Here is a 53898-nt window from a genome sequence, read left to right on the forward strand (position 1 = left end):
GCTCGGCGTCTTCGTCGCCTTCTCCGGCCTGGGCGGGTTCGCGACCGAAGGCTGGGTCCTCATCGTCGCCCGTTTCGTGACAGGAGTGGCCTCCGCGTTCATGGCGCCCGCCGGCCTCTCCATCATCACGACGAACTTCGCCGAGGGGCCGCAGCGCAACCGTGCCCTGCTGGTCTACGCGGGTACGGCCGCGGCCGGATTCTCCCTCGGCCTCGTCGTCGGCGGCCTGCTGGCCACGGTCAGCTGGCGATGGGTGTTCTTCGCGCCGGTGATCCTGGCCTCCGCGATCCTCCTCGCCGCCCTTGCCCTCATCCCCGGCGACAGCCGCCCGCCCCGCTCCACCGGAGGCTTCGATCTGGCCGGTGCGGTCACCGTGACCGGCGCGATGTTCGCGCTGGTGTTCGCGGTCGTCCGGCTGGAGGACCCCGGCTCGGGATGGGGCTGGACGGTCGCCGCGCTCGCCGCCGGGCTCGTGCTGCTCGCCGCCTTCACCGCGATCGAGCGGCGATCGGCCGCACCGCTGATACGCCTGGGCATCCTGCGCTCGGGTCCGCTCGTCCGCGCCAACCTCGGCGCACTGCTGTTCGGCGGCTCGTTCTTCGGATTCCAGTTCCTCGTCGTCCTCTACCTGCAGGAGCTGCGCGGCTGGTCGTCGTTGCAGGCCGCCCTGGCCTTGCTGGTCGTCGGCATCGACTCCGTACTGGCCCCCACCCTCACCCCCCGGCTGGTGAACCGCTTCGGCAACGTCCGGGTGATCCTCGGCGGGCTGTGCCTCGCCGCCGTGGCCTACGCCCTGTTCCTGCCGGTCGGTCTCGACTGGACGTACGCGGCGATGTTCCCGACCATGCTCCTGCTCGGTCTCGCCTTCGCCCTGACGTACGGGCCGCTCACCATCGCCGCGACCGACGGCGTGCCCGAGGAGGAGCAGGGGGTCGCCGGCGGCCTGCTGTACACCTCGTTCCAGTTCGGCTCGGCGCTCGGCCTGTCGGCGGCGACCGCCGTCAACGTCGCCGCCACCGGGGCCGGCGGATCGCTCCTGGCGGGGCTCGACGGCTTCCGCGCGGCCCTGTTCGTCCCGGTCGCGATGGTCGTCGCGGGAGCGGCCATCATGGTGTCCGGCCTTCGCGGGCGCACCGGGTCCGGCGGCACCCGCCACCGGACCCCGGTCGCCGCCGAGGCCGGGTAGGGCGGGCGTTCCGGGATGCCGACAGGATCGGCGACGCGCTGGGCGGGGGCCGCTTCGCGGCCGACTTCGACCACGGCGGCGGGCCGGCGCCCGATGAGGCCCGATCGATCGTCGGCCGGGCCCCCGTGTGGAGACGCCCATCAGGTCAGAAGGCGTCGCCCCAACGACCGCAGTCGTCGAACTTGTCGGTGCCCTCGCACACCCGGACCTTGAAGTCGTCGAAGCCGCTGCTCCCCTTGAACCCGCCGAACCGGTCGATGTCACCGTGACCGAGGGTCTTGAAGACCTTGGTGTGCGAACCGAACCGGTCGTGCCACTTGAACCACACGTAGCTGTAGGAGCGGTCGCGGTCACGGTCGAACAGGTCGCCGTAGAACCAGTAGCGGCCGCCCTCCTTGGTCCAGTAGCCCTTGAAGTAGGACCGGTGCCCGAAGTCCTCGCCTCGGCCGAAGCCGGAGTAGTAGGGGCCGAAGAAGTGCTTGCTGAAGGTCTGTGCCTGCTGCAGGGCGGTCGCGGTGGTCGTCGTGCCGGCGGTCGAGGCCGTCGCCGCCGGGGCCACGGCCACACCGGCCAGCAGCGAACCGGCCAGGGCCGCTCCGGCGAGAAGTGCGCGCTTCGTGCTCATGTTCATGCTCCCGTGAGTGCGGTGTGGAGACTTGTCGTTCGGACACCACAGACGTTAGAAAGCCACGAAGAACCCTTCTGCGTACGAATCCACACTCATCCCCGAGAGTGCACTATTACGCATTCCCGCCCTTCCATGACGGCCGAGGGACCCGCACCGCGGCGGTCCGGGATCGAACGGCCCTCGATGTCGGCGCCACCCGAGTCATGATCACGTCATCGCTCCGGCAGGGATCTCCATGAGGGCGCGCTGGAGCGGCCCGGCGACGGTATCGATCATTACGGTGCTGGCGCGTGAAGATCCTCATGCTGACGGGCGCCACGGCGTCCGCCCTCGTCCTGTCCCTGCCCGCCATCGCCGCGACGGCACCGGCCGCTCTTCCCGAGCCGCCGTCCGTCACCGTCGCCCGAACCGAACTCGACCAGTTGAAGACGGCGGAGCCGCGCCCGATGACCGGCTACTCCCGCGCCAAGTTCCCGCACTGGTCCGCTCAGGGCGGCGCCTGCAACACGCGCGAGAAGGTCCTCGCCAGGGAAGGCTCGCTCGTCTTCCAGGACGGCCAATGCCGGGCCATCTCCGGCACCTGGAGGTCGGCCTACGACGGGAGGATGATCGCCTCCGCGAGCCAGGTCGACATCGACCACATGGTCCCCCTGGCCAACGCGTGGCGCTCCGGCGCCGACGGCTGGACCACGCAGAAGCGGGGCGAGTTCGCGAACGACCTGAAGAACTCCCAGCTCATCGCCGTTTCCGCCGCGTCGAACAGGAGCAAGGGCGACCAGAGCCCCGACCAGTGGCGCCCGCCGCTGGTGAGTTACTGGTGCACCTACGCGCGCGCCTGGACCGACGTGAAGTTCGACTACGACCTCACCGTGACCGACGCCGAGCGGGCGGCACTGAAGAGCATGCTCGACACCTGCGACGCGGAATGAGCGAGCGGTACCGGTCCGAGGTGACCGCCGGTCCCGGTGGGGTGATGACCGACGAGGTGGGAACCGTCACCGGAGACCTCACCGTGGTCACCGAGATCGCCGACGGCCAGGCCGCCGTCCGCGTGCAGTACACCGGCGCGGAGGAATGGTACGTCGCCACGGGCAGCCCGCTCCCCGTCTCGGCGGGCAGTGGCGAGGGGATCCACGAGGCGGTGGTGGCGATGATCCGGCACGGCGCGCCCGAGGGCGTCGCCCAGGCGACCGGCTGACACCACCGTCGATGCCCCGCTCTCCGGCCGGCGGGGAGCGGGGCATTTCTCGCGCGTACGAGGCCGGCGCGGGCGGTACTCCTGGTCGTGGCCGGCCCGGGATCGTCCAGGCGCCGATGAGGGGGTACGCGGATCTGCGTACGGTGAAGCCTCGGGTGAGCGGATGTCCCGGCGCGGCCGCGCGCCCAGACTCTGCGCATGCCGACCATGCTCATTCGTGCCTTCCGCGTGCCCGACCTCCGGAAGAAGATGCTCTTCACTCTGGCGATGATCACGCTGTTCCGGTTCGGGCAGATCCTGCCCGCGCCCGGCGTGAACGTGGTCGCGGTGCGGGAGTGCCTGAACACGACCCGCGGCGGGCTCATCGACATGTTGCAGCTGTTCAGCGGCGGGGCGATGCTGAAACTGTCGGTGTTCGCCCTCGGGATCATGCCGTACATCACCGCCGGCATCGTGATCCAGTTGCTCACCGTGATGGTCCCGCGTCTGGAGGCGCTCAGGAAGGAGGGGCGTCAGGGGCAGGCGAGGATCACCCAGTACACGAGGTATCTGACGGTGGCGCTGGCCGTGCTCAACGCCACCACTGTCGTGTCGCTGGCTCGCGCGGGCCGGATCTTTCCCGGCTGTGACCGGCAGATACTGCACGACCGGAGCCCGATGACGATCGCGGTGATCGTGGTCACCCTGGTGGCCGGGACGTGCGTGATCATGTGGCTGGGCGAGCTGATCACCGACCGGGGGATCGGGAACGGCATGTCCATCCTGATCTTCACGCAGGTCATCGCCGTGTTCCCCTCCTACATGTCGAACATCTTCCTGCTCAGCCCGTTCGCCCTGGCGACGATGCTGGTCGCGGGCGTCTTCCTGGTGGCGTCGGTGGTCTTCATGGAGCAGGCGCAGCGACGGATCCCGGTGCAGTACGCCAAGCGGCTGGTCGGGCGCAGGATGTACGGCGGAACCTCGACCTACCTTCCGCTGAAGGTCAACCAGGCCGGGATCGTCCCCGTCATCTTCACCTCGTCCCTGCTCCTCCTGCCGCAGCTGGCGATGCAGCTGATGGGCGGCACGGGACCGGTCGCGGCGTGGATCGCGCGCTATCTCGTCTCGGGCGACCACCCGGTCTATGTGACGACGTACCTGGTGCTGATCGTGGCCTTCACCTACTTCTACGTGTCGATCACCTTCGATCCCGCGGAGGTGGCCGACAACATGAAGCGGTTCGGCGGGTTCGTGCCCGGCATCCGGCCCGGACGCCCCACCGCGGAGTACCTGCGGTTCGTGCTCTCGCGGCTGACGGCCCCGGGAGCGGCCTATCTCGGCACGCTGTCGCTGATCCCGATCATCGCGTTCATGCTGCTGCGCGATCCGGCGACCCAGCAGAACTTCCCGTTCGGCGGAACCACGGTCCTCATCATGGTCGGGGTGGGCCTGGACACGGTGAAGCAGATCGAGGCGCAGCTGGAGCAGCGCGACTACCGGGGCTTTCTCAGGGGATCGTCAACCCGGATCTGACCGCGAAGACGACCAGCTGGGCACGGTCGCGGGCGTGCAACTTGACCATGGCGCGGCTGACGTGGGTGCGAACCGTCTCGGGGCTGATGACCAGCTCCGCGGCGATCTCGTCGTTCGATCGGCCGGTGGCGACCCAGGCGACCATCTCCCGCTCCCGGGGAGTGAGGGTGTCGAGGCCCTCGACCGGGGTGATGTCGTGCCGGCCGAACAGCCCGATCACCTTCCTGGTGACGGACGGGGAGAGCAGGGCCTCGCCCGAGGCGACGACCCTGATCGCGTGGGTGAGCTCCTCGGGAGCGCTGTCCTTGAGAACGAATCCGCTGGCCCCGGCCTGGAGGGCGGCGAAGATGTACCGGTCGACCTCGAAGGTGGTGACGACGACCACCCGGGTGGTGTTGAGCGCGGGATCGGCGGCGATGGCACGCAGCGTGTCGATGCCGTCCATGCCGGGCATCCGGATGTCGAGGAGGAGGACGTCGGGACGGGTGTCACCGAGCAGCCGGAGAGCCGCGGCGCCGTCCGCGGCCTCACCGGCGAACTCCAGGTCGGGCTCCCTGTCGATGAGCGCCCTGAGCCCCATGCGCACGACGGCCTGATCATCGGCGAGCGCCACGCGGATCGTGCCCGCCGGAGAAGTCACGCGGTGTCCTGCGACGTCAGCCACCGCGGGGCGTCGGTCGTGGAGCTCTCCGGCTTCACGCGATGTCCGGGGAAGGCTTCACGTCGTGCCCGGGGGGAGCCTCGTGCGGTGCGCGGGGAAAGCAGGCCACGACCTGGAACCCGCCGCCCTCGCGAGGGCCCGCGCTGAAGGCGCCACCGGCCTCCGTCACCCGGACCCGCATCCCGGCCAGCCCTCGGCCCTCGTCCGTTCCGGCACGGCCGCTCCCCCTGTCCGCGACCTCCAGAACGAACCGGCCCGGGTCGCCGGAGACCCGGACCAGGGCTCTGGTCGGGCCGGCGTGGCGCAGGACGTTGGTCAACGACTCGCGCACGACGCGATAGACCGTGCCTTCGAGGTGCGAGGGAACGCTCGGCTCGGCCGGTTCGACGTCGACGGGCAGCCCCGCCGCGCGCACTCCGTCGATCAGCCGGAGCAGGTCGTGGTCGGCGGCCACCGGGTCGATGAGGTCGAGCGCGGAGCGGAGCTGGTTGAGCGCCCGCACGCTGGTCGAGCGGATCGCCTCCAGCGACTCGCGAACCTGGTCGGGCCGCTCGTCGAGCATGAGCAGGGCGACCCCGGCCTGCATGGCGATGGTCGCGAGGCCGTGCCCGGCGGCGTCGTGCACCTCGCCCGCGATGCGCGCCCGCTCCGCGGCGATCAGCTCCCGTGCGCTCGTCGACGCCCGCGCCGTCTCGCCGACCGGCTCGGTGACCGTTTTCACCAGCAGCGCCGGACGGGCCGGCGCCGCGGTCAGGCCCCAGCTCGCCGGGACATCCGTGCCCGTGATCCGGTCGCGCGAAGTCTCCGCGTCGAGGACCTGGCCCGCCGGGACACCCGCGCCGGGGGACCTGGCCGCGACACCCGCGTCCAGGGGCTGACTGGCCGCGCTGCGGGCCTGGACGAGACCGCTGGACGGCCACGGGATGGCCAGCCAGCCCACCCAGGCCAGCATGAGGATGACCGGCAGGTCACGGACCCGGCCCAGGCGGGAAAGCGCCACCGCGGCCGCCGCGAGGGAGGCGTGCGGACGGCCGTCCGGATGCGTGGGCTCGGTCACCGTCCTCCATCAGAACAGACTCGGGTGAACCGATCCTAGCCAGTGCCGGGCGGTCCCGTCCGGACCCGGGGGTGAGCGTGCCCTGACCGCCTACCGGCGGTCTCGCAGGGATTCCAGCAGGCGCGACAGCTCCTCGGTGACGGCCGGGAGGTCACCGGGATCCGTCGAGCGGGCCAGCCACAGGGCCGCCTCGTTCATCGCACCGGACAGCAGCCGGGCCAGCGGCTCCACGGGCCGGCGGGCGATGACCCCCGCCTCGATCAGCGTGACGAGCGCCTCGGTGAGGTGCCGCGCCGAGGACGCCTCGTCCATGGCCCGCCACTCGTTCCAACCGAGCACCGCGGGGCCGTCGACGAGCATGATCCGCTGTATGTCGGGGTCGCGGCTCACCGCGAGGAAGGCCCGGCATCCCGCGACCAGCTGCTCCCACGGGTCGTCGTGCGCGTCCGCCGCCGCCGAGACCCGCTCGCCCACCTCCCGCTGCACCTGCTCGACGACCGCGTGGAAGAGGGCGGCCTTGCTGTCGAAGTGGTGGTAGAGCGCGCCCTTGGTCACGGCCGCCGCCCCGACGATCTGCGCCAGGCTCACCGCGGCGTACCCGTGCCGCGCGAACAGCGTCCTGGCCTCCGTCACCAGCGTGCGCCTGGTCTCCAGTCGTTGCCGTACCCGATCCATCGCGGCCTCCATCATTGGCATACCGATGGTATGTTAACCTCACATACCGACGGTATGTGAATATGTCGAAAGGAGGGGGCCGTGTCCCTCACCAAGTCCCTCACCAGCTTCTACCCGGTCGTCTGCACCGATCGGATCACCGAGTCCCGTGACTTCTACCAGCGGTTCTTCGGCTTCGAGACGGTGTTCGAGGCGGACTGGTACGTGAGCCTGCGACGGCCGGAGCCGCCGTACTACGAGCTGGCGCTCGTCGACCACGACCATCCGACCGTGCCGGAGAAGTACCGCTCGGCGGTGCGAGGACTGATCCTCAACTTCGAGGTGGCCGACGTCGACGCCGAGCACGACAGGCTGGTACGACGGGCGGGGCTCCCGGTCGAGCTGACGCTGCGTACCGAGGAGTTCGGGCAGCGGCACTTCATCGTGGCCGCGCCCGACGGCGTGCTCATCGACGTGATCACCCCGACCGAGCCGTCCGCCGCCTACGCCGGACAGTACGCCGCTCCGTGACCCGGCGCGGCTCCGGCTGTTCCGGTCTCTCCGAGGAGCAAGCGGTTCACCCTCGGCCCAGCCGCCTGCCGAGGCGCTGGGCCGGGGCCTCGATCAGCCGGTGGGTCAGGTAGCAGAGCGGCAGCAGCGCGAGGAGGAATGGGTTCTGGGTGATCCCCCCAGGGGAGTTCCCGAGTTGTCAGCCGGTGAGGGCCTCAGCCGGCCGGGGGGCGGGGGTCCGCTTGGCGTGCTGGGAGGCGAGCTTCGTGGCGACCAGCAGCACGGCCAGTCCGGCGACGGTGAGGGCTGCGCCGGCCCAGATGGGAGCGGTGTATCCGAGGCCGGCGGTGATGGTCAGGCCACCGACCCAGGCGCCGAGGGCGTTGCCGACGTTGAAGGCGGCGATGTTGGCTCCCGAGGCCAGGGTGGGCGCCCGATCGGCGTAGTGCATGATCCGCATCTGCAGTCCTGGCACGGTGGCGAACCCGAAGGCGCCCATCATGACCAGCGAAATCGTCGTCATCACCTGGCTGTGCGCGGTGAGGGCGAACACCCCCAGGACGGCGGTGAGCCCGACAAGGACGATGATCAGCGTCTTTGGCACAGACCTGTCGGCCGCCTTTCCGCCGACGAAGTTCCCGATGAACAGCCCGGCGCCGAAGAGGACGAGCAGCCACGGCACGGACGCGGAGGCGAACCCGCTGACCTCGGTCAGGGTGTAGGCGATGTAGGTGAAGGCGCCGAACATGCCGCCGAAGCCAAGAACCGTGACGAACAGCGACAACCAGACCTGCGGGTGTGCGAAGGCGACCAGCTCGCCGCGCAGCCCGTTGTCCCGCGTCTCGGCGTCTGCCGCGCTGTGGCCGGAGACCAGGGTCGCCACACCGATCAGAGCGATGACCCCGATGACGGTGATGGCCCAGAACGTGGAGCGCCAGCCCAGCTGCTGGCCGAGCAGAGTGCCGAGCGGCACGCCGAGGACGTTCGCGCTGGTGAGGCCGGCGAACATCATGGCGATCGCGCCGGCCCGCTTGGCCGGCGCCACCATGTCTGCGGCGACCACGGCCCCGATGCCGAAGAACGCGCCATGGCACAGCGCCGCGACGACACGTCCGAGCATCATCACCGAGTAGTTGGGCGCGATCGCGGACATCAGGTTGCCGATGATGAAGAGCACCATCAGTCCGAGCAGTACGTGCTTGCGGTTGAACCTCGTCGTGGCGGCCGTGAGGCCGATGGCGCCGACCGCGACGCTGAGCGCGTAGCCGGAGATGAGCCAGCCCGCAGCAGCCTCGGTGACGCCGAAATCCTGGGCGACCTCGGGCAGCAGGCCGGCGATGACGAACTCGGTGAGTCCGATGCCGAAACCCCCGATGGCGAGGGCGAGCAAGCCGATAGGCATGCTGATTCCTTCCAGGCTTCTCCTAGATAAGCCGCGTCTGCAACTAGCGGCGTGGGAAACAATATACTTGCATACGCCTTTAATCAACACGAGCTTGGTAAGCTGCGATCAGAAGTCGAATGGCCGTCCCAGGTGGAGGGCCCTGGCCCCTCAGGAGGATCGGTCATGGGAATCAGGGACGACGCGGTCGAGATCCGCGCACAGGGCTGGCGGACGCTGGCGGCGCTCCACGGCCTCATCGAGGCCACGCTGGAGCGGGAACTTCAGGCCGACTACGACCTGTCGGTCGTCGAGTACACGGTGCTGGACGCGTTGTCGCGACAGGATGGCTGGCACATGCGCATGCAGCAGCTCGCCCGGGCGGCGGTCCTGTCCAGCAGCGCGACCACGCGGCTGGTGAACCGGCTCGAAGACCGCGGGCTGTTGACCCGAATCCTCTGCCAGGACGACCGTCGCGGCATTTACACCGAGCTCACCGGTCAGGGATGGGAACTGCTGACCAGGGCGCGACCGGCACACGACGCGGCCCTCGCCAGAGCTCTGGCCGAGGCGGAGCAGACCCCGGAGCTCGCCCCCCTGGTGGACGTGCTGCACCACCTGCCGGCCCACTCGAAGGCGGTGCTTTAACGCCAAGGAATGGGTGAGCGTCGATAGCCCTGATCACAAGCCATCAAGATTCTTATGTCGCGGAGTGGCCGCGCACGATCTGGATCTTCTCTCCACCTTCCTGGAGATCCATCTCAACGGCTCGCCGACGGCCACGGCTACCAAGCATGGCCTGTCACAACCGACCGTCACAGGCCGGCCGGCGCGGCTGGAGCAGCACGTCGGCGAACCGTTGTTCATCCGATCGAGCCGAGGCCAGAACACAAGATCTGCCGAGGCGACAGAGTAAGGGACCTTCTTCTCAGCCCCAGTTCGAACTGTGGTCCGACGAACCACCACTGCGAGCGTCCTCGTACTGGCTTCCATCGCTGCCCTCGTCCTATTACGGCACATGTACGAACTGGACCTGCGGCATGGCGAAGAAGAACTGGCTGCAGCGGTCATCCCCCTCCTGTCACTGCACCGGCTTGGCCACGCGCAGGTATGCGGCGCGCAGCCTCATGGTGCAAGACCGAGGACTGTCGTTGCCCTATTTGCTGCGTCGAGCACCGCACCGACCAGCTTGTCCTGGGCTTCGCTGAACCGCGATGTCGGTGCGACGATTCCGACGGCACCGACTATGGAACCGTCATGTTTGAAGAACGGGGAGCCGATCGCCGTGATGCCGGGGCTGGAGTCGATGTCAACAGCCCACCCCCTTTTCCGGACCTCCTCGAGTTCCTGTAGCAGAGCCGCGCGAAATCGCCGCTGGGCGGTCGGGGCCATGCCGGTCAGGTTGCGTGCGATGATCTCGTCCCGCAGCGTGGCATCGGCGTGGGCGAGTACGGCTTTGCCCGATGCACGGTGTGGCTCGTTGCCCGTGAGGCCGACATAGAGCCCGCTGACACGCAGCGGTTGCGACCCTTCGACCAGAACTTTCAAGATCAAATTCCTGTCGTCGAGAGTCGACAGGAACGAGGTTTCGGCAGTCGTGTCGGCGAGCTCGCCGACGATGCTCGCGAGCTTGTCGTTGATGTTGAAACTGAGCTGGTAGGTTCGGAACAGGGCGCCCACGCTGGCTCCGAGTCGGAGTGTGGCGTCGGCTCGGCGCTCGAGGTAGCCACGCGCGAGCAGAGTCCGCATCAGGTGGTAGCAGGTCGTGATGTTCAAGCCGAGGCCGACGGAGACCTGTTGCACCGTCGGCGCGGGCTCGGCGGCGGCCACGTACTCGAGAAAGCTCAGTGCTCGCTCGACTGTTTGCAGAGTCTGCTGGGCGGGCTTGCCCGAAGCGCTGTTCACTATCTGAAATTATCAGGTTACGAGGCGGGCGCGGCCCGATGCAGCGGAGCGTTGAGCCGGTCGGTGAACGCGTCGAACGCCCGGACGGGCGGATAGGCGTCGGGGTCAACGATCATGTCGATGACCGTGGTGTTGCTGGAGTCCAACGCTTTCCGCAATGCGGGGGCGATGGCGTCCGGATGATCCACCACGATCCCCGTGGCTCCCACGGCGGTCGCGATGGCGGCGTGGTCCACGGGATCGAACTCCACACCGGTGGTCGTTTCGCCGAACACGGCATTCTCGGCATGCCGCTGGGCTCCCAGGACCGAGTTGTTGAGCACCACGACGGTCACCGGAAGGCGCTCTCGCACGGCGGTTTCCAGCTCGGACCAGACGTGTGCGAAGCCACCATCGCCGACGACCGCGATGACACGTCGCCCAGGCGCGGCGATTTTCGCTCCCAGGGCCAGAGGCAGTCCCCAACCGAGACCGGCCAGACCTCGTGGCATGAGGAAGCGCTGGCCGGGCCGCTTCGCCAGGAGGTAGCCGGCGATCCAGAACGAGGAGTAACTGGCGTCGGCGACCACAATGTCGTCGGGGTCCAGGAGCCGGCCAAGCTCGGCGAAAAGGCGTTCCGGGGCAATGGGGGTCTCACCGGATTCCAGCAGCGGGGTGACGGCCTCGAAGTGCTGCTGACGGCCGGCGGCGATGGTGGCTCTGAGCTCTTCTGACCGAGTGACGCGGAGGGTGAGATCGGTTGCCGCCAGGGCGGCTGTGAGGTCCCCGAGCGCGGCCCGGGCATCGCCGAGCAGGCGTATGGACTCATAGTTTCGTCCCACCTCGAGCGGGTCGACATCGATGTGGATATAGGTGGCGTCGGGGGATGTCAGCGTCCAGCCCTCGGTGCCATTCTCATTCGTTCGGGTACCGACCAGCAGGACGACATCGGCTCCGCCGATCAGGGAGAGGTGAAAGTGCGCGGGTCCGCGCTCGCCGGTGACATTGGCGGCGACCCCCAGTGACAGCGGACCCGATTCGTCCACGGCGCCCTTGCCCATATTCGTCGTGACCACAGGTAGGTGGGCGATCTCCTGCAGCGCGGCCAGTTCAGCCACCGCACCCGAACCGTGCACTCCGCCGCCCGCGACGACCAGGGGTGATCGCGCCGTGGCGATGAGCTGCGCCGCCCGCGATACCGCAGCGGCGTCCGGCCGGGGACGGTCGAGCGGGAAGGCGCCAAGATCCGCAGTGCGCGCGAATCGCCCTGGCACAGCGGGCTTTCCGAGGACGTCCCGGGGGACGAGCAGGACGACCGGCCCGGGCCGTCCGCTGTTCGCCATGGTGAACGCCTGGTCGATCGCATCCTCCACACGCGTGGGATCATCGATGCGCCGCGTCCACTTCGAGACACTCGCGAACAGCGCGAAGTGGTCAAGCTCCTGGAACGCGTTGCGGTCGCGCCTGTCTGACGGCACCTCCTGCACCAGCACAAGCATCGGTATCGATGCCTTGAGGGCTTCTCCCATCGGGGCGACGAGCAGAGTTGCGGCAGGGCCGTTCTGGGCCGCCACCACCCCGATCCGGCCGGAGATCCGAGCGAACCCGTCGGCCATCGCGCCGCCCGCGTTCTCCGTCCGGTACAGGATCTGGCGGATTCCGATGCGCTCGGCGGCGAGCATCAACTCGGTCGGATTGCTTTGGCCCAGGATCGTCTCGACCCCGTGACGGGCCAGTGCACCTGCGATGACGTCGGAGACAGTGGTCATGTCCCGCACTTTTTCAAACTGTGAACTACATGTCAAATATCGAATATTTCATTATTTGAAATAGAATTCAGATATTGACATGCTGATGACGTGGCCCATACCGTCGGACGGTGAGCGTGCCTCGGCCCCTCATCACGAAAGATTTGGAGTTCCCATGACCATCGACACAGGTGAATCGCATCTGAGCCCGGTGCTCTGCCTGCACTCGCTGTTCCTCGATCCGCGCGCCTTCGACGGCCTTGTCTCCGCCGGAGCCGGGCGCTTCCGGTTCATCGCGCCGGAGTTCCCCGGGCAGGTCGGCCGCCTGGACGAAGTTGATGCGACCGTGACCATGGAACAGTGCACCGACGACGTGCTCGCCCTGGTCGACCGGCTCGGTCTCACCTCTGTGTCGATCGTCGGGCAGTCGATGGGCGGCGACGTCGCGGTCCGCATAGCGGCTCGCCGGCCCGATCTGGTCGGCAAGCTGGTGCTGATGGGCTCGTCGGCGAGAGCCGAGACCGACGAGCATCTCGACCTGTTCGGGGCGTTCGTCGACAAGTTCGAGCGGGAAGGATTCACCCCGGAGGTCGTCGACTTCGTCAAGGGCATCCTGTTCGCGGCGACCGTTCTCAACGACCCGGCTCGCTCCGACATTCACGAGACGTGGACCAAGCGTCTCGGTGAACTCTCCCCCAGGCTCGCTCATGCCGCACGTGGCGTCGTCCAGCGGGAGAGCGCGCTTGCCCTGTTGCCTCTGATCACCGCGCGGACGCTCATCATCTCCGGGGCCCAGGACCAGGCCCGCCCGTCGGCCTGGTCGGACGAGATGTTCGAGGCGATTCCGAACGCCGAACTCTGGCGCATCAAGACCGCGGGTCACAGTCCCTGCCTCGAAGCCCCGGACGCCGTCATACCGCGCGTCCTCGAGTTTCTCGCCTAGCCCCATTTCCGCCACCGCCCTGGCTTCTGCGGGTGACCGCGCCTGCACCCCGACAGCGGGTGAGGAGGACATGGTGCCGGCCGAGACCAGCGACGAAGAGCAACTCATCCCCAAGGTCGCCACGCTCGACATCGCCAAGGCAGAGTCCAGGGCCGGGCCTGGAAGGTTTGGGTGCGCCGACCGGTTGGGCGAGCGCGGGACGGAGGTTCCGACACCCTCGGCCTGCTGCTCGCCGTGCTGGTCACCGCCGCCGGCGTGTCCGACGGTGTCGCCGGCCTGCCCCTGCTGACCCAGGTTGCTGCGACTCATCCGACCATCACCAAGACCTGGGCCGACAGCGCCTACTGCACCACCGTCATCGAAAGCGACACCGCCCGATTCCAGCTGGTGCCCTCGCCGGCCAAGGTGCTGAACGTGCCCATCCCGGCCGCGCGCAAGCCGGGATCGGCCTGGGTGGAGCTGCCCCCGCCCGGCCGACACCGGAACCGGGTCGGCTGGGCATGTGCGCGTCGGGTATGCCATGCCTCCACCGTCCGCCGCCTGTCAAGGTGCGCGAGCGCGACCTGGACGGGCCGGCAGCAGACTTGTGCCGGCCCGCGTTCCGGTCAGCTGTTCTTCGTCAGACGCGGTGCCGTTTTCCACACGAGCGCAGTGACAAGCAGCATGAGGAACATCGGTAGCAGCAGTATCGGCCCGGTCGTGACCGAGAGGGCGCCGAGCCGTCCGGCGAGGATGGTCGGGATGAGCAGGAGCGTGTTGTTGACCGCGTGCACGAGGACGGCGACCTCAAGTCCTCCCGTGGCCTGGACCATCACGGCGAAACAGACCCCGGCGAGGGTGTAGTAGGCCAGTGTCCAGCCATCGGCGGAGCCGTGGATCGCGGCGAACTGCAGCCCGGTGATCGCGGTAGCCATGATCATGGCGACTGCGGGACGGCGGAAGCGGGCGCCGATGGCGCGGAAGATCAGACCGCGGAAGAGGTACTCCTCGCCGGCTGACTGCATGGGCACGATGATCAACGCGACAACCGAGAGCGAGATCGTGGTCACGGCCGGTTCGATCGCGCCGGCCGGCATGAGAAGCTGTAGCGCCACCATATAGATGACACACAGCGGGACAATGAACACCGCGGCCCGCCCGAGAACTCGCCATCGGAAGCCTCCCTCGATCGAGGAGAGACGACGCGGGCGCTGGCCATAGATCGCCCATTGCAGCATCCCCGAGACCGGGATCAGTGCGGCAAGCAGAAGGTTCCCTGCGATCCAGAAACCGATCGTGAACGAGGGATTCTCAGGGTCGAACGGTGTCACGCCAAGGAGATGATCCAGTGCGATCCCGGCCGGGGCCGCCGCGACGAACAGCATGGCGAGCATCACCCCGAGCCCGGCAAGTACGGCCGCGATCGTGCGCCAGGGCTGTGGGCGGTCACGCAGTCCATGCACGTACGACGACGGTGCGTCCGGACTCGCCCCGTGCTGCAGGGCACCGTGGTCGGCCGCTGTCGTGTTGCTCACTGTCTCCTCCAGGGTCTTCGCCCTCTTCGCATCGGTTGCGCGAGATGGCCTTGACCTCATTCGAAACTACGACGTAGCGTCGGGGTCAAGTCGACAGGCATGAGACAGGCGAGAGAGCCGATCCGCGCGCACGGTGGCGACCGTTACGCTCACCCTCCTGTCACGATCGGCACCGCCCTCGGGGTCGCTTTAGCCGACGTCGTACACGCTGTACGGCATGCGAGTGCTGTTGGTCGAGGACGAGAAGCGGCTGACCGAACTGCTGCGCAGTGGCCTGGGCGAGGAGGGCTTCGCGGTCGACGTCGCTCACAACGGGAACGAGGGCCTGTGGATGGCGACCGAGAACCGGTGCGACGCCATCGTGCTCCACGTGATGTTGCCCATGCTCAACGGGTACAACGTGGGTCGGCGCCTTCGCGAGGCCGGGAACTGGACGCCGATCCTGATGCTCACCGCGAAGGACGGAGAGTACGCCGAGGCCGGCGCCCTGGACATGGGCGCCGACGACTTCGTGTCCAAGCCGTTCTCATACAAGGAGCGTCGCCGCGCGCGGCGGAAGGTCGAAGGGCGCGTGCCTGCGCGCCGAAGTGATACCCCTTCACGGAGGGCAGCGGCAGGCGGACACGGTGTCGGCCACCGCGCCGGCCCGTCCCTGCTCAGTGCGCCAGCAGGTCGTCCAGTTCGGCCGCGAAGAAACGGGCGGGGTCGAATCCCATTCCGGTGAAGTGGCCGGCGAGTTCCAGGGACAGGACACCGTGCAGCCGGGTCCAGAAGCTCAGGGCCCGGCGCAGGACCGCGGGCGGGGCGGGATGGCCGCCCGCCCAGTCGCGGTGGTCTGCCAGGTGTGCGTCGAACGGCGTCGCGGGACTGTCCGACGGCAGCGCCGTACAGGCGTCGAGCAGGATCATCATGGTCTCGGATGAGATGAGCGTGATGTCGTCGGGCGCGTGGTAGCCGGGGACGGGGGTGCCGTAGATGAGGAGGTACCGCTGGGGGTCCTCCAGCGCCCAGGCGCGCAGGGTGTGCGCCAGCACGGCCAGGTCGGCACCTGCGGCGGAGGCCGAGCGGAGAGTGTCGGCGAGGCTTCGGTAGGCATCCCTGATGAGCTCGGTGATCAGCTCGTCGCGGCCGGCGTAGTAGCGGTAGAGCGCGGGCCCGCTCATGCCCATCTGCTTGGCGATCGCATTGAGGGAGAGCGCGGACGCTCCCGTCGTGGCGATCTGCTCCCACGCGCGTTCCTTGATCTCCGCACGCACAAGAGTCCGGTAGCGCTCGCGGGGGGTCTTCGTCTCCGCCATGACCTGCCACCTTCCCCGCCCGTGAAGCTACACCTTGAAGCTTTAGTTAGAGGGTACCACGAACCCTATTGACACTCCCTCTTAGTGTAGTTATAGCATCTAACATAAGCATTAGGGCTTAGTTAATCGTGGGTGCGCGGCGCGGGTTCGCAGCCGTGCACTCGGCAGACGAAGGGAAAACGCCATGACGACCACGTCCGTGTCACTCGCCCGCACCGGCCGGCGCACTCCGATGGCGGTGACCATCTCCTCCTGGGCGGTCCCCGTCATGGTGCTCGGCCAGTTCGCCCTGCTGGCCATCGTCCCGGTCGCGATCGCGCTGGTCGGCGCGCTCCGCCACGCCCGCGACCGGACGGTTCGCTGGGCGGCCGCGCTTCTCGCCGTCACGTACGCGATCCCGCTCGTCGTATGGCTGACCCGGCCCGACGGTGCGCCGAGCCTGTCCAAGGACATTCACCCCGCCTTCGTCGGGTTGATCGTCGCCGCGTCCGCCGCACTCATCGTGGCCATCCTTCGAGCCGGCCGACGCTGAAGGAGCGTGCCGCCATGTCCCTTGCACCGAACGTGCTCCTCCCCATGGCAATGAGTTGAAGCCTCCAATGAACACGAAGGCAAGTAACCAACGCCGGAGCGCAGCGGAGGTCGATATGAACGCCGAAGGACTCGTCGAGGTCGTCCTACCGGGCAAGGTCGAGCCGGAAGGGCTGCAGATCCGGCACGGAGACGTTCCCGCCGCAGGCCCGGGCCAGGTCGTCATCCGAATGGAGGCGACGGGCGTCTCCTTCACTCCCCCCTGGCCAGCGTGACATCTCCGAACTCCAGTTAGAAGCTCTCATGATTGCTATTGCCCCTCATTCTCGTTGCGTTATAGCCTCTAACTCCAGCGAGAGCACTAACTCGCAGTGTGCCGACCAAGGAACAAGGAGAAGAGTCGTGATCGACACCAACCCGTCCGCCTCGCCGAACCCGCGGACCCCAACCAGCACCGCACGATCCCCTCGCCGCCAGGCCCGGCTGCGCTCCGCTCTGCTCGTGATCCCGCTGGCCGCCGCCGGGCTCCTCGGCGCCGCCGCCGCACCGGCTCATGCCGCCACCGCCGGCCAGAGCGCGACCTCCGGCCACGCCACTCCTCCGGATTCGCTGACCTGCGGGGGCGAGGGCATCGATCCCACTGCCAAGCTCCACTACCGGACCGAGACCTTCATCAAGGCGCCGCTGAGCACCGTCTGGAATCTGCACACCGACGTGGAAGGGTGGCCCTCCTGGCAGGCACCCGTCACCAGCATGAAGCGGCTGGACCCGGGAGCGCTGCGAAAGGGTTCGCGGTTCCGGTGGACCACTCCGGCGCCCGCCACGCCCACGACCCCCGCCACAACCCTGGTCATCACCTCCACCGTCCAGCAGATCAAGCACAACCGGTGCATTCGTTGGACCGGGCCCGCGATCGGCAAAGGACTGCGCATCGACGAGGGCATCCACGTCTGGAACTTCATCAAGGTCAAGGGCGGTGTCCTCGTCCGCACCGAGGAGAGCTGGACCGGCGACCAGATCGAGGCCGATCCGGCCACCTCCATCAAATACCTCGCACCAGGTCTCGACGCCTGGCTGGCCGATCTCAAAGCCGCCGCCGAAGCCCGCTCCTACCACCACTGAGCCAAACGACCGACCCGGCCAGTGCCGCCGACGTCCATCGCCGGTACATCCACCCGACCGAGCAGCGAGGCAAAAGCCGCGTCCGCCGCCTTTGCCTCACCCACGACAGTCGAGTCCGCATAGCCGCCTCAGCGGATTCCCAGCTCAAGTCCTATGTGACGGGTTTTGAAGCGGTACGGTCGCCCAGGCGACCGGCTGATCCCACGTCGACGGTCCCGCTCTCCCCTCGCCAGTTCATTCGCGGCGTTGCCCACACCTGTCCGGCAGGGGAGTGAGTGAAGGCCGGCCCAGCCGCCTGCCGAGGCGCTGGGCCGGGGCCTCGATCAGCCGGTGGGTCAGGTAGCAGAGCGGCAACAGCGCGAGGAAGAAGAGCGGAAGGTTCGGGCTCACCCGCAGCAGGAGCGGGTGGAGCAGGTAGAGGGAGAAGCTGATCACCCCGAGGTGGGCGAGCCACCGGGGGAACGACCTGTGCCGCAGCGCGAACGCGCCGCCGAAGAAGGCGGCGGCCAGCAAAAGCGCGGGTGCCCAACCAGGATCGTCCTTGGCGAGGACCCCGCAGGCCAGGACCGTCAGCACGGCGGCGATGGCGGCGGGCCATCGGATCGTCCCCTGCTCGGCACGGTAGACGGCCGTACCGGCGAACATCATGGCCGGCACGATCAGGCCCTGCCAGGCACCGATCCTGCTGCCCAGGACCACCAGCGCCAGCCCGAGCAGGCCGCCCGTCACCGCGGCGGCCGTGCGCGCCCCGCCGCGCGCGGCCGCCGACACCACGATGACCACGATGACCGCGACGCCGAGGAGCGCGGCGACCAGGTCGGCGCGGCCACCGATGACCGGACGGGGCAGCAGGAGTCCGAGAGGTACCGCCGACACCGCCAGGACGATCGCGACCGCCGCCGACCGGTGCGCCTGCCGCACGGTGAACAGCCCGACCGCCATCAGGTAGAACGCCATCTCGTAGGAGAGCGTCCACATCACGTCGATGACGGCGGGCACGCCGAGCAACTCCTGCAGCATCGTCAGGTTCCCCAGGGCGACGAGCGGCGCCGGGCGGGCGCTCACGCCCGGGTGGAGGGCGAACGCACCGGCGTAGGCGAGCAGCAGCGCCAGGCCGAGCGCGGCGAGCAGCAGGGGCAGGAGGCGGAATGCCCGGCCGACCCAGAAGACCCGCGGGTCGCCGCGCCGCTCCAGGGAGGCGGGGATGATATAGCCGCTGACCAGGAAGAACACGAAGACGCCCCAGGTGCCGACGTCGATCCTGCGGTCCACCTCGGCCCAGAGGTCCGGGATGAAGGTCCACCCGGAGTGGTGCAGCGCGACGGCCAGCGCGGCGGGTCCCCGCAGGGCGTCCAGCCAGGCCAGCCGGGAGGGAGTCGGGGCCATTCGCCCGACTTTAGGCGATAGAAACTAGTTCTCGGGTGCCGCCCGGTCCGCGGTGTCAACAGCCCGGTGAACCGGCCCGCCTCCCCGTGGACGGGCGTCACTGCTTGCGGCGGTCCGGCGCGGGCACTCCCAGGAGCAGCTCGCGGACGGCGTTCCAGGTCCGGTGGAGAGCCGCCTCGACCTCGGGAGACCTGTCCCCGAGGATGCGGGCCCAGGCGCCCCGGTCCCCGGGCAGGACGCTGGCACCGGCCCGCAGCCCGGTGCCGGCGAGCACCGCGTGCATCGTGTCGGCCACGACCTGCGCGGGCTGCGCGGCGGTGACGACGTACAGGGAGGACAGCAGTCCGAATCCGGCCATCACCGCGGGTCCGGTCACCGGCCGTTCCCCCGGCACCAGGCGGAGCGGGTCGGCGAAGAGCAGCCGTGCCGAGGTGTCACGCACCTCGACGTCGCTGCAGTACGCCGTGTACGCGTGCCGCTCCCCCCGCGCCAGCCTGCCGGCCATCAGCGTCTCGCCCAGCACCACCGTCGCGTCCGCCGCGACGGTGACACGGAGCCGCTGGTAGTAGCGCGAGCCGGCGAACGGGATCGTGGTGTCCGGCAGGTACTCCAGGTAGCCGCCCGGCCCCGCGGTGAGGTTGACGAGCTGGGTGGCGTAGTCCTGTTCCATCCGGTAGATCCGGGTGGCGGCCTGGGTGGTCAGGTGGACGGACGAGCCCTCGCCGCAGGAGACGTCGACGCGGTAGCGGTCGCCCTGGAGAACGCCGCCGCCGGACGACATGAACATGAGGTAGGGCATGTCCGGGCGCTCGGGGTCGTAGTACAGCGGGCGGGCGATCTGCAGCGGCGTCTTCTGGTAGTGACCGGTCAGCTCGGTCCGCCCGCCGACCCGCTCGAACGCCAGGTGCAGGACCCCGACCTTGCCGGGACTGCCGACCGGCAGCATGTCCAGGTCGGCGGCATGGCGCGCCACCGAGCCCGGCAGCCACTCCGGCTGGTAGCGCTCCGGGACCAGATGGTCGATCACCGCCCCGGGGCGCACATCGCCTCCAGCCGCGCCTCGATGAAGTCGGCGACCTCGGTGACACCGGTGCCGGCCAGGCAGTCGGTCAGCACGACCGGCCCCGCCCCGCGCACCGTGTGCGCGTCCCGTTCCATCACCGACAGGTCGGTGCGCACGTACCGGGCGATGTCGATCTTGTTGATGACCAGCAGGTCGGAGTCCGTGGTGCCCGGGCCGCGCTTGCGCGGCATCTTGTCGCCCGCGGCGGTGTCCAGGACGAAGATGTAGACATCGGCGAGCACCGGGCTGAAGGTGAGCGTCAGGTTGTCGCCGCCGCTCTCGAACAGCAGCATGTCGATGTCGGGGAACCGGTCGAGCAGCTCGGCCGCCGCCGCCAGGTTCATGCTCGGATCGTCACGGACCGCGGTGTGCGGGCAGGACCCCGTCTCGACCCCGACGATCCGCTCGGAGTCGAGCACCCCGGCCATCGTGCGGCGGACGTGTTCGGCGTCCTCGTGTGTGTAGATGTCGTTGGTGATCACGCCGGGGCTGTGCCCCCTGGCGATCAGGATGGGGACCAGCATCTCGATCAGGGCCGTCTTGCCGGATCCGACGGGCCCCCCGATACCGACCTTGAACACCTTCCGCGGTTCCATCTCGTGCCCTTTCAGGTGATGAACAGACGGGCCGCCGCCCGCTCGTGCGCGGCCGAGACCGTGTCGGCGACGGGTACCGAGCCGTTCAGGTCCATGGGGTCCTCGGCGGCGAGCGCCGCCCGCGCGACCCGGGCGAGGTCCGGCCGGACCTCGCCCAGAATCCGCTGGGCCCGGCGGAAGTCGGTGCGGCCCAGCCGCACCGCCGCCGCCGTCCAGCCCGCGGCGAAGGCGTACAGGTCACCGGCCACCGCGTGCGCGACGGGCACGCCCATGCCCGCGTGGATCACGCCGACCACGACCGCGTGGTTGCCCGGCGCGGCCCTCTCCGCCACCAGGGCCGCCAGCCGGGCCGCCTCCGGCGAGGCGAACGCCCACACCGCCGTGTCGAGGACCTGCCGACCGGTCCTGACCGAGGCGGAGCGCTGCTCGCGGTTGAGTTTGATCGCGTGCAGCCGCTGGTCGACCTCGACCAGCCGGTCCCAGTCGCCCGCTCCGGCGGCGCGGTGCGCCAGCACCAGGGCCGTCGCGTCCCCCGGCCCCACCGAGTTGTACAGCAGGTCGATCAGCAGGCCACGCAGGTCCGCCGATCCGGTCGCCCCGAGCTGGACGTACCCCTCCAGCCCGTGCGAGAGCGTGTACAGCCCGCTCGGGAAGCCGGAGTCGGTGAGCTGCAACTGGGCGAGCAGCGGGCCCAGCTCGGTCAGGCTCATCAAATGAAGTAGAGCCGGTTCAGCGGCAGCTTGGCGGCCGGTTCGATGCTGACCGGCTTGCCGTTCACCGAGACCTTGTAGGTCTCCGGATCGACCATGATGTCGGCCAGCGTCGAGTTGCGCAGCATGTGGCGCTTGTCGACGGTCCGGCACTGGCGTACGCCCCGGATGGTCCGGCCCAGGCCGAGCCGCTCGGGCACGCCCGCGTCGATCCCGGCCTGCGACATGAAGGTGACGCAGGTCTCCTTCAGCGCGGCGCCGAAGGCTCCGAACGTCGGCCGGTAGTAGACCGGCTGCGGCGTCGGCAGGGACGCGTTCGGGTCGCCCATCTGGGCCCAGCTGATCATGCCGCCCTTGACGATCAGGTAGGGCTTGGCCGCGAAGGAGTGCACCTGCCAGAGCACGATGTCGGCCAGCTTCCCGTCCTCCAGCGAGCCGATCGTGTCGGCCATCCCGCAGGTGCGGGCCGGGTTGATGGTCAGCTTTGCCAGGTAGCGCAGCACCCGGAAGTTGTCGTTGCGCGCGGAGTCCTCCGGCAGCGCCCCCCGCTTGTCCTTGCAGTGGTGGGCGATCTGGAAGGTGCGGGTGAAGGACTCGCCCACCCGGCCCATCGCCTGCGAGTCCGACCCGATCATGCTGATGATGCCCAGGTCGTGCAGGACGGTCTCGGCGGAGATGGTCTCGGCGCGCACCCGGCTCTCCGCGAACGCCACGTCCTCGGGGACGTCGTAGCTGAGGTGGTGGCAGACCATCGTCATGTCCAGCAACTCGTCCACCGAGTTGGCGGTGTAGGGCAGCGTCGGGTTCGTGGAGGCCGGCAGCACGTTGGGCTCCCCGGTCACCCGCAGGATGTCGGGGGCGTGCCCGCCGCCCGCGCCCTCGGAGTGGTACGTGTGGATCGCGCGGCCGTTGATCGCGCTGATGGTGTCCTCGACGAACCCGGCCTCGTTCAGCGTGTCGGTGTGGATGGTTATCTGGATGTCGTACTCGTCGGCGACGGACAGCGAGCAGTCGATGACGGCGGGCGTGGTTCCCCAGTCCTCGTGCACCTTCAGCCCGCAGGCACCCGCCCTGATCTGCTCCTCCAGAGAGGCCGGCAGGCTGCTGTTCCCCTTTCCGTACACCCCGATGTTGATCGGAATGGCCTCGTACGCCTGCAGGATGCGGGCGATGTTCCACGGTCCCGGGGTGCAGGTGGTGCCACGGGTTCCGTCGGCGGGACCGGTTCCCCCGCCGACCAGGGTGGTGATCCCGTTGCTCAGCGCGTTCTGCGCCTGCTGCGGGGAGATGAAGTGGACGTGGGTGTCGATCGCGCCGGCGGTGGCGATGAGGTTCTCGCCGGAGATCACCTCGGTGCCCACCCCCAGGATGAGCCTCCGGTCGACCCCGTTCTGGGTGTGCGGGTTGCCCGCCTTGCCGATCCCGACGATCTTGCCGTTCTTGATACCGATGTCGCCCTTGACGATGCCCAGGACCGGGTCGATGATCACCGCGTTGGTGATCACCACGTCCAGGGCGACCGTGGCGTTCCGCGAGGCGGGATCGGCCGACATCCCGTCGCGGGCCGTCTTGCCGCCCCCGTACTGCACCTCGTCCCCGTAGTGCCCCTCGGTGTGGTCCTTCTCCACCTCGACGACGAGGTTGGTGTCCCCGAGGCGGATCCGGTCCCCCACCGTGGGGCCGTACATGGTCGCGTACTGCTTACGACTGATCGTGGTCATCGGGATTCAGCCCTTCTTCGCGGAGCCTGAGGAGCCGTTCTTCTTTGACGAAGCCGCCGCGGACCCACCCGGCTCGTCGAGATAACCGCGTTCGCGCATTCTTTTCAGCGCCTTGCGATGCGCCTCGTGCGAGCGAACGCTTCCGTTGAGCAGTCCACCGAAGCCGACGATCCGCAGGCCCCCGCCGTACTCGACCAGCTTTACTTCCTTGGTGTCTCCGGGTTCGAACCGGACGGCGGTGCCGGCCGGAATGTCAAGGCGCTTGCCGAACGCCTTGTCGCGGTCGAACCTCAGCGCGCGGTTGGCCTCGAAGAAATGGAAGTGCGAGCCCACCTGAACGGCCCGGTCACCGGTGTTGTGCACGGTCAGCTTCACCCTGGGCTGACCGGCGTTCAGCTCGATCTGTCCCTCGCCGTAGATGTAGACGTCGTCATCCGACATGGGATGTCGCCCCCCTCAGGTTCGCCACCGCCCGGAAGCCGTGGTGATGGTCGTCGTGGTCATCGTCGTGGTCGTGGCGATGTCCGGCCGCCGCGGACGACGGTCCGCCGAGCCGCAGGAGCGCGCGTTCCCCGGGCATCACTTCCCGCCGACGGGATCGTGACAGGAGACCAGCTTGGTGCCGTCGTCGAAGACGGCCTCGACCTGTATCAGCTTCAGCATCCCGCGTACGCCCGGCAGCACGTCGTTGGGCCCGACCACCTGCTTGCCCAGTTCCATGCACTCGGCGACCGTCTTGCCGTCCCGCGCCGCCTCCACGATCGCCGAGCTGATCAGCGCCACCGTCTCGCCGTAGTTCAGCTTCAGCCCGCGCCTGCGGCGCTGCTCGGCCATCTGGGCGACGAGGAAAATGAGCAGCTTGTCCATCTCGCGTGGTGTGAGATTCATCGGGGTCCTTTCTCCGCACGGCTATCCGGCGCGCTGGATTTTCGTGAACATCGGGATGGCCGCCAGGAACACCCAGGTCACCAGGACGAACGGCCAGGTGAGGGTGTGGCCGCCGGTAACGGCGAACAGGTTGCCGATACCGGCGGTCAGCGCCGCCGCGGACACCACGCCGATCACCGCGTAGACCGCGCTCACCCGGTTCACCAGCATGAACGTGCCCCACAGCGCGAGCCCGGCCAGCACGGCGTTGTAGCCGTACAGGCCGGCCCCGAGATCGGCGGCCTGCGCGCCCAGCGCCCAGCCGGTGAGCAGGCCGACCAGGCTGGACAGGAGCGCCACCAGCCCGGTCACCCAGCCGGCCACGAACAGCCCGATCAGGAAGATCAGGCCGACGTACCACTGGTTCTGGAAGAACACCTGGCCGATGCCGCTGAGCGTGCCCCGCCAGAAGTCTTGCCAGCTCATCGCGGTGCCCGGAGCGGTGGCCGACGGCGGGGCCGAGCGCGCGTGCTCCGCCCAGATCCGGCTGAAGGACGGCCCGCCGATCACCATCACGCTGGTGACCACGCAGAAGGGCGCGGTGAAGGTCGGCAGATTGTACGGGGTGAGCAGCACGTTCAGCGCCGAGGTGAGCACGCTCCCGGCGATCGCCCCGGCGACGACCAGGAGCACGGTCATCCACCGGGCTTCCAGGTAGAGCACCAGGCTGACACCGATCAGCGTGCCGCAGAACCCCTCCAGCCCCACCGAGACCCGGTCCCAGGTGACGCCGAACAGGTACGCGGTGGCCGTGGCGACGAGCGTGCCCAGCAGGCCGAAGACGCCGAACCGCCAGCCGCCGACGAACAACGCGACGATGAAGATCAGGCCCGTCCACTGGTTGGGCTGGAGATCGACCTGCGCGACCCCCCGGGGGATCGTCAACAGGTACTCCAGCGCGCGGCGCCCCCCGGCAGGATGCTCACCTCCGGGTGAGCCCGACGGCGGAAACGCCGATGTCATAAACGTCGCCCTTCCCGCCACTGACGCGCATCCTGCCCATGAACGGCCATCAAAGGTGAATCCACAATGTGGGCACACAGCACTACTTTCCATGTGCCGAACCGGCAAAAATCAACCAAGGCCAGCATTCGGTCAAATATCAAAGGTGCTGAGGTTAACTCCCGACTTAGACGCCAACCATGTGAGCTAGGGCATCTCTGTCGGCAGGCGCGAAAAGAGCCGAAGGAGCAAAACAAGACGAAGGGGCCCATAATGTCAGTCGGAATGAGCAGCTGGATATCAAGCGGGCTGAACACCGGTGATTCGGCCTGGATGCTGACCAGCACCGCGATGGTGCTGCTGATGACTCCGGGGCTGGCCTTCTTTTATGGCGGCATGGTCCGTTCCAAGAATCTGCTGACAACGCTTTACATGAGTTTCATCTCGATCAGCCTGGTGACCATCATCTGGTTCGCCTACGGATACGGGCTGGCCTTCGGGAGGGACCTCGGTGGCGCCGGGCTCATCGGCTGGAGCGATTTCCGGTTCGCGAACATCACCCCCGAGACGCTGTACCAGCAGATCCCCACGTACGTCTTCGCACTGTTCCAGCTGACCTTCGCCATCATCACGGTCGCGCTGATCAGCGGCTCGATCGCGGGACGGGCCCGGTTCGGCCCATGGATGCTCTTCGGCGTCCTGTGGATGACCCTGGTCTACGCGCCGGTCGCCCACTGGGTGTTCTCCAACACCGGCTGGCTCAAGCAATGGGGCGTGCTGGACTTCGCCGGCGGGCTGGTCGTCGAGCTGAACTCGGGCATCTCCGGGCTGGCACTCGCGCTGGTGCTCGGGCCGGGTGTCGCCTTCCGGCGCAAGGACGCCCCGCAGCCCGCCAACATCCCTCTGGTCCTGCTCGGCCTGGCCCTGCTCTGGTTCGGCTGGTTCGGTTTCAACGCGGGCTCCGCGCTGACCGACGGCCCGCTGGCCGCCAGGGCGTTTCTCAGCACGATGATCGCGGGCTGCGCGGGGATGCTGACCTGGCGGCTGGTGGAGTGGATCCGCTTCCGGCACCTGACCAGGATGGGCTCGGCCAACGGCGTCCTGGCCGGACTGGTGGCCATCACCCCGTCCTGCGCGTTCGTCAACATCGAGGGCGCGCTCGTCGTCGGCATCGTCGCCGCCATCGTGTGTACGTACGCGGTCGAGATGAAGCTGGTCCTCGGCTACGACGACACGCTGGACGTGACCGGCTTCCACGGGGCCGGCGGCATCACCGGCATCCTGCTGCTCGGGTTCTTCGCCACCGGCGAGCTCGTCGGAACCCCCGGCCTCTTCTACGGCGGTTCGATCGCGCTGCTGGGCAAGCAGGTGGTCGGTGTCCTGGCCGTCGGTCTGTACAGCTTCATCGTCACGTTCATCATCGGAAAAGTGGTCGACAGGCTGTTCCGGATGCGAGCGACCGAGGAGGAGCAGCGCGCCGGCTCGGATGTGGGCTTTGCCGAGGGGTGAGCCCGGCGGTCACCATGACGAGTCGCCGCCATGACCCCTCACCGCCGATCGGACCGCCCTGTTCACGTCAGCTGGCGCGTCAGGCCCCAGCTGCGCCACGGTGAGGGCGAAAGACATCATCTGACCAGCCTGCAGGGGCTGGCCGCGTTGTCGCTCGACGCTCTCAGCTCGGTCGCCTACGGACCGGAGGCGATCGCGCTCATCCTGGTCGCCGCCGGTGGCGCCGCGATCGGTTACACGCTGCCGATCACCCTGGCCATCGTCGGGCTGCTCACCGTGCTGGTGATCTCCTACTGCCAGGTGATCGCCGCGTATCCGAACGGCGGCGGCTCCTACGCGGTGGCCAAGAACGATCTCGGCGAACGGGTGAGCCTGCTGGCCGCCGCGGCGCTCATCGTCGACTACGTGCTCACCGTGGCGGTCAGCCTCGCGGCCGGTGCCGCCAGCCTCGCCTCGGCCTTCCCCGCCCTGGCCCCGCATCTCCTGGCGATCTGCCTGCTGGGACTGGCCCTGCTGACCGTGGTGAACCTGTACGGCATCGCCGACAGCGCGCGGGTGCTGATGCTGCCCACCGCGCTGTTCGTGGTGAGCATCCTCGGCGTCGTGGTGCTGGGGCTGGCCCGCTCCCATCCGGCGGCCGTGGTGGGGACGCCCGTGCACGTCCCGGTGACCGACGCGCTGGGAGTGCTGCTGATCCTCAAGGCGTTCTCCTCCGGGTGCTCCGCGCTGACCGGCGTCGAGGCCATCGCCAACGGCGTGCCCATGTTCCGCGAGCCGCGGGTCGCGCGGGCACAACGGACCGAACTGCTGCTCGGCGCGCTGCTCGGGGTGATGCTGATCGGACTGGCGCTGCTCATCCACCGCGACCGGGTACAGCCCCGGCAGGACGTCACCGTCCTCGCCCAGCTGACCGCCGGCGCCTACGGCACGAGCTGGGCGTACTACGCGACCAACCTCGTGGTCATGCTCGCCCTGGCACTGGCCGCCAACACCAGCTTCGGCGGCCTGCCGGTCCTGCTGAGCCTGCTGGCCCGCGACAACCGCCTGCCCCACCTGTTCGCGCTGCGCACCGAGCGTCCCGTCCACAGGTACGGCGTCGTGGCCGTGGCAGTGGCGGCCGCCGTGATACTGATCGCGGTGGACGCGCGGACCCACAGGCTGATCCCGATGTTCGCCATCGGGGTGTTCATCGGCTTCACGATCAGCCAGATCGGCCTGGTCAGGCACTGGACGACCCTGCGCCCGCCCCGCCGGCTCGGCAGGACGCTGCTCAACGGCACCGGTGCCCTGCTGACCGCCGTCGCCACCCTGGTGCTGCTCACCACCAAGTTCCTGGAGGGCGCCTGGGTGGTCGTCATCGCCATCCCGCTGCTCATGCTGCTGTTCGCCCGCGTCGAGCGCTACTACACCGCGGTCGAAAAGCAGCTCGGGCTCGGGCGGACACCTGCCAAACCCACCCGGCCCGCGGCGGTCGCCGAGACCGGGAAAGTGATCATCATTCCGGTCTCGGACATCACCACCAAGACGGAACGGGCCGTCAGCGCGGGCCTGGCCCTCGGTGGCGAGGTGGTGGTCGTCGCGGTGCGTTTCACCGAGGAGGGGGTGGACGACCTGCGGACGCGGTGGAACCTGTGGGACCCGGGGGTCCGTCTTGAGATCCTCGGCAGCCCGCAGCACACCGTGGTCCGTCCCGTTCTCGACTACATCCGGCAGGTCGCCGACGACGGAAAATGGGTCGCCGTGCTCATTCCCACCGTCGAACCGCGGCACTTCCGCCACCGGGCCCTGCACAACCAGCGTGACCTTTTCCTGATGGTCAGGCTACGGGAGCACACGGATGTGCTCGTCTGCCTACTGCCCTTCCGAATCGGCATATAGACGACACCAGTGATTGAAGTGGCCTTTTATGCTATGCGTTACCTATGGACTGATTTGACTATCACGCCATAAGCTGATTTAAGTGTCACACTCGGCAGTTGGGTCGCCCGAATTGACATGATATTTCCGGCGAAAATGCCGGTCCTCCAGAAGCAATACCTAATCCTCCGCAAGCCAGCCGACTTTCTGATGGTCGCTTTGCCCTAAGCAGGAATGGCCGGTGCGAGCATCGCCAGAGAGGCAGAACCGATCATGACATCTGGGGGAAAAATGCTTCGAAAACTAATCCTGGCGCTGGCCCTGGTCACGGCGACCGGATCACCAGCCGCCACGACCACGGCCTGGGCGGACGAGGCGTCCGCCGCTCCGGCCGCACAGGCGGCCATCGCCGCCGCGCCGGCCGCGCAGAAGGCGGGGAAGTGCGACCCGGGATCGCCGTGCGCGGCGGTCAACTGCGGCCCCGGTCGCGTCTGCGTGCCCTCTCCCAAGCAGTGCTTCACCACGCCGTGCCCGCAGTACGACTGCGTGCCCATCTCCGGCACCGTCGGCCAGCCGTACTACCCGGGCTGGCACCCGCCGTACCCGGGCTGGCGGCCCCCATACCCAGGCTGGCGGCCTCCGTACCCGAACTCATACCCGGTCCCGCCGTACCCGGGCTGGCACCCGCCGTATCCGGGCTGGCGGCCCCCGTACCCGGGCTGGCGGCCTCCGTACCCGAACTCGTACCCGGTCCCGTGGCGGCCTCCGTACCCACAGCCACGACCTCCGTACCCGCAGCCATGGCCTCCCCGACCCCTCTAACGGACGACGGGCCGCTTCCTAGAGAAGCGGCCCGGCCGGAAACCTCTCGTCATTGACGGTGGCGGGTGCCATGCGGACCATGGCCGCATGGCGCCCGCCACCTCCGGCGGGAGCGCACCCACACTGTGCGAGGTAGAGCCGAGCAGGTCGAACCCGTGGCACAGGGGAAGGACGGGGACCGGCAATTGCCTTCTCTCGCGGTCGACGACGCCGGCAACGAGCTGACCGCCTTTCACCGCGGCGCCGAGGCCGTGCCTCCCGGCGACGCCCCGCTCCCTCTCGCCCTGGTCGCCCTGTGGTCTCGCGGCCGGTTGCTTCTGGTGTTCAACCGCTACCGCCAGAAGTGGGAACTACCGGGTGGAATGATCGATGCGGGAGAGACGCCACGCCAGGCCGCCGTGCGTGAACTCCACGAGGAGACCGGCTTCCACATCACCCGGCTGATCTTCTCCGGGTACGCCGAGTACGTCCTCGGACCCGAACGACGCACCGAGTACGCGGCCCTCTACCAGGCCGACGAAGCCGCGCCACACGGCGCGTTCACCCCCGACGACGAGATCGAGGACATCGTCTGGTGGCACGGGCAGGAACTCCCCGGCCGCGTGCAGAACCTCGACACCACGCTGGCAGCACTTTCCCGGCTGTGAGCTTTCCGCAGGAGCGTCAGTGATGAGCCAGGCGGTCGAAAAGGGTCTCAGCCGACCCTGGCACTCTGGCCTCCGTCGACCGGGAGCAGGACGCCGGTGATGAAGCGGGCCTCCTCCGAAGCGAGGAAGAGGGCCGCGTTGGCGATGTCCCATGCCGTACCCATGCCGCCCTTGAGCGGGACCCGCTGGTGGCGACGGGCCTCGTACTCCTCCCTCTCCTCCTTGTCCATGCCGTACTCCGTCGCGCCCAGGTCGACGCCGATCGGGGTGTCGATGAGGCCCGGCATGATGGCGTTGACCCGGATTCCGTAGCGGGCGTTCTCCAGGGCCATCTGCTGGGTCGCGGCGTTCATGGCCGCCTTGGACATCTTGTAGGTGATGGGCGGATTGCCGGGAGAGGGGTTTCCGGCGATGGCCGCGATGGAGGAGATGTTGGTGATCACACCACGCTCGGCGGCCCGCATCACGGGGAGCACCGCCCGGGCCATCAGCAGGATGCTGCCAGCGTTGATCATCATGTTCCGTGCCCAGTCGTCGGGCTCGACGGAGGTGGGAGAGCCGTCGCCGATGGCCACGCCCACGTTGTGGTGCACCACGTCGAGGCGGCCGAAGCTCTCGACGCAGGTGGCGACCGCGGTCGACCAGTCGTCGGCCACCGACACGTCCCCCTGGACGGTGACCGCGGTTCCGCCCTGCTCCTCGACCAATCCCGCCGTGACCAGCATCGAGTCCAGGTCACGGTCGATGAGGACGAGTCTGGCGCCCTCTCGGGCGAAGATCAGTGCCGTCGCCCTGCCGTTCCCGATCATCTGGCCGGGAATCTGTCCGGCCCCGGTGATGATCGCGGCGTACCCCTCCAGCCGGCCGGTCACGAGGCACCCGCCAGGCCGGGGTCGATCTCGACGCCGAAGATGTTCGGCGCCATCGCCGTCATCGTGTAGAAGCCGACGGTCATCGGCACCCGGTCACCTCCCACGGCCAGCCCGTCGAGCAGGCGTCGTGCCTGCTCGCCCCTTTCGCCCTCGGGCAACGGCGGAATACGTGTCGTCATGCCGTTACTCGTGAGTGTGTTCTGGTGAGCGCGCCCCCAAACAGCCCACGCCTTACGACATGAGCGTTCTCCCTTTCGGGAGTTCCCGCTTCACCGCCAACCGCCCGGCCTTACGGCCTGGTCTCACATCGGCTCCACGAGCGTTCAACGTCTCCCGCAACTCTGGGCGACATGACCGCGAGCACGATCAACACCCCAGGAAAGCGAAACCCTTGCCGGCTACGACAAGACCACGACCAACCGACCGCACCACTACCCTGAGTACGCAGAGCATAACAGAACGTACTCACGACCGAGCGGTTATCAGCCCTTCGATTGATCGTGGCGCTGATTCCCCCGAGCGTGTGCGGAGAACGATGAAGAGCATCCCCAGACACTGGAATCCAATTCGGAGATCCCGTGATCACGTCGAGCACCGGTCGGCGATGACAGCCCTCGCGGCAGGGGCAACGGCGCGTTGAAAGGCGCGCCCCCGCCGGTCACATCTCACACGGTGATGACGACCTTGCCGCGCGCGTGCCCCTTCTCCAGATACCGGATGGCCTCGGGAACCTCGCCCAGCGGGTACGTCCTGTCGATGACCGGCGTGATCTTGCCCGCCTCGATCAGCTCCCTCAGCAGCCGAAGGTCCTCCGCATGCGGCATCGAGAAGAGCCCGCGCAGCCGCTGCCCCACGAACGGTGCGAGCATGAGCGCCCGGAGCTGGCGATCGTTACCTCCGATCCACCGCCCTCCCCGCTCGCCTCCGACGATGACGAGGGTTCCCCGGGGAGTGAGGGCACGCCGGAGGTGTGACAGCGGGCGGTTCCCGGCGGTGTCGAGAATGAGGTCGTAGTGGCGCGCCCGGTCCGCGAAGTCCTCGCGGGTGTAGTCGATGACGTCGTCGGCGCCGATCGATCGGACCAGGTCCGCCTTGGTCGTGCCGCACACGCCGGTGACCTCCGCGCCGAACGCCTTGGCCAGCTGCACCGCGAACGTCCCCACGCCTCCCCCCGCACCGATGATCAGGACCTTCTGTCCCGGCTGCACCCTCCCCGCCTCGCGAAGACCCTTCAGGGCGGTGCAGGCCGAGACCGGAACGGCCGCCGCCTGCTCGAAGGTGAGGTTCGCCGGCTTCGGCGCGAAGCTGTCCTGCCGGGCGGAGGCGTACTCGGCGAAGGCTCCGTCGCAGGTGCCGAACACCTCGTCACCCGGTTTGAACCGGGTCACGTTCCCGCCGACCGCCTCGACGCGCCCCGCGACGTCCATCCCCCGGACCCGGACCTTGGGCCTGCGGAACCCGAAGCCCATGACGCGCGCCAGATACGGCAGACCTGTCATGAGATGCCAGACGCCCGGATCGACGGCGGCCGCGTGCACCCGTACGAGCAGGTCGTCGTCCCCCATCACCGGCCTGTCGATCTCCCTGAGTTCCAGGACGTCGGGGGAGCCGTACCTGTCCTGGACGATTGCCTTCACCGTGTCCCTCCTTCACTGTCCGCGTACTGGAAGACATCGTCGAGCGAGACGTCGAACACCCGGGCGATCTGAAAGGCCATCTCCAGCGAGGGCGAGTAGCGGGCCTGCTCGATGGCGATGACGGTCTGGCGGGTCACGCCGATGCGGTCCGCCAGCTCCGCCTGCGTCATCTCTCCGTGCGCGAACCGGAGGGCGCGGATCGTGTTGGTGACCCTGGTCGGCTTCACCACGGCCAGAAGCCCCGGCGGTAGGCGAAGATCTTCGCGATGGATCCGACGACCGCGGACAGGACGAACATCAGATAGACGACGTTGGCGATCCAGAAGTGGTCCAGCTCGGCCAGCGACATGCCGAGCGCCGCCACCCCGCCGATGACGACGAACGACTGGCCGGTGTACTCGCCGAATCTGTAGATCTCCCGGTCACGCTGGTCCTTCTTGCCGGCGTCCTTGGGTGAGGCGATCGCGACCGCGATGCGCAGCACGATCGACACCACGATCGCGGCACCGATGCTCCACAGCATCGTCGACACGTACGGGACCTCGGTGAGCGGGACACCGTCCGCTCGCCCCAGAACGAGGACGAGGTAGGCCGCGTACCCGCACACCGCGACCACGCCCATGATCCAGGCGCTCTTCTCTTCGGATGACATGCCTCAAATGTAAGGCAAAGCCAACATCGTGTCTAGTTTTCTTAACATCGCTCCGCGGCGGCCACCCCGAGGACACGAACGCCGTGCCCTCGTCCGGGCGCAGCAGCCCGACGGCCATGGCCGGCGCGGTCGTCTTCCCCGCTCCGTTCGGGCCGACGCTCGACCGGAGGCGGCGGGAGATCAGCGGTTGCGGCTCGCCAGGAAGCGGTGCCACTGCGGCGAGGTCCGGGCGAGCAGGCGCAGGGAGGCCGGGACCGTGGGCCGCGGGTCGTTGTCGCCGAGACGGAGGGTGGTCAGCGCGGTGAGGTCCGGGAACCATTCGGGGACCTCCGCCAGCCGGTTGCCGCGCAGATCGAGCTCGGTCAGCGCGGTGAGGTTCCGCAGCGGCTCGGGAAGCTCGGTCAGCCGGTTGTCGTGCAGGTCGAGCTTGGTCAGGCCGGTGAGGTCGCCCAGCGACCCGGGGAGCTCGGCCAGTTCGTTGCCCCACAGGTAGAGCCAGGGGATACCAGTGAGGTTACCGATCGACTTCGGCAGGCTCGTCAGCCGGTTGTCCCACAGGCCGATCCTGGTGAGCGCGGTGAGGTCGCCCAGCCACTCGGGAAGCTCGGTCAGCCGGTTGTCCTGCAGTTCGAGCCTGGTAAGCGCGGTGAGGGCGCGCATCGACTCCGGCAGGCTGGTCAGCCGGTTGGTTTGCAGCTCCAGCTCGGTGAGCGCGGTGAGGTTGCCGAGCCAGTCGGGAACCTCCTCCATGTGGTTGTAACCGAGGCGGAGCTCGGTGAGCGCGGTGAGATTGCCCAGTGACTCGGGAAGGCCGACGGGCGGCCGGCAGTGCGTCACGCCGAACGAGGTGAGCGCGGTGAGGTCGCCCACCCAGTCGGGAATGTCGAACGGCTCCCAGCCGCCGCTCAGGGAGAGCCTGGTGAGAGCGGTGAGCTTTCGCAAGGAGTCGGGAAGCCCGGTCAGCCGGAGGCCGAACAGGGAGAGGCCGGTGAGAGAGGTCAACTCGCCGAGCCACTCGGGAATCCGAGCCAGCTTGTTGTGGCCGAGGTCGAGTTCGGTGAGGGCGGTCAGGTTCACCAGCCGTTCGGGGAGCCCGGCGAGGTTGTTGTAGGACAGGCGGAGCCGGGTGAGACCGGTGAGGTCGCTCAGCCATTCGGGAAGCTCGGTCAGCTCGTTGAAGGTCAGGTCGAGCTCGCGCAGCTGCGTCAGATCCCTCATCCGCTCGGGCAGCTCCGTCAGCTTCAGCCCGCTCAGGCTGAGCGTGGGCGCCCCTTCCCGCCCGCACCTGTTGATCCGGGTCAGGGCGGCCTTCGAACCGTTCTTGACCGCCATTGAGAGATCCCCTTTCCGAGGCGAACGAAATGATCGGGGTGACCTGGGCGGCTCACCGGCGAGAAGCCTAGGGACGGGCACTTGCGGATGGCTTGTGTCCATCTCTCCGAGCCGCACCGAACCCTTCGTGCTCCGCGCGGACCAGGCTCGGGTCGCGTCCGACCGGCACGTGCTTGAGGTCCCAGCACTGCGAAGCCCGCAAAAGCCACAGTTCGGCGCGGTGTTGGGGCGCGGGAAGAAAGGCATCCCGGCGTTACTCATTCCGGAGGAGCAATCACATCACCGGCGGTCCACCCCGACCCGGTCATCCGCCGGGATGAGCCGTGCCGTACGGTCCTGGGCTGACCCGGTGTCAACATCCGCGCTTCCTGCTCCAGGTTCTTACAACCGCCGGCTCCGGGTACGCCGGGCCGGTCACACCGCCGCCGTCGAGTGGGCAAGCGCGCCGCCGACCCATCGGGGTGCGCCGGGCCGGGACCATGCCCGTTGGATGGTCCGGTGGTCGATCACGGCGATGCCCTCTCGCTGAAGGAGTTCGCGGGCCTTTGGCGACGTGTCGCAGTTGACGATGAGCATCCGGGCATCGGGCGGGAAACCCGGCAGCTCACTCGACTGAACCGAGAACATGGCGGGCTCGAAGGCAGGTCTGTCCATTGACGACCCCGGGGCCCAGGATCGGTCTCACCGTTAATGGCTGTACCGCCGCTACCTGACCTCGGTAGCATCCCGACCGGCGCTGCCCCGGCGCTTCGCAACATGAGGGAGCGAGAACGGTCATGGGCTTCGGTGAAATCCGCGAAGCGAGCTTCCAGTCGACGTCGACAGGCACCCGCGTCGACTACCGCGTTCTCACGCCGCCGTCCTGGCGAGACGGCGAGCGGCTGCCACTGATTCTGCACCTGCACGGCGCGATGTCATCCTCCGCGTCGCTCGATATGGCCAAGCCGCTCTACGACGACGGCTGGACACGCGACGAGCTGCCTCGGGCCGTCGTCGCCTGCCCGAGCACGCCGACCCACGGCGGCTTCTACATCGACCATCCCGACGGCCCGTCCTGGGAAACACTCGTCGCCGACGAGTTCCCGCAGCACCTCGCGAAGGAGCACGGGCCTCTCGCCCCGGAGACGGCGGTCATCGGCGCCTCGATGGGCGGATACGGCGCCCTCAAACTGGGCTTCCGGCACCCTGAACGCTACCGGGCCGTCGCCGCGCTCTCACCGGCGATCTTCCCTGGCGAACGGATGGACGAGGTGCCCGACGAGAACCTTCCCGGCGTGTTGCGCGACCTGCACCTGACCATGGGCGCGGGAGCGAACGACCCGGCCGCCTACGCGCACAACAGTGTCTACGGCCGGCTCCGTGCCAATGTCGACGATCTGCGTCGCCACCGGCCTGCCATCCTGGTCGACTGCGGCGGCGCCGACGAGTTCCGGCTGCAGGACGGATCCGAATACCTGCACCGGTTGCTGTGGGACCTCGATGTGGCCCACGACTATCGGGTGATGGCGAACGCGGGCCATGTCGGACCGGCCGCGGTCCTCAGGCAGGCGGACGCGCTGCGCTTCATCGGCCGCGCGCTGAGCAGTCCGCCGACGCACTGACCGAATGCCTTCACCGTCTACACCTATGGCCGTCGCGGCCGGGGCGAGAGCTCCGACACCATGCCGTACGCGGTCGCCCGCGAGGTCGAGGACCTCCAAGCCCTCATCACGCGGGCCGGTGGCGAGGCATACGTCCACGCTGTCTGCTCCGGTGCGGCTCTCACCCTGGCGACCGCGGCGGCCGGCCCCGGCATCACCAGGCCGGCGTTCTACGAACCGCCGTTCATGGCCGAGGTCGGAGACGACACTCGGACCAGAACCACGACGTGGCCCCGGACGCGATCGTCCCCGTACTCGTCGAGTGCTTCGGCGCCTGACCGTGCGGTCCCCGGCCCAGGGCTCCCCGGCGGCGATCGGGAATCCGCGCTACAGCGGCACCGTCGCCCCGGCCTACCCCTCGGCGACCGGCCGGTAGGTGCACACGTGCACGCCCTTGTCGCTGATGACCGTGGAGGCCAGTTCGAACGTGCGCGACACGCCGTCGTCGGGGAAGATCGTCTTTCCGCCACCGAGAAGCACCGGCGTGATCATGAGTCGGAGCTCGTCGACCAGGCCCTCGCTCAGCAGGGTGCGCGCGAGCGTGGGGCTCCCCATCACCACCAGATCGCCGCCGTCGCTCTCGTGCAGCTTCCTGATGTCGGCGACGGCCTCGTCGCCGGGGATGCGGGTGGTGTTGTTCCAGGTCAGCTCGTCGTCGCCCAGCGTCTTGGACACGACGTACTTCGGAATGGAGTTCATCCGGTCGGCGAACGGGTCGCCGGCCCGCTCGGGCCACGCCGCGGCCATCGTCTGCCAGGTGCGGCGCCCGAACAGCAGTGCCCCGGCCTTGGCCACCGCGTCGTCGAAGGCGCCGCCCATCACTTCAGCATCGAAGAACGGGTGCGACCAGCCGCCGTGGGCGAAGCCACCGTCGGTGTCCTCGTCGGGTCCGCCCGGCGCCTGCACGACGCCGTCCAAGCTCATGAACTCAATGATCACGATGCGCATGGGACTGGCTCCTCCGGGGTTGCGTTGCCGGCTTCCGGCGCCGCTGATCTGGTCGCGGCGCGAGGGATGAAGGTGTTACCTGACGGGCTGACCGGGACCGGCCGGTCAGCCGAAGTGCTCGGCCATCCAGGTGTCCCACGCGGACTGCTCGTCACGGCCCGCGAAGTTCTGGTGACCGAGCACGAGGGCGTCGCCGCGGTCGGTACCGGAGTGGATGAACCGGTACAGGCCCTCGTCCGTCCGAACGCCCAGGTTGACGGGCAGGTTCGCGTAGTAGACGACCCCGGCGGAGCCGTCCGGGAGACGGACGTCGTCGCCCTCGGCGACGTCCTGCGTGACGCCCAGTTCCTGGGTGACGGTCTTCCAGACGGCGTCCGGGCCGCCCACTCCGGGCCGGAAGGCCGTGGTGACCGATGGGGTGCGGCCGATGAAGTGCGCGAGGTACTGCTTGAGGGTCTCCTGGTAGATGGGCCAGCCGGCCTGCATCGCCTCGAACTCGGTCTCCCAGTCGTCGCCGAGCATGCCACTCTGCACGATCCGCAGCACGGTCGTGCCGCCGCCACGCCCCTCGATGAGGTATTCGAGCGCCATGAACCGGCCGTCGGGGGCCGGCGCGCCGCGGGTCGCCAGGCGGGCGCCCGGCTCGTAGGCGGTGATCGTGGCCTGCTCGGTGTGGCCCAGCATGGTCAGGTTCGCCGGGCCGCCCTCGGCGGTGCCTATCTCGGTGCGTCCCATGAACCAGGAGTCGACGCCCGGCCCGGTCGCGATCGCGTCCCAGACCTGCTCGGGCGTGGCGCTGAGCTCGATCTCCTGGCTCAGCTCGAACGGGTGCGTCATCGGGTTTCCTTCATGCTCGGGTGGACGGCGACGACGATCCGGTGGTCGCGGCCGTGCTCGGCGGACTGGTCGTGGTACTTGGACACCAGGGTCGTGACGGCCCCGGCAAGCTCCTGGGCGAACGCGGCCCGGTCGGCGGCCGAGGCGAAGCGCACCTCGGTGTCGATCGCGAAGGTCGCGACGCGTTTGCGCGCCTTGGCGGCGCCGGCGATGAGCGCCCCGACGTCGCGGACCAGCCGGGCCGCGACGGCCAGCAGCCAGCCGGCCGACAACTGGTCGGGAGAGCGGGCCGGGTCGGGCTCGACGGACGCCAGCGCGGCCGGGGAGATCACGTAGGAGGCCGCGGTCGCGCGCATGATGCGCTCGTTGACGTTGCCCTTGCGTCGCTCCTCGATCATCTCGACGAGCCCGTGCGCCTCAAGCGTCTTGAGGTGGTAGTTGACCTTCTGCCGAGGCAGGCCGACCTTGGTGGCCAGCATGGTCGCGGAGGCGGGCTCGCTCAGCTCGGCCAGCAGCCGGGCCCGGATGGGGTCCAGCGAGACCTCGGCGGCGGCCGGATCCTCGATCACGGCGATGTCCTGCATGACCACAGGCTATGACCGACAAATTAACTTGTCAAGGAAGTCTTATTTATCGGCACACCGGTCTTGCCGGGCTCGGGTCCCGGCGAGCCCCCTACCGAGGTCAGGGCAGGACCGCGCCGGGCCCTCTCCCGGAACCCGCCGGCTCCGTACGCGCCGAAGGTTGGATCGCACCTACCCGACCCCCGCCCGCGAGAGGCGACAGGCGGCCAAAAGTGCGCCGGTTCCGGTCCTGGTATTCGCCATGCCGGTGTACGTGCCACGGTGAGCCTTCGGGTGCGAGATAGCCTGACGTGGTGGGCGTCACCTCTGGTAGCTACACGTTGGGACCCGAGTCCGGCCGGCTCATCGTCAATACGACCCGTACCGGGCTGGGCGCGAAGGCCGGCCATGACCTCACCATCGAGGTCACCCGTTGGCACGGCGATGCCACGATCGACGTCGCCGATCCGGCCGGCTCCTCGGTGACCGTCGAAGTCGACGCAGGGTCGTTCGAGGTCCGGGAGGGAACCGGTGGCATCAAGCCGCTCACGGACTCCGATCGTCGGGAGATCAAGAAGAACCTTCAGGAGAAGGTCCTGCACGTTGAGCGTCACCCGGCGATCACGTTCCGATCGACACGGATCAGCGGAACAGCGGAGTCGTTTCGCGTCGAGGGCGATCTCACCATCGTCGGCGTCACCCGGCCCGTCACGCTCCAGGGCCTGCTGACCGAGGACCGCGTACGCGGCTCGGCGACCATCGTGCAGACCCGGTGGGGCATCCGGCCCTACTCAGCGTTCTTCGGCACACTCAAACTCAGCGACGACGTCGAGGTACGGTTCGACGCCGGTCTCTCCCCGGGGCGATGACTCCGAGCACGCGAGCCCGATGGCCCGGTCTTCAGCCCTTGATCGAGATCGTCCACGGGTGCCGGTGAGGCCTCACCCCGACGCCGACTTCCCGGGTTCGGGTCTGGGCGAGCCGGTGGGAATCGCTGCCGCCCTCGATACCGGGCCGGACGGTCAGGACGCGGCGCTCAAGGTGTGCGGAACCAGGAGACAGTGACAGCCGGGGTCAAGATGCAGCGATAGGTGACGGCACACCTGTCTTGCTTTATGGCGAGAAGATGAATGAAAGCTGAATTGTCAGCGCATCATGGATGCCTCACTTCGCCCTGTCGTCATATCTCACATAATTCAATATAGAACGCTGTTTTATCGCTATATGGGGCAAGCTTTCGAGGGATCACATGAAGCGTTGGATCGGCGTCGGGCTGGCACTGCTCCTCGGCGCCGCCATAGTGGCGGCGATCGTGGTGGGCAACCGTGGCGGCGGCGCGGAGACGCGGGAGCTCACCCTGGTCCGCGGGGTGATCGGATCGGAGAAGAAACCGTTCTTCGACGATCGGCGGGTGCGGGCGGTCTTCGCCGGACACGGCCTCCGGGTGGAGGTCGACACCGCCGGATCACGCCAGATCGCCGCCTCGGTGGATCTCAAGAAGTACGATTTCGCGTTCCCGTCCAGCGCTCCGGCGGCCGAGAAGATCAAACGTGACCAGGGCGCCACCCGCACGTTCGCGCCGTTCTCCTCCCCCATGGCGATCGCCACCTTCAAGCCGATCGAGGACGTGCTCGCCAAGGCGGGCGTCGTGCGGAACTCCGGCCTGGGCTACCCGGTGTTCGATATCAAGAAATATCTGGATCTGGTGGCCAAGGGCACCCGGTGGGACCGGCTGCCGGGCAACACCGCCTACCCGGCGCGTAAGCGCGTCCTGCTCACCACCACCGACATCCGCACCTCCAACTCCGCGGCGATGTACCTCTCGATCGCCGGCTACGTGGCCAACGGCGACGACGTGATCACCTCGAACGCGCAGGGCTCCAAGGTCGCCGGAGCCGTCGCCCCCCTCTTCCTCGACCAGGGATACTCCGAGACCTCCACCGAGTCCCCGTTCGAGGACTACCTGGCTCTGGGGATGGGGAAGACACCCATGGTCATGATCTACGAGGCGCAGTACGCCTCGCGCCTCTTCGCGGGGGACGGCTTGATCCGCCCCGACATGCGGCTGCTCTACCCCTCGCCCACGGTCCTCAGCAAGCACACGCTCGTACCGTTCGGCGCGCAGGGCACCGAGGTCGGCCGGCTCCTGCAGGAGGACCCGGAACTCGGGCGCCTCGCGGCCCTGTACGGCTTCCGCACCGCCGGCGCCAAGGCGTTCGACGACCTGGTGGCGAAGGCAGGGGCTCCGCTGCCGGCCGACCTGATCGACGTGGTGGAGCCGCCCGACTACGAACGGCTGGAGGGCATGATCACCGCGATCGACAGGCTCTACCGATCCGGCGTGGTTCCCTCCCCCACCCCCTGACCTCGCCTTCCCACCGCTTCGAGGAGAGACCACCGTGAGCGATCTCGTGCTCAGTCCGCCGGAACCCGTGGCCAAGGTGCCCGTGGAGAAGGCGGCCACCATGCTGCCGGTACCGGAGGAGCGCGGCGCCGAACTGGCGGAGAAGGCAGGTGGCTTCGCCGAGGAGCTGAGCGGCCTGGACCCGCGGTCGCCGGAGTTCACCCGCAAGGTGCACGACATCACCTCCATGGGTGACTCGGAGATCCGGGCCTCCTCCCAGGTGGCGAACCGCATGCTGAAGCGTCCGGTGGCCGCACTGGCGTCCGCCAGGGGCGAGGGCAGGGACGCGCAGGCGGCGGTGGCCGGGCAGCTGACCGCGCTGCGCCGGACGATCGTCGACCTCGACCCCAAGCAGGCGTCCACCCCGGCCAAGAAGCTGCTGGGACTGATCCCGTTCGGCGATAAACTGCGCGACTATTTCGCGAAGTACCAGTCGGCGCAACGGCACATCGACGACATCATCCGCGCCCTCAAATCTGGGCAGGACGAGCTGCGCAAGGACAACGCGGCCATCGAGGGCGAGAAGACCAACCTGTGGGAGTCGATGAAGCGCCTGCAGGAGTACGCCCTGCTCGCCGCCGCCCTCGACTCCGCGGTGGAAGACAAGATCATGCATGTCGAGGCGGCCGACCCGGAGAAGGCCACCGCCCTCCGCTCGGACGCGTTGTTCGGCATCCGGCAGAAGCACCAGGACCTGCTGACCCAGCTCGCGGTGTCCGCCCAGGGTTACCTCGCGCTGGATCTGATCCGCAAGAACAACCTTGAACTGATCAAGGGCGTGGACCGGGCGACCACGACGACGATCGCCGCGCTGCGCACGGCCGTGACCGTGGCGCAGGCCCTCGCCAACCAGAAGCTCGTGCTCGACCAGATCACGGCGCTGAACACCACCACCTCCGACCTGATCGTGGCGACCAGCGAGATGCTGCGTACCCAGGCGGCCGACATCCAGACCCAGGCGGCGTCCACCACGGTCGACATGGACGCGCTACGCAAGGCGTTCGACAACATCTACACCACCATGGACATGATCGACACGTTCAAGGCCAAGGCCGTGGAGAACATGGCGATCACCGTGGACAGCCTGACCGTCGAACTCGACCATGCGCGCACCTACCTGGAACGCTCTCGGCACGGCGACGAACAGGCGCTCCCGCGATGAGAGCACGAACGGGTTCTCGCCCGATCAGGCGGGCGCTCGCCGCGCTGACCCTGCTGGTGGCCTCGGCCGCGTGCGGCGGGACCGACACGCCGGCCACCCCCGTGGACGGTCCCGACGTGCTCCGCGTCCTCGCGGGAAGCGAGATCGGCGACCTGGAACCGCTGCTCAAGCGGGCCCGGGACGCGATCGGCGTGCGGGTCGCGCTGTCGTACGCCGGAACGCTCGACGGAGCCGACCAGGTGGCGAGCGGCGGCGCGGACGGGCAGTACGACGCGACGTGGTTCTCCTCCAACCGCTACCTGTCACTGATCGACGGGGCGACCGCGCGGCTCTCGACCCAGACCAAGGTCATGGTCTCGCCCGTACTGCTCGGGCTGAAGGCATCCAAGGCCCGCGAGCTCGGCTGGGACCGCAAACCCGTCACCTGGAACGACATCGCCTCAGCCGCGCGCGCCCGCGAGTTCACCTTCGGCATGACCAGCCCCGCGGCGTCCAACTCCGGGTTCTCCGCGCTGGTCGGTGTGACGGCGGCGCTCTCCGACGCCGGGGAGGCGCTGGACAAGGCCCAGATCGACGCGGCGACGCCCAGGCTGAAGGAGTTCTTCTCGGCGCAGACGCTCACCTCCGGCTCCTCCGGCTGGCTCGCGGACGCGTACGCCAGGCAGGGCGAGGTGGACGGGCTCGTCAACTACGAGTCCGTGCTGCTGGGCCTCAACGCCTCCGGCAGGCTCTCCGAGCCGCTCACGCTGATCTACCCGAGCGACGGGGTGGTGACGGCCGACTACCCGCTCACGCTGCTGAGCTCCGCGACACCGGACAAGAAGGAGCTGTACGGGAAGCTCGCCGCCTGGCTGCGCACCCCGGAGATCCAGCGGGAGGTCATGACCACGACCCACCGCCGGCCGATCGTCCCCGAGGTCGGGCCGGACCGGCGTTTCGGGTCCGCGTCACTGGTGGAGCTGCCCTTCCCCAACCGGCGCGACGCGGCCGACGAGCTGATCGGCGTCTACCTCAACCAGGTGCGCAGGCCGTCGCGGACGCTGTTCGTGCTGGACACCTCCGGTTCGATGGAGGGCGAACGGATCGACGCGCTCAAGCAGGCGCTGACCGCCCTGTCCGGCGCCGACACCTCCGTCAGCGGATCGTTCTCGCGCTTCCGCGACCGCGAGACGGTCACGATGATCCCGTTCAACACGACCCCCGGCACCCCGCAGACCTTCACGCTGCCCGACCGGAACCCCGAACCGGTGCTCCAGCGGATCCGCTCGTACAGCGAGGCGCTGCGGGCGCACGACGGCACGGCGATCTTCGACAGTCTGCGGGCCGCCTACGAGGAGGCCGGGTCGTCGGCATCGGAGGACTTCACCTCGATCGTGCTGATGACGGACGGCGACAACACCGACGGCAGCTCATACCACGACTTCGCCGGCTACTACGCGTCACTGCCCGTGAAGTTCCCGACCTTCGTCGTGCTCTTCGGCGACAGCGACGTCAACGAGATGAGGCAGATCGCCCAGCTCACCGGTGGGGCGACCTTCGACGCCCGGAAGGGGTCGCTGGCCGCGGCTTTCAAGGAGATCCGTGGCTACCAGTAGTCCTGGCGGCCGTATCCTCGCCTACGCCGGGTCGACCAGGAACATCGCCGGATGCGCCCTGGCACTCGTCGGGGTGGCCCTGGTCTTCCTCGACCTCGCCGGGACGTTCTGGCCCGTCGTGGTCGCCGGGTTGTACGGCGTCGGGGCGCTGCTGGCCCCGGCGGACCGGGTACGTCTCACGATCTCGCACGCGGAGGTGGAGTCCCGGCGGCTCCACGCCGACCTGGACACCCTGCTGGCCAAGATCGGCGGGAACCGGTTCCCCGACGACGTGGTGACGAGAGTCGGCGTGCTCGCCGAGGTGGTGCGCGACATCCTCCGGCGGGCGGACGCGCTCACCTTCGCACCCGACCACCTGCACATCGTGTCGCAGACGATCAGGGACTACCTGCCGTCCAGCCTGGAGACGTACGCGAACCTGCCCCGCTCGTACGCGCTCACCCGGCGCGGCGAGCGGGAGCGCAGCGCCCACGAGGAGCTGCTCGCCCAGCTCGACCTGCTGGACACCCAGCTGCGCAAGGTGGCCGAGTCGGTCTACCGAGGCGACGAGCAGGCCCTGCGCGACCAGGGCAGGTTCCTCCAGGACCGGTTCGGCGGCTCCGGCCTGGACCTCTGACCGCCTGACGTCTCCGGCGACAGCCGCGGATCCGGCAGGTGCGGGCGTCGTACGAGGTCCGGTCAGGCCGGGCGCGGATATGTCGTGTCGATGAGGTCGCGCAGGAAGGCGTCGAGGTCGTCAAGCCCGTAGGCCTTGAGCACCTGCGGCGGTTGGGTGAGCAGGTAGGTCAGCGCGGTGCTGACGCACATGGTCACGATACCCGTTCGGCCAGGAAGTCCTCCCAGGTCCGCTTGCCCACAGTGGCCCCCTCAAGAGACAGGTTCTCGCCGGCCCGGTACGCGCGGCCCACCTTCCCCGGCATCCGGACCGGCATCATCAACCGGCGCCTGCCGCACGCCCGCAGGTATCCGCGGCTCAGCTCGGCCATCCCGTACACCTTCGGCCCGGCCAGGTCGGGCACCCGACCGGCCGGCCCGCCGAGCGTCAGCTCCACCAGCCGGGCCGCCACCTCGCGCGGATCGACCGGCTGGAACTGGAGCCCACCCGGAACCGGTATCACCGGCAGCTTCGCCATCGCCTGCACCACTTTCAAGGCCAGGTCATGGAACTGGGCGGCACGCAACGTCGTCCAGGGCAGGCCGGAGTCGGCCACGGCCCGCTCCGCGGCCAACTGGGTCCTGAAGTATCCCAACGGCATCCGGTCCGCCCCGATGACCGAGATGTACACCAGGTGCCGCACCCCGGCCCGGGAGGCGGCCCGCACCAGGTTCCGGGTAGCCTCGTCATCGCCCTTGGGGCCGCCCGCGAGGTGCAGGACGGTCTCGGCCCCGTCCACCGCGGACTCGACCCCCTCGCCCTTGAGCAGGTCGCCGGCCACGTACTCGATGCCGTCCCCGGGCTCGTGGCCGCGTCGGCTGAGCACCCGTACCTCGCAGCCGGCGTCCCGCAGGAGCGGTACGACGAGGCGTCCCAGCGTGCCCGTGCCGCCAGTGAGCAGGATGGGTGACGTCATGGCTTCTCCAAACTCGTTCGGTCCGGGAGTCGATCTCCCGGTCACATCGGCCGGCTTTCGCGGGTCTACCGCTGTGACACCTCATATGGAAGGAATGTGACTCGATGGACGAGCGCGAATGGCTGACGGAGCGTTTCGAGGAACACCGGACTCACCTGCGGGCGGTGGCCTACCGGATGCTCGGCTCGGTGAGCGAGGCTGATGACGCCGTTCAGGACGCCTGGCTGCGGCTCAGTCGCGCCGACACCGGCAGCGTGGAGAACCTCGGTGGATGGCTGACCACGGTGGTGGCGCGCGTGTGCCTGAACACGTTGCGCTCGCGCGAACGGCGCCGCGAGGACCCCCTCGACCTGCGCGTACCCGACCCGATCATCAGCCGTGAGAACGGGGTCGACCCCGAGCATGAGGCGCTGCTGGCCGACTCGGTCGGGCTGGCGCTCCTAGTGGTGCTTGAGACCCTGACACCGGCCGAGCGGCTCGCGTTCGTGCTGCACGACATGTTCGCCGTACCGTTCGAGGAGATCGCCCCGATGATCGAGCGGTCCCCGGCCGCGGCGAGGCAACTCGCGAGCCGCGGGCGCCGCCGGGTGCGGGGGCAGGCCCCGGCACCCGACCCCGACCTCACCCGCCAACGTGAGATCGTCGACGCGTTCTTCGCCGCCGCCCGCGACGGCGACTTCGACGCGCTCGTCGCCGTGCTCCATCCCGACGTCGTGCTGCGCTCCGACGGCGGCGTCGCGCGTGCCCGCCACACCGTGGTGATCTCCGGTGCGCGGACCGTGGCCGAACAGGCGCTCACCTTCGGGCGGCTCTCCCCGTTCGCACGCCCGGCGCTGATCAACGGATCCGCCGGAGTCGTGGTCACCGCCCAGGGCCGGCCGCTGTCCGTCATGGCCTTCACCGTCACGGACGGAAAGATCGTCTCGATCGAGGTACTGGCCGACCCCGAACGCCTCCACGAGCTCGACCTGACGGTCCTCGACAACTGAACCATCCGGTACGAAGGCGTCAGCCCCGGGACTCCCGGTTCCCTACAGGCCACCAACCCAAGTTGTCATCCGAGACGTCGGCATCACGCCCCAGGAGCCCGGCTCCACCAACTGGTACGCCGCAAGGGCGAAGGGAGAACCTCGCTGAACGCGAACGTCGCCGCGGGGCTCGACCGCGTGCGAGCGGCGGGCAGGCTGTCACGGGCACCTCATGAGAGATCTTCGTGCGGGTTCAGCGGCCGCGGAGCAGGCTCTCGGTGTAGGCGGCCAGGCGGGCGGCAGCGTCGGGGTCGAGGGTCTTCAGGGACTTCTCGACCGGCTTGCCCCGGTCGATCGCGCAAAGCGGATCCGCCGGCGGTCGATCGATCCACTGGACGATCGGCTGGACCGCGTCGGCCACCGGGCGGGCGAAGAATTTCGCGAGCAGTTTGAGCGATCCCCGGACCACTGGATTCGGGTGGCCGTCGACCCCGCTACGGGTGAATCCAGGGTGATAGAGAACGTAGCGCGCCTTACTCCCGGCCTGGTCGGCGAACATGACGCCCAGCAGGTCGTTCGCCCGGCCGGCTTGAAGCTGGGCACGCACCTGACCGTAGCGGCGCGTCAATTGGGGATCGTCCCAGTAGATCTGGCCCGCGGTGTTTCCGACACCGGCGACGTTGATGATCACTGGGTCGGGGCTGGCGTCGAGCAGCGGGCGCAATCGGTAGCTGAGCAGATAGCGGCTCAGGTAGTACAGGGCGAAAGTGGACTCCAGGCCATCCGCGGTCTCCCTGCGCTTCGGGTTCACCCGGTTGGCGAACAGCGCCAGCGCATCGACGGTGTCGTGTTCCTCGCCGATATGAGCGATCACCCGCTCGGTCTCAGCGATCGAGGACAGGTCCGCCCGCAAAAACCGCAGGTTCGGATGCCCGGCCTGATCGAGCAGAGCACGTCCCTTGGCCTCGTTGCTGCCGATCACGGTGACGTGGTCCCCCCTCGAAAGCCGTTCCAGGGCGGTCGCGCGGCCCATACCGTCGGTACCACCACTGATGATCACGGTCTTCGATGGTTGGCTCGGCACAGGGTCCTCCATAGGCTCGACAGCAACTGGTCCATCGTGAGCCGCCCCGCCGCAGACCGAAAGAAGGCAGTTTCATGTCCGGTACGAACACCGGTGTTCCCTCGGTACTCGCCCACGAGCTGCCTCGCCCGGTGCCGGCCGACGAGCTCGCCGCGTGCCCGGTCGGTGATGTGTTCCGGCGCATGGGCGACAAGTGGAGCATGCTGCTGGTGGTCCTGCTCGGGAGGCGCCCGCACCGGTACAACGAGTTGCACCGTGCCATTGAAGGCATCAGCCAGCGCATGCTGACCCGCACGCTGCGCGGCCTGGAAACCGACGGGCTGGTGCGGCGCGAGGTGCACCCGACCGTGCCGCCCAGCGTCGAGTACAGCCTGACCCCACTGGGGCGCACCCTGCTCCAACCGCTGTCGGCACTGGCGGACTGGGCGATGCTCCACGAGGCGGAGGTCAACGAGGTCCGATCCCGCCACCTCGGCACCTAGGACCTGCCCGAGCTCACGTTCGAGGTCGAACTCCTGAACGGCGGCACAACACCCCGGGCCCCTCGCCAGGGCCCGGGGGTGTTCTGACCGATCCGAACGAGACGGCCCAGGTCACCCGGGAGTCCCGGCACGCGACGACATCGCGCGCCCGTCAGCTCCGCTTCGGAGGGCGCGTGTGCATGGGCGCCGCGATGCGGTTCCACAGGTTGATCTGCGCCACCTGGGCGACCAGGTACCCTGCCTCCTCCGGCTTGAACGCGGCGGCCACCGCCTCCCAGACCTCGTCCGACACGCCGTCGGGCCGCTCCGTGGCGGCCTCGGCGTAGGCCAGCGCGGCTCGCTCGGCATCGGTGTACAGCTCCGACTCCCGCCAGGCGGACAGCTGGTAGATCCGATCCTGCTTCTCGCCGAGTCGCAGCGCCTCGTGGACGTGCATGTCGATGCAGAAGAGACAGCCGTTGATCTGCGAGCTACGGATCTTGACGAGCTCGCGGATCGTGGCGTCCAGCGGCCCCTTCAGTATCGCCTGCTCAGCCTGGATGAACGCCTTGTACATCTCGGGCGCCACCTCGGCGACGTTCAAACGTGACATCGTACTTCCGCCTTTCTCGATCTCTTCTCCGGTTCTCACCAGGGAGACGAGATGGCACCCGCCGATGTGACGACCTTTGCCAGAAAAAGTCAGCGCACCGGAGCGATGTGCATAAGCTTGTCCGGATTGAGCACCCGCCGGATCGCCAGGATCCGGCCGTCGGCCGCGACGTCGAAGGTATCGACCAGGACGATCCGCTTGTCTCGGTACGCCACCAGCGCGAGCTCCCCACCCACCTCGCGGGGAACGAGCGGGAAGAGCCCCCACCGCCCGGCCACCCGGGACAGCACCATGGCGATCCGCTCACCACCGGAAATGACCTTGCGCGCGGCGGAGACCTTGCCGCCGCCGTCGGTGACGTACACCGCGTCGGGATGCAGGAGCTCGACCAGGGCCTTCAGGTCGCTCGCCTCGTACGCGGCGCGGAACACCGCGAGCACCCGCTCGCGCTCCGGGCGACTCGCGCGTGGCTGCTGCTTCGTCGCGGCCACCCGGCGCCGCGCCCGTGAGGCGAGTTGGCGGCCGGCCGCGGGAGTGACGCCGAGCACCCGGGCGATGCGATCGAAGGGCACCTCGAAGACGTCGTGCAGCACGAACGCGACTCGCTCGGGCGGCGTGAGCCGATCCATCACGACGAGCATCGCCATGCTCACCGACTCGTCGACGAGCACCGGCTCGGCGGCGTCCGGGCCGGTCAGCAACGGCTCGGGCAGCCACGGGCCGACGTACGTCTCACGCCGCACCCGTGCCGACCGGAGGATGTCGTAGGACCTGCGGGCGGCGACCGTCACCAGCCAGGCCCGCAGATCCTCGACCCCGGACAGGTCGGCACCGGCCGCGCGCAGCCAGACGTCCTGCGCCACGTCCTCGGCGTCGCCGGCACTACCGAGCAGTCGATAAGCCGCCCCGAACACCGCCGGCCGGTGCTCGGCCCACTCTTCCTCGGTCACACGCAGACGCTACAAGCAGCGCCGCCTACCTGCGTATCCGTTGCCCGGGCCCCGAGACAGTCGCCCGGAGTGGTTCATCTGCGGCCTCGTCGGGTGAGCGCGTTACCGGCCACGCCTATCGCGAAGCCGAGGGCGATCATCAAGGCGTAGCTGTAGATCTCGTAGCCCTCGGGGGCGAGGAATCGGAGGAAGCCCATGAAATGGATCCAGCCGAACCACTCGTGCAGAAGGCCGCTCCCGCCGCCGGCGACGAGGATGAAGCAGAGCAGACCCGCCAGGGACGCCAGCGGGGACTTCGGGTTGGTGGAGGTCATGACCCCACGGTAGGCAGATGACGCCCGGCGCGGAATCGGGCTTAGGACGGTCGTGCGGTAACCAAAGTTGGCCGCCGACGATCGAGGGGGTGTACTTAAGTATCCGGCCGCACGGATTCCTGCTCGCGGGGCATGCGCCGTATCCACCGCACCCCCCGGTACTGGGCCGCCGACCTGGGACGGTCGAGCGGCGGGCAGGGTTGACCGGCCCGGCGATGAGGGGATGTGACCGGCTCATCGCGTGACTCGCTAGCCTAAGGCTCGATGAACCGTTTCACGACGTCGAGAGGTGAGTTCGAGCTCACCCGCTTCCCCGAGGATCCCCGCGACCCGTTTCGCGCCTGGGACGCCGCCGACGAATACCTGCTGCGGCACCTCGACGACGAACAGGTGGATCTGTCGGGCACCGTGGTCGTGCTGGGCGACCGGTGGGGCGCCCTGGTCACCGCGCTCGCCGATCACCATCCCGTGCAGATCACCGACTCCTTCCTCGGCAGGCAGGCGACCCTGGCGAACCTGGAGCGCAACAAGGTCGCCGGGAACGTCGCCGGGAACACGGTAGGGCTCCGCACGACCAGGGACGCGCCTCCGGACCGGATCGACGTGCTGCTCATCCGAGTGCCCAAGAGCCTCGCACTCCTTGAGGACCAGCTGCACCGCCTCGCACCGCACCTGCACTCCGGCACGGTGGTCGTCGGCGCCGGGATGGTCACCGAGATCCACACCTCGACGCTGCAACTGTTCGAACGGATCCTCGGGCCGACCAGGACGTCGCTGGCGGCGAAGAAGGCACGGCTCATCTTCTGCGCACCGGACCCCGGGCTTCCCCGGAGCGACAACCCGTGGCCGCGAAGCTACCCGCTGCCCACCGGTGTCGGAGCCGTCTCGGGTCTGACCGTCACCAACCACGCGGGCGTCTTCTGCGCCGACCGCCTGGACGTCGGCACCCGCTTCTTCCTGAAGAGTCTGCCGCAGCGCCGTGGGCGCGAACATGTCGTGGACCTGGGCTGCGGCAACGGGGTGGTCGGGCTCGCCGCCGCACTGGGCAACAGCGAGGCCCAGGTGACGTTCATCGACGAGTCCTATCAGGCGCTGGCCTCGGCGGAGGCCACCTTCCGGGCGAACATGGCGGCGGGCACCACCGCGGAGTTCCTGGCGGCCGACGGCCTGTCAGGCGTACCCGCCGGGACGGTGGACCTGGTGCTGAACAACCCGCCGTTCCACACGCACCGCGCGACGACCGACGCGACGGCCTGGCGCATGTTCAACGGCTCCCGCGCCGCGCTGCGCCGCGGCGGCGAGCTGTGGGTGGTCGGCAACCGGCACCTCGGCTACCACGCGAAGCTCCGCCGGCTCTTCGGCAACTGCGAGGTCGCCGCGAGCGACCCCAGGTTCGTCGTGCTGCGAGCCGTCAAGCGCTGACCGCACACCCACCGTCCCCCACTCCGACATGCTCACCGGAAGGCTGCGGCGCTGCGCTCGGCCCAGGCGGCGAAGGTGCCCGGCGTCCGGCCCAGGACACGTTCGACATCGGGGCTCACCCGCTGCTCGCCCTCGGTCGGTTCGCCCAGGATGGCCAGAGTGCCCTCGACCACGGGCAGCGGCATGAACCGCGCCATCAGCCTGTGGGCCTCCTCACGGGTCTGTTCGGTGAAGTGGACCGGTTCGCCCAGTGCGGCCGCGATCGCCGCCGCCCGCTCGCGCGGGGTGGTCGGTGCGGGACCGGTCAGGGTGTAGACGGCGCTCAGGTGAGCGTCCTGGCCCAGGACGGCGGCGGCGACCGCGGCCACATCGTCGGGATCGATGAAGGGCAGGCCGACGTCACCGAACGGCGCTGCGACCTCCCGCCGGGTGCGGATCGACTCGGCCCAGGCGAAGGCGTTGGTGGCCATCCCGCCCGACCGCAGGACCGTCCAGCCGAGCCCGGACTCCCGCACGGCCGCCTCGAACAGGCCTGGGTGCCGGTACGCCTCCGGGCGGGTCCCCGCGCCCTGCGAGGACAGCAGCACCACCTTGCGGATCCCCGCGGTCTTCGCCACCTCCAGGATGCCGTGCGGGTTCTCGCCCGCCACCAGCAGGAACAGCGCCTCCGCCCCGTCGAACGCGACCCGCAGACCGGCCGGCTCGGCCAGGTCGGCGGCCACCGCCCGCACCCCCGGCGGCACGTCGGCGCCGGTGATGTGCCGGGCTACGGCCGTCACCGGCACCTGAGCCTCGGTGAGCATCCGCACCAGCGCCCGCCCGACGTTCCCGGTCGCACCCGTTACCACGATCATGTCTATCTCCCCGGCTCAGAAGTCAGTTAGTTGGCTGACTAACTTTGTCGAGTGAGACGTTAGCACAGCCCGGCCATCGGCTGTCTATAGTTAGTCGGGTGGCTAACTCAATGAATTCTCAGCACCCTCGGGCGAAGGCCGCCGGTAAGCGGCAGCGGCTGATGGCGGCCACCGCCCGGGTGCTGCATGAGCAGGGCGTGGAACGCACGACCATCGCCGACATCGCCCGCGCCGCCGATGTCCCGGCGGGCAACGTGTACTACTACTTCAAGACCAAGGACGAACTGGTCGAGGCCGCCCTCTCCGAGCACGCCAGACATCTGGAAGCCCTCACCGGCCGGCTCGACCAGCTCCCCGACCCGCGCGAACGCCTCAAGGGCCTCGTGGACACGTGGGTCGGTCAGCGCGACACCGCGGCCCGCTACGGCTGCCCCACCGGCACCCTTGCCGTCGAACTCGACAAGCGAACCGAGAGTGGCCTCGACGTCGCGGCGGGCCATGTCATCCGCCGGCTGCTGGACTGGGTGGAACAGCAGTACCGCCAGCTGGGCGTGGCCGATCCCGAGGGCCTCGCGCTGACGCTCGTCGGTGCCTACCAGGGCATGTCCCTGCTCTCCAATGCGCTGCGCGACCCGGAGATCATGACCCGAGAGGGAGCCCGCCTCGTTCGCGAGCTCGACAGCCTGGCGTGACGCACGCCGCCCCAAGGCCGAACTCCACGTCAGTGTCCGCTGGTGTAGCGGCCGGCGAGCTCGGCGCCGATCCGGGCCAGCTCGGCCTGGACGGAGTGCGGTTCGACCACCTCGATCATCGCGCCCCAGCCGGCCAGGTTCCGGGCGATGTCCAGCGGGGTCGGCGCGGCGAGGCGGACCCGGACACGCCCGTGGTCGAGCTCGGCGTCGATGTGGCAGTGCCGGCCGAAGTGCGTTCGCAGTACCGGCACGAACCTGGCCTCGATGAGCACGGTCGCCCAGGTGCGTGAACGCCGCTGCTCGACCTCGCCGACGACCTGCTGCCACGCGGTGGCGAGCGTGAAGTCCTCCGGGCGCTCGGCGGGCTGGTCGGTCGGCTCTGCCCCGGTGATCCGGTCGACCCGGAAGGTTCGCCGTCCTCGTTCGGTCCCGGCGAGCAGATACCAGATGTCGTCCTTGTCGACCAGGCCCCACGGGTCGACCAGCCGTTCGGTCCGCTCCCGGGCGCTGTTGGTGTAGGTCAGACGGATTTTTCGCCTGCGGATCACGGCGGTCTGCAGCAGGTCGACCAGCTCGGGCCGGTGGCGATCACGCTCACCCCACCGGGTGGGGTCGATCATCGTGGCGTCGGCGGCGGCCTCGGCGTCGGCCCGGAAGGTCTGCGGCAGCGCCCGCACGAGTTTGCGCAACGCCGCCTTGGCCTCACCCGAGACGGCCGCGGCCGGGCCGACGAGCAGGAACAGTGCCTGCGCCTCGGTTGCCGACAGGCCGCTGAGATCGGTGCGGGCGCCGCCGACGAGCGACCAGCCGCCGCCGCGTCCTGGCTGCGGGTACACCGGGATGCCGGCCGCGGACAGCGCCTCCAGATCGCGGCGAGCGGTGGCGACGGACACCTCCAGCTCGGCGGCCAGCTCGGCGGCGGTCACCCGGCCACGGGCCTGCATGAGCAGGAGGGTGGCGACGAGACGATCAGCACGCATGCCCCCAGTTTCTCCAACAAAGTGCTCAATTGGTGAGCACTTTGAGGTGGAGCATGGTGACTGTCACCGATCGAAAGAGGGAACCGCCGATGTTGCGAGGACTGGCCACCGTCAGCTTCTGGGCCGACGACCTGGAGGCGGCCAAGAAGTGGTACGTCGAACTGCTGGACGTCGAGCCGTACTTCGAGCGCCCGGGCAACGGGCAGCCTGCCGCCTACTACGAGTTCAGGATCGGCGACTACCAGGCCGAACTCGGCCTCATCGACCGGCGTTACGCCCCGCCGGGCGCGCCCGCCGCCCCAGGAGGCGCGATCGTCCACTGGCACGTCGACGACGTGCG

62 protein-coding genes and 1 pseudogene (2 of these 63 only partly in view) are annotated in these 53898 nt (G+C 68.8%); 26 read left to right on the forward strand and 37 right to left on the reverse strand.

Features of this window, described 5'->3' with window-relative positions:
* A protein-coding gene (locus ABT061_RS27345; RefSeq protein WP_350923136.1) for an MFS transporter crosses the window boundary here: on the forward strand, nucleotides 1-1186 show its 3' portion. 284 nt of this gene lie to the left of the window's left edge; 1186 of the gene's 1470 nt are visible here — the last part of the coding sequence; the start codon falls outside the window, past its left edge; its stop codon occupies nucleotides 1184-1186.
* Between the two features lie 145 nt (nucleotides 1187-1331).
* On the opposite strand, the gene ABT061_RS27350 is transcribed toward ABT061_RS27345, so the two are convergent.
* Nucleotides 1332-1811: a hypothetical protein gene (locus tag ABT061_RS27350; RefSeq protein WP_350923139.1), complete on the reverse strand. Its 480-nt coding sequence runs from the start codon at nucleotides 1809-1811 to the stop codon at nucleotides 1332-1334.
* Nucleotides 1812-2104: 293 nt separating this feature from the next.
* On the opposite strand from ABT061_RS27350, the gene ABT061_RS27355 reads away from it, so the two are divergent.
* The 3 genes from ABT061_RS27355 (at nucleotide 2105) to secY (ending at nucleotide 4524) form a co-directional block, all read left to right on the forward strand.
* The gene (locus ABT061_RS27355; RefSeq protein ID WP_350923141.1) at nucleotides 2105-2743 is read left to right on the forward strand and encodes an HNH endonuclease family protein; all 639 of its coding nucleotides are present in this window, start codon (nucleotides 2105-2107) and stop codon (nucleotides 2741-2743) included.
* Nucleotides 2740-3012: a hypothetical protein gene (locus tag ABT061_RS27360; RefSeq protein ID WP_350923143.1), complete on the forward strand. Its 273-nt coding sequence runs from the start codon at nucleotides 2740-2742 to the stop codon at nucleotides 3010-3012. Before ABT061_RS27355 ends, ABT061_RS27360 begins: the two co-directional genes overlap by 4 nt.
* Nucleotides 3013-3210: 198 nt before the next feature.
* Nucleotides 3211-4524, forward strand: coding sequence for a preprotein translocase subunit SecY (gene secY / locus ABT061_RS27365; RefSeq protein ID WP_350923146.1), 1314 nt, complete (start codon nucleotides 3211-3213; stop codon nucleotides 4522-4524).
* On the opposite strand, the gene ABT061_RS27370 is transcribed toward secY, so the two are convergent.
* The 3 genes from ABT061_RS27370 to ABT061_RS27380 form a co-directional block, all read right to left on the reverse strand.
* Nucleotides 4499-5164: a response regulator transcription factor gene (locus ABT061_RS27370; RefSeq protein WP_350923148.1), complete on the reverse strand. Its 666-nt coding sequence runs from the start codon at nucleotides 5162-5164 to the stop codon at nucleotides 4499-4501. The two genes, secY and ABT061_RS27370, sit on opposite strands and share 26 nt — an antisense overlap.
* 55 nt (nucleotides 5165-5219) lie before the next feature.
* Nucleotides 5220-6242, reverse strand: a complete 1023-nt coding sequence (locus tag ABT061_RS27375) for a sensor histidine kinase (protein WP_350923150.1) — start codon at nucleotides 6240-6242, stop codon at nucleotides 5220-5222.
* Between the two features lie 90 nt (nucleotides 6243-6332).
* Nucleotides 6333-6932: a TetR/AcrR family transcriptional regulator gene (locus tag ABT061_RS27380; protein WP_350923330.1), complete on the reverse strand. Its 600-nt coding sequence runs from the start codon at nucleotides 6930-6932 to the stop codon at nucleotides 6333-6335.
* A 66-nt stretch (nucleotides 6933-6998) separates the two neighbouring features.
* Here ABT061_RS27380 and ABT061_RS27385 point away from each other — a divergent pair, with 66 nt between their 5' ends.
* Complete coding sequence (locus tag ABT061_RS27385) at nucleotides 6999-7427, forward strand: VOC family protein (protein ID WP_350923153.1); 429 nt, start codon at nucleotides 6999-7001, stop codon at nucleotides 7425-7427.
* A gap of 178 nt (nucleotides 7428-7605) precedes the next feature.
* On the opposite strand, the gene ABT061_RS27390 is transcribed toward ABT061_RS27385, so the two are convergent.
* Nucleotides 7606-8808 (reverse strand): MFS transporter, encoded by a 1203-nt coding sequence (locus ABT061_RS27390; protein WP_350923156.1) that lies wholly within the window; start codon nucleotides 8806-8808, stop codon nucleotides 7606-7608.
* Between the two features lie 165 nt (nucleotides 8809-8973).
* On the opposite strand from ABT061_RS27390, the gene ABT061_RS27395 reads away from it, so the two are divergent.
* On the forward strand, nucleotides 8974-9435 hold the full coding sequence (locus ABT061_RS27395) for a MarR family winged helix-turn-helix transcriptional regulator (protein WP_350923159.1): 462 nt from the start codon (nucleotides 8974-8976) through the stop codon (nucleotides 9433-9435).
* A 64-nt stretch (nucleotides 9436-9499) separates the two neighbouring features.
* Nucleotides 9500-9703, forward strand: coding sequence for a helix-turn-helix domain-containing protein (locus ABT061_RS27400; RefSeq protein ID WP_350923162.1), 204 nt, complete (start codon nucleotides 9500-9502; stop codon nucleotides 9701-9703).
* Between the two features lie 209 nt (nucleotides 9704-9912).
* On the opposite strand, the gene ABT061_RS27405 is transcribed toward ABT061_RS27400, so the two are convergent.
* Both ABT061_RS27405 and ABT061_RS27410 read right to left on the reverse strand, forming a co-directional pair.
* The gene (locus tag ABT061_RS27405) at nucleotides 9913-10692 is read right to left on the reverse strand and encodes an IclR family transcriptional regulator (RefSeq protein ID WP_350923164.1); all 780 of its coding nucleotides are present in this window, start codon (nucleotides 10690-10692) and stop codon (nucleotides 9913-9915) included.
* 17 nt (nucleotides 10693-10709) lie between these two features.
* Nucleotides 10710-12449 carry an acetolactate synthase catalytic subunit gene (locus ABT061_RS27410; protein WP_350923165.1) on the reverse strand — a complete coding sequence of 580 codons (1740 nt, stop codon included), beginning with the start codon at nucleotides 12447-12449 and terminating at the stop codon, nucleotides 10710-10712.
* Nucleotides 12450-12594: 145 nt separating this feature from the next.
* Here ABT061_RS27410 and ABT061_RS27415 point away from each other — a divergent pair, with 145 nt between their 5' ends.
* Nucleotides 12595-13362 (forward strand): alpha/beta fold hydrolase, encoded by a 768-nt coding sequence (locus tag ABT061_RS27415; protein WP_350923168.1) that lies wholly within the window; start codon nucleotides 12595-12597, stop codon nucleotides 13360-13362.
* Between the two features lie 605 nt (nucleotides 13363-13967).
* On the opposite strand, the gene ABT061_RS27420 is transcribed toward ABT061_RS27415, so the two are convergent.
* On the reverse strand, nucleotides 13968-14735 hold the full coding sequence (locus tag ABT061_RS27420; protein WP_350923170.1) for a CPBP family intramembrane glutamic endopeptidase: 768 nt from the start codon (nucleotides 14733-14735) through the stop codon (nucleotides 13968-13970).
* 358 nt (nucleotides 14736-15093) lie between these two features.
* Here ABT061_RS27420 and ABT061_RS27425 point away from each other — a divergent pair, with 358 nt between their 5' ends.
* Entirely contained in the window at nucleotides 15094-15600 is a 507-nt protein-coding gene (locus ABT061_RS27425) for a response regulator (protein WP_350923172.1), read from the forward strand.
* Here ABT061_RS27425 and ABT061_RS27430 read toward each other — a convergent pair.
* Entirely contained in the window at nucleotides 15533-16174 is a 642-nt protein-coding gene (locus tag ABT061_RS27430) for a TetR/AcrR family transcriptional regulator (protein WP_350923175.1), read from the reverse strand. The two genes, ABT061_RS27425 and ABT061_RS27430, sit on opposite strands and share 68 nt — an antisense overlap.
* A gap of 184 nt (nucleotides 16175-16358) precedes the next feature.
* Between ABT061_RS27430 and ABT061_RS27435 the strand changes: the two genes are divergently transcribed.
* The 3 genes from ABT061_RS27435 to ABT061_RS27445 all read left to right on the forward strand — a co-directional run bounded on the left by ABT061_RS27435 (nucleotide 16359) and on the right by ABT061_RS27445 (nucleotide 17827).
* Nucleotides 16359-16706: a hypothetical protein gene (locus ABT061_RS27435; RefSeq protein ID WP_350923177.1), complete on the forward strand. Its 348-nt coding sequence runs from the start codon at nucleotides 16359-16361 to the stop codon at nucleotides 16704-16706.
* 115 nt (nucleotides 16707-16821) lie between these two features.
* Nucleotides 16822-16980, forward strand: coding sequence for a hypothetical protein (locus ABT061_RS27440; protein WP_350923179.1), 159 nt, complete (start codon nucleotides 16822-16824; stop codon nucleotides 16978-16980).
* 127 nt (nucleotides 16981-17107) lie between these two features.
* Nucleotides 17108-17827, forward strand: coding sequence for an SRPBCC family protein (locus tag ABT061_RS27445; RefSeq protein WP_350923182.1), 720 nt, complete (start codon nucleotides 17108-17110; stop codon nucleotides 17825-17827).
* A 234-nt stretch (nucleotides 17828-18061) separates the two neighbouring features.
* On the opposite strand, the gene ABT061_RS27450 is transcribed toward ABT061_RS27445, so the two are convergent.
* The 8 genes from ABT061_RS27450 to ABT061_RS27485 all read right to left on the reverse strand — a co-directional run bounded on the left by ABT061_RS27450 (nucleotide 18062) and on the right by ABT061_RS27485 (nucleotide 25115).
* Nucleotides 18062-19213 carry an acyltransferase family protein gene (locus ABT061_RS27450; protein WP_350923184.1) on the reverse strand — a complete coding sequence of 384 codons (1152 nt, stop codon included), beginning with the start codon at nucleotides 19211-19213 and terminating at the stop codon, nucleotides 18062-18064.
* Nucleotides 19214-19310: 97 nt separating this feature from the next.
* Nucleotides 19311-20255: an urease accessory protein UreD gene (locus ABT061_RS27455; RefSeq protein WP_350923186.1), complete on the reverse strand. Its 945-nt coding sequence runs from the start codon at nucleotides 20253-20255 to the stop codon at nucleotides 19311-19313.
* A complete protein-coding gene (gene ureG, locus ABT061_RS27460) occupies nucleotides 20237-20872 on the reverse strand; it encodes an urease accessory protein UreG (RefSeq protein ID WP_350923189.1) in 636 nt (211 codons plus the stop codon). Before ureG ends, ABT061_RS27455 begins: the two co-directional genes overlap by 19 nt.
* Nucleotides 20873-20883: 11 nt before the next feature.
* Nucleotides 20884-21582 (reverse strand): urease accessory protein UreF, encoded by a 699-nt coding sequence (locus ABT061_RS27465; protein WP_350923191.1) that lies wholly within the window; start codon nucleotides 21580-21582, stop codon nucleotides 20884-20886.
* The gene (gene ureC / locus ABT061_RS27470; RefSeq protein WP_350923193.1) at nucleotides 21582-23303 is read right to left on the reverse strand and encodes an urease subunit alpha; all 1722 of its coding nucleotides are present in this window, start codon (nucleotides 23301-23303) and stop codon (nucleotides 21582-21584) included. Before ureC ends, ABT061_RS27465 begins: the two co-directional genes overlap by 1 nt.
* A 6-nt stretch (nucleotides 23304-23309) precedes the next feature.
* Nucleotides 23310-23744 carry an urease subunit beta gene (locus ABT061_RS27475; RefSeq protein ID WP_502991486.1) on the reverse strand — a complete coding sequence of 145 codons (435 nt, stop codon included), beginning with the start codon at nucleotides 23742-23744 and terminating at the stop codon, nucleotides 23310-23312.
* Between the two features lie 138 nt (nucleotides 23745-23882).
* Nucleotides 23883-24191 carry an urease subunit gamma gene (locus tag ABT061_RS27480; protein ID WP_350923196.1) on the reverse strand — a complete coding sequence of 103 codons (309 nt, stop codon included), beginning with the start codon at nucleotides 24189-24191 and terminating at the stop codon, nucleotides 23883-23885.
* Nucleotides 24192-24212: 21 nt separating this feature from the next.
* Nucleotides 24213-25115, reverse strand: coding sequence for an urea transporter (locus tag ABT061_RS27485; protein WP_350923198.1), 903 nt, complete (start codon nucleotides 25113-25115; stop codon nucleotides 24213-24215).
* Nucleotides 25116-25457: 342 nt separating this feature from the next.
* Here ABT061_RS27485 and ABT061_RS27490 point away from each other — a divergent pair, with 342 nt between their 5' ends.
* Nucleotides 25458-26681, forward strand: coding sequence for an ammonium transporter (locus ABT061_RS27490; protein WP_350923200.1), 1224 nt, complete (start codon nucleotides 25458-25460; stop codon nucleotides 26679-26681).
* Between the two features lie 30 nt (nucleotides 26682-26711).
* Nucleotides 26712-28559 (forward strand): APC family permease, encoded by a 1848-nt coding sequence (locus ABT061_RS27495; protein WP_350923203.1) that lies wholly within the window; start codon nucleotides 26712-26714, stop codon nucleotides 28557-28559.
* 203 nt (nucleotides 28560-28762) lie between these two features.
* Here ABT061_RS27495 and ABT061_RS27500 read toward each other — a convergent pair whose 3' ends face one another.
* A complete protein-coding gene (locus tag ABT061_RS27500) occupies nucleotides 28763-29092 on the reverse strand; it encodes a hypothetical protein (protein ID WP_350923205.1) in 330 nt (109 codons plus the stop codon).
* Between the two features lie 453 nt (nucleotides 29093-29545).
* On the opposite strand from ABT061_RS27500, the gene ABT061_RS27505 reads away from it, so the two are divergent.
* Complete coding sequence (locus tag ABT061_RS27505; protein WP_350923207.1) at nucleotides 29546-30007, forward strand: NUDIX hydrolase; 462 nt, start codon at nucleotides 29546-29548, stop codon at nucleotides 30005-30007.
* A 47-nt stretch (nucleotides 30008-30054) separates the two neighbouring features.
* Here the strand turns inward: ABT061_RS27505 and ABT061_RS27510 are convergent, their stop codons facing one another.
* The 8 genes and pseudogenes from ABT061_RS27510 to ABT061_RS27545 form a co-directional block, all read right to left on the reverse strand.
* Entirely contained in the window at nucleotides 30055-30879 is an 825-nt protein-coding gene (locus ABT061_RS27510) for an SDR family NAD(P)-dependent oxidoreductase (protein ID WP_350923210.1), read from the reverse strand.
* Nucleotides 30876-31058 carry a hypothetical protein gene (locus tag ABT061_RS27515; protein ID WP_350923212.1) on the reverse strand — a complete coding sequence of 61 codons (183 nt, stop codon included), beginning with the start codon at nucleotides 31056-31058 and terminating at the stop codon, nucleotides 30876-30878. The genes ABT061_RS27510 and ABT061_RS27515 overlap by 4 nt, the downstream gene beginning before the upstream one ends.
* 486 nt (nucleotides 31059-31544) lie before the next feature.
* Nucleotides 31545-32516, reverse strand: coding sequence for an NAD(P)-dependent alcohol dehydrogenase (locus ABT061_RS27520; protein WP_350923214.1), 972 nt, complete (start codon nucleotides 32514-32516; stop codon nucleotides 31545-31547).
* Nucleotides 32513-32743: a helix-turn-helix transcriptional regulator gene (locus ABT061_RS27525; RefSeq protein WP_502991487.1), complete on the reverse strand. Its 231-nt coding sequence runs from the start codon at nucleotides 32741-32743 to the stop codon at nucleotides 32513-32515. The genes ABT061_RS27520 and ABT061_RS27525 overlap by 4 nt, the downstream gene beginning before the upstream one ends.
* Nucleotides 32740-33168, reverse strand: a complete 429-nt coding sequence (locus tag ABT061_RS27530; protein WP_350923219.1) for a hypothetical protein — start codon at nucleotides 33166-33168, stop codon at nucleotides 32740-32742. The genes ABT061_RS27525 and ABT061_RS27530 overlap by 4 nt, the downstream gene beginning before the upstream one ends.
* A 73-nt stretch (nucleotides 33169-33241) precedes the next feature.
* Nucleotides 33242-33325: pseudogene (locus ABT061_RS27535) on the reverse strand (ABC transporter ATP-binding protein); the annotation flags it as partial.
* A gap of 23 nt (nucleotides 33326-33348) precedes the next feature.
* Entirely contained in the window at nucleotides 33349-34500 is a 1152-nt protein-coding gene (locus tag ABT061_RS27540; RefSeq protein ID WP_350923222.1) for a leucine-rich repeat domain-containing protein, read from the reverse strand.
* 414 nt (nucleotides 34501-34914) lie between these two features.
* Nucleotides 34915-35154 (reverse strand): thioredoxin domain-containing protein, encoded by a 240-nt coding sequence (locus ABT061_RS27545; RefSeq protein ID WP_350923224.1) that lies wholly within the window; start codon nucleotides 35152-35154, stop codon nucleotides 34915-34917.
* Between the two features lie 122 nt (nucleotides 35155-35276).
* On the opposite strand from ABT061_RS27545, the gene ABT061_RS27550 reads away from it, so the two are divergent.
* Entirely contained in the window at nucleotides 35277-36101 is an 825-nt protein-coding gene (locus ABT061_RS27550) for an alpha/beta hydrolase (RefSeq protein WP_350923226.1), read from the forward strand.
* 390 nt (nucleotides 36102-36491) lie between these two features.
* Here the strand turns inward: ABT061_RS27550 and ABT061_RS27555 are convergent, their stop codons facing one another.
* The 3 genes from ABT061_RS27555 to ABT061_RS27565 form a co-directional block, all read right to left on the reverse strand.
* The gene (locus ABT061_RS27555) at nucleotides 36492-37088 is read right to left on the reverse strand and encodes a dihydrofolate reductase family protein (protein WP_350923229.1); all 597 of its coding nucleotides are present in this window, start codon (nucleotides 37086-37088) and stop codon (nucleotides 36492-36494) included.
* Between the two features lie 105 nt (nucleotides 37089-37193).
* Nucleotides 37194-37925 (reverse strand): SRPBCC family protein, encoded by a 732-nt coding sequence (locus tag ABT061_RS27560; protein WP_350923231.1) that lies wholly within the window; start codon nucleotides 37923-37925, stop codon nucleotides 37194-37196.
* Nucleotides 37922-38509: an ArsR/SmtB family transcription factor gene (locus tag ABT061_RS27565; RefSeq protein ID WP_350923233.1), complete on the reverse strand. Its 588-nt coding sequence runs from the start codon at nucleotides 38507-38509 to the stop codon at nucleotides 37922-37924. Before ABT061_RS27565 ends, ABT061_RS27560 begins: the two co-directional genes overlap by 4 nt.
* A gap of 293 nt (nucleotides 38510-38802) precedes the next feature.
* On the opposite strand from ABT061_RS27565, the gene ABT061_RS27570 reads away from it, so the two are divergent.
* From ABT061_RS27570 to ABT061_RS27590, 5 genes are all read left to right on the forward strand, one after another.
* Nucleotides 38803-39357, forward strand: a complete 555-nt coding sequence (locus ABT061_RS27570) for a YceI family protein (protein WP_350923236.1) — start codon at nucleotides 38803-38805, stop codon at nucleotides 39355-39357.
* Nucleotides 39358-39737: 380 nt separating this feature from the next.
* Complete coding sequence (locus ABT061_RS27575) at nucleotides 39738-40853, forward strand: hypothetical protein (RefSeq protein ID WP_350923238.1); 1116 nt, start codon at nucleotides 39738-39740, stop codon at nucleotides 40851-40853.
* A 34-nt stretch (nucleotides 40854-40887) separates the two neighbouring features.
* Nucleotides 40888-42054, forward strand: a complete 1167-nt coding sequence (locus ABT061_RS27580; RefSeq protein ID WP_350923240.1) for a toxic anion resistance protein — start codon at nucleotides 40888-40890, stop codon at nucleotides 42052-42054.
* Nucleotides 42051-43649, forward strand: a complete 1599-nt coding sequence (locus ABT061_RS27585; protein ID WP_350923243.1) for an extracellular solute-binding protein — start codon at nucleotides 42051-42053, stop codon at nucleotides 43647-43649. The genes ABT061_RS27580 and ABT061_RS27585 overlap by 4 nt, the downstream gene beginning before the upstream one ends.
* A complete protein-coding gene (locus ABT061_RS27590; protein WP_350923245.1) occupies nucleotides 43636-44265 on the forward strand; it encodes a hypothetical protein in 630 nt (209 codons plus the stop codon). The genes ABT061_RS27585 and ABT061_RS27590 overlap by 14 nt, the downstream gene beginning before the upstream one ends.
* A gap of 62 nt (nucleotides 44266-44327) precedes the next feature.
* Here ABT061_RS27590 and ABT061_RS27595 read toward each other — a convergent pair whose 3' ends face one another.
* Complete coding sequence (locus tag ABT061_RS27595) at nucleotides 44328-44456, reverse strand: hypothetical protein (protein ID WP_350923247.1); 129 nt, start codon at nucleotides 44454-44456, stop codon at nucleotides 44328-44330.
* Between the two features lie 2 nt (nucleotides 44457-44458).
* The gene (locus tag ABT061_RS27600) at nucleotides 44459-45220 is read right to left on the reverse strand and encodes an SDR family oxidoreductase (RefSeq protein ID WP_350923249.1); all 762 of its coding nucleotides are present in this window, start codon (nucleotides 45218-45220) and stop codon (nucleotides 44459-44461) included.
* Between the two features lie 104 nt (nucleotides 45221-45324).
* Between ABT061_RS27600 and sigJ (ABT061_RS27605) the strand changes: the two genes are divergently transcribed.
* Nucleotides 45325-46209, forward strand: coding sequence for an RNA polymerase sigma factor SigJ (sigJ, locus tag ABT061_RS27605; RefSeq protein WP_350923251.1), 885 nt, complete (start codon nucleotides 45325-45327; stop codon nucleotides 46207-46209).
* Nucleotides 46210-46441: 232 nt separating this feature from the next.
* Here sigJ (ABT061_RS27605) and ABT061_RS27610 read toward each other — a convergent pair whose 3' ends face one another.
* Nucleotides 46442-47272 (reverse strand): SDR family NAD(P)-dependent oxidoreductase, encoded by an 831-nt coding sequence (locus ABT061_RS27610; RefSeq protein ID WP_350923253.1) that lies wholly within the window; start codon nucleotides 47270-47272, stop codon nucleotides 46442-46444.
* Nucleotides 47273-47346: 74 nt separating this feature from the next.
* Here ABT061_RS27610 and ABT061_RS27615 point away from each other — a divergent pair, with 74 nt between their 5' ends.
* Complete coding sequence (locus tag ABT061_RS27615; protein ID WP_350923255.1) at nucleotides 47347-47754, forward strand: winged helix-turn-helix transcriptional regulator; 408 nt, start codon at nucleotides 47347-47349, stop codon at nucleotides 47752-47754.
* Nucleotides 47755-47905: 151 nt separating this feature from the next.
* Here the strand turns inward: ABT061_RS27615 and ABT061_RS27620 are convergent, their stop codons facing one another.
* From ABT061_RS27620 to ABT061_RS27630, 3 genes are all read right to left on the reverse strand, one after another.
* Nucleotides 47906-48346 (reverse strand): carboxymuconolactone decarboxylase family protein, encoded by a 441-nt coding sequence (locus ABT061_RS27620; RefSeq protein ID WP_350923257.1) that lies wholly within the window; start codon nucleotides 48344-48346, stop codon nucleotides 47906-47908.
* An 89-nt stretch (nucleotides 48347-48435) separates the two neighbouring features.
* Entirely contained in the window at nucleotides 48436-49296 is an 861-nt protein-coding gene (sigJ, locus tag ABT061_RS27625) for an RNA polymerase sigma factor SigJ (protein ID WP_350923259.1), read from the reverse strand.
* A 74-nt stretch (nucleotides 49297-49370) separates the two neighbouring features.
* Nucleotides 49371-49610 (reverse strand): hypothetical protein, encoded by a 240-nt coding sequence (locus ABT061_RS27630; protein WP_350923261.1) that lies wholly within the window; start codon nucleotides 49608-49610, stop codon nucleotides 49371-49373.
* A 264-nt stretch (nucleotides 49611-49874) separates the two neighbouring features.
* Here ABT061_RS27630 and ABT061_RS27635 point away from each other — a divergent pair, with 264 nt between their 5' ends.
* Nucleotides 49875-51032 carry a methyltransferase gene (locus ABT061_RS27635; RefSeq protein ID WP_350923263.1) on the forward strand — a complete coding sequence of 386 codons (1158 nt, stop codon included), beginning with the start codon at nucleotides 49875-49877 and terminating at the stop codon, nucleotides 51030-51032.
* Between the two features lie 32 nt (nucleotides 51033-51064).
* Here the strand turns inward: ABT061_RS27635 and ABT061_RS27640 are convergent, their stop codons facing one another.
* Nucleotides 51065-51886, reverse strand: coding sequence for an SDR family oxidoreductase (locus tag ABT061_RS27640; protein ID WP_350923265.1), 822 nt, complete (start codon nucleotides 51884-51886; stop codon nucleotides 51065-51067).
* Nucleotides 51887-51996: 110 nt separating this feature from the next.
* Between ABT061_RS27640 and ABT061_RS27645 the strand changes: the two genes are divergently transcribed.
* On the forward strand, nucleotides 51997-52578 hold the full coding sequence (locus ABT061_RS27645) for a TetR/AcrR family transcriptional regulator (protein ID WP_350923267.1): 582 nt from the start codon (nucleotides 51997-51999) through the stop codon (nucleotides 52576-52578).
* A 29-nt stretch (nucleotides 52579-52607) separates the two neighbouring features.
* Here ABT061_RS27645 and ABT061_RS27650 read toward each other — a convergent pair whose 3' ends face one another.
* Complete coding sequence (locus ABT061_RS27650; protein ID WP_350923269.1) at nucleotides 52608-53558, reverse strand: helix-turn-helix transcriptional regulator; 951 nt, start codon at nucleotides 53556-53558, stop codon at nucleotides 52608-52610.
* Between the two features lie 89 nt (nucleotides 53559-53647).
* Between ABT061_RS27650 and ABT061_RS27655 the strand changes: the two genes are divergently transcribed.
* A protein-coding gene (locus ABT061_RS27655) for a VOC family protein (protein WP_350923272.1) crosses the window boundary here: on the forward strand, nucleotides 53648-53898 show its 5' portion. The gene runs 157 nt beyond the window's last position; only the first 251 of its 408 coding nucleotides appear in the window; it begins with the start codon at nucleotides 53648-53650; its stop codon lies beyond the right edge, outside the window.

This window comes from Streptosporangium sp. NPDC002544, assembly GCF_040295965.1.
Taxonomy (GTDB): domain Bacteria; phylum Actinomycetota; class Actinomycetes; order Streptosporangiales; family Streptosporangiaceae; genus Streptosporangium.

What these genes read in the sequence shown, in the direction of transcription:
- ureG (WP_350923189.1), bottom strand. Translation starts at nt 20,872, where the DNA reads ATGGAACCGCGGAAGGTGTTCAAGGTCGGTATCGGGGGGCCCGTCGGA.
- ABT061_RS27435 (WP_350923177.1), top strand. Translation starts at nt 16,359, where the DNA reads ATGACGACCACGTCCGTGTCACTCGCCCGCACCGGCCGGCGCACTCCG.
- ABT061_RS27490 (WP_350923200.1), top strand. Translation starts at nt 25,458, where the DNA reads ATGAGCAGCTGGATATCAAGCGGGCTGAACACCGGTGATTCGGCCTGG.
- ABT061_RS27545 (WP_350923224.1), bottom strand. Translation starts at nt 35,154, where the DNA reads ATGGACAGACCTGCCTTCGAGCCCGCCATGTTCTCGGTTCAGTCGAGT.
- ABT061_RS27450 (WP_350923184.1), bottom strand. Translation starts at nt 19,213, where the DNA reads ATGGCCCCGACTCCCTCCCGGCTGGCCTGGCTGGACGCCCTGCGGGGA.
- ABT061_RS27615 (WP_350923255.1), top strand. Translation starts at nt 47,347, where the DNA reads ATGTCCGGTACGAACACCGGTGTTCCCTCGGTACTCGCCCACGAGCTG.
- ABT061_RS27415 (WP_350923168.1), top strand. Translation starts at nt 12,595, where the DNA reads ATGACCATCGACACAGGTGAATCGCATCTGAGCCCGGTGCTCTGCCTG.
- ABT061_RS27585 (WP_350923243.1), top strand. Translation starts at nt 42,051, where the DNA reads ATGAGAGCACGAACGGGTTCTCGCCCGATCAGGCGGGCGCTCGCCGCG.
- ABT061_RS27350 (WP_350923139.1), bottom strand. Translation starts at nt 1,811, where the DNA reads ATGAGCACGAAGCGCGCACTTCTCGCCGGAGCGGCCCTGGCCGGTTCG.
- ABT061_RS27380 (WP_350923330.1), bottom strand. Translation starts at nt 6,932, where the DNA reads ATGATGGAGGCCGCGATGGATCGGGTACGGCAACGACTGGAGACCAGG.
- ABT061_RS27530 (WP_350923219.1), bottom strand. Translation starts at nt 33,168, where the DNA reads ATGTCATCCGAAGAGAAGAGCGCCTGGATCATGGGCGTGGTCGCGGTG.
- ABT061_RS27360 (WP_350923143.1), top strand. Translation starts at nt 2,740, where the DNA reads ATGAGCGAGCGGTACCGGTCCGAGGTGACCGCCGGTCCCGGTGGGGTG.
- ABT061_RS27645 (WP_350923267.1), top strand. Translation starts at nt 51,997, where the DNA reads ATGAATTCTCAGCACCCTCGGGCGAAGGCCGCCGGTAAGCGGCAGCGG.
- ABT061_RS27555 (WP_350923229.1), bottom strand. Translation starts at nt 37,088, where the DNA reads ATGCGCATCGTGATCATTGAGTTCATGAGCTTGGACGGCGTCGTGCAG.
- secY (WP_350923146.1), top strand. Translation starts at nt 3,211, where the DNA reads ATGCCGACCATGCTCATTCGTGCCTTCCGCGTGCCCGACCTCCGGAAG.
- ABT061_RS27630 (WP_350923261.1), bottom strand. Translation starts at nt 49,610, where the DNA reads ATGACCTCCACCAACCCGAAGTCCCCGCTGGCGTCCCTGGCGGGTCTG.
- ABT061_RS27430 (WP_350923175.1), bottom strand. Translation starts at nt 16,174, where the DNA reads ATGGCGGAGACGAAGACCCCCCGCGAGCGCTACCGGACTCTTGTGCGT.
- ABT061_RS27395 (WP_350923159.1), top strand. Translation starts at nt 8,974, where the DNA reads ATGGGAATCAGGGACGACGCGGTCGAGATCCGCGCACAGGGCTGGCGG.
- ABT061_RS27565 (WP_350923233.1), bottom strand. Translation starts at nt 38,509, where the DNA reads ATGCAGGACATCGCCGTGATCGAGGATCCGGCCGCCGCCGAGGTCTCG.
- ABT061_RS27575 (WP_350923238.1), top strand. Translation starts at nt 39,738, where the DNA reads ATGAAGCGTTGGATCGGCGTCGGGCTGGCACTGCTCCTCGGCGCCGCC.
- ABT061_RS27465 (WP_350923191.1), bottom strand. Translation starts at nt 21,582, where the DNA reads ATGAGCCTGACCGAGCTGGGCCCGCTGCTCGCCCAGTTGCAGCTCACC.
- ABT061_RS27390 (WP_350923156.1), bottom strand. Translation starts at nt 8,808, where the DNA reads ATGCCTATCGGCTTGCTCGCCCTCGCCATCGGGGGTTTCGGCATCGGA.
- ABT061_RS27550 (WP_350923226.1), top strand. Translation starts at nt 35,277, where the DNA reads ATGGGCTTCGGTGAAATCCGCGAAGCGAGCTTCCAGTCGACGTCGACA.
- ABT061_RS27425 (WP_350923172.1), top strand. Translation starts at nt 15,094, where the DNA reads ATGCGAGTGCTGTTGGTCGAGGACGAGAAGCGGCTGACCGAACTGCTG.
- sigJ (WP_350923251.1), top strand. Translation starts at nt 45,325, where the DNA reads ATGGACGAGCGCGAATGGCTGACGGAGCGTTTCGAGGAACACCGGACT.
- ABT061_RS27600 (WP_350923249.1), bottom strand. Translation starts at nt 45,220, where the DNA reads ATGACGTCACCCATCCTGCTCACTGGCGGCACGGGCACGCTGGGACGC.
- ABT061_RS27420 (WP_350923170.1), bottom strand. Translation starts at nt 14,735, where the DNA reads ATGCTCGCCATGCTGTTCGTCGCGGCGGCCCCGGCCGGGATCGCACTG.
- ABT061_RS27595 (WP_350923247.1), bottom strand. Translation starts at nt 44,456, where the DNA reads ATGTGCGTCAGCACCGCGCTGACCTACCTGCTCACCCAACCGCCGCAG.
- ABT061_RS27440 (WP_350923179.1), top strand. Translation starts at nt 16,822, where the DNA reads ATGAACGCCGAAGGACTCGTCGAGGTCGTCCTACCGGGCAAGGTCGAG.
- ABT061_RS27540 (WP_350923222.1), bottom strand. Translation starts at nt 34,500, where the DNA reads ATGGCGGTCAAGAACGGTTCGAAGGCCGCCCTGACCCGGATCAACAGG.
- ABT061_RS27475 (WP_502991486.1), bottom strand. Translation starts at nt 23,744, where the DNA reads ATGTCGGATGACGACGTCTACATCTACGGCGAGGGACAGATCGAGCTG.
- ABT061_RS27480 (WP_350923196.1), bottom strand. Translation starts at nt 24,191, where the DNA reads ATGAATCTCACACCACGCGAGATGGACAAGCTGCTCATTTTCCTCGTC.
- ABT061_RS27515 (WP_350923212.1), bottom strand. Translation starts at nt 31,058, where the DNA reads ATGACGACACGTATTCCGCCGTTGCCCGAGGGCGAAAGGGGCGAGCAG.
- ABT061_RS27560 (WP_350923231.1), bottom strand. Translation starts at nt 37,925, where the DNA reads ATGACGCACCCGTTCGAGCTGAGCCAGGAGATCGAGCTCAGCGCCACG.
- ABT061_RS27500 (WP_350923205.1), bottom strand. Translation starts at nt 29,092, where the DNA reads ATGGGCACGCAGTCGTACTGCGGGCACGGCGTGGTGAAGCACTGCTTG.
- ABT061_RS27620 (WP_350923257.1), bottom strand. Translation starts at nt 48,346, where the DNA reads ATGTCACGTTTGAACGTCGCCGAGGTGGCGCCCGAGATGTACAAGGCG.
- ABT061_RS27640 (WP_350923265.1), bottom strand. Translation starts at nt 51,886, where the DNA reads ATGATCGTGGTAACGGGTGCGACCGGGAACGTCGGGCGGGCGCTGGTG.
- ABT061_RS27495 (WP_350923203.1), top strand. Translation starts at nt 26,712, where the DNA reads ATGACCCCTCACCGCCGATCGGACCGCCCTGTTCACGTCAGCTGGCGC.
- ABT061_RS27650 (WP_350923269.1), bottom strand. Translation starts at nt 53,558, where the DNA reads ATGCGTGCTGATCGTCTCGTCGCCACCCTCCTGCTCATGCAGGCCCGT.
- ABT061_RS27635 (WP_350923263.1), top strand. Translation starts at nt 49,875, where the DNA reads ATGAACCGTTTCACGACGTCGAGAGGTGAGTTCGAGCTCACCCGCTTC.
- ureC (WP_350923193.1), bottom strand. Translation starts at nt 23,303, where the DNA reads ATGACCACGATCAGTCGTAAGCAGTACGCGACCATGTACGGCCCCACG.